Consider the following 56,065-nt stretch of genomic DNA (forward strand, 5'->3'; position numbering starts at 1 on the left):
TCCAATAAGCGCGCATTATGAAATAAGCAGGGCCATCCTTACAAAGTCTTTACTCGATTTTCTGCTGCGCGGGAAATATATCGCCCACTTTATGGGAGATTTTTGGCAGGCGTGTCGGAAAAGGCGTGCGGATGTAGGAGAACGCTGACGCTGGCAATGGCCAACGTCAGCGGCGGGGTGTTTTACTTCAACTTGGCGAAGGCGCGTTCGGCGGCGTCGAGGGTCAGTTTCAGCTCGGCTTCGCCATGGGCGATCGAGGTGAAACCGGCTTCGAAGGCGCTCGGTGCCAGGTACACGCCACCTTCCAGCATCAGATGGAAGAAGCGGCCAAACAGCGCTGCATCGCTGGCCATCACGTCTTCAAAAGTAACAATGTCGTCGGCACCGCTGAAGTACAGACCGAACATGCCGCCCGCCTGGGTGGTCACGAACGGAATGCCGGCGGCATCGGCGCGCTGTTGCAGGCCGTCAAGCAGACGGGTGGTGTAGTCGGTCAGCTCGGCGTGGAAACCCGGGCGGCTGATCAGGCGCAGGGTGGTCAGGCCGGCGGCCATCGCCAGCGGGTTACCCGACAAGGTGCCCGCCTGATAGACCGGGCCCAGCGGTGCGATGCGCTCCATGATCGAGCGCTTGCCGCCGAAGCAGCCGACCGGCATGCCGCCACCGATGATCTTGCCGAAGGTGGTCAGGTCCGGGGTTACGCCGTAGTAAGCCTGGGCGCCGCCGAGGGCGACGCGGAAACCGGTCATCACTTCGTCGAAAATCAGTACCACGCCGTGCTTGTCGCACAGGCTGCGCAGGCCTTCGAGGAAACCCGGCGCCGGCGGTACGCAGTTCATGTTGCCGGCCACGGGCTCGACGATGATGCAGGCGACGTCCTGGCCGACTTCGGCGAGCATTTTTTCAACGGCGTCGATGTCGTTGAACGGCAGGGTCAGGGTGTGTTTGGCGAACGCTGCCGGCACACCGGCCGAGCTTGGTACGCCTTGGGTCAGTGCGCCGGAACCGGCCTTGACCAGCAGGCTGTCGGAGTGACCGTGGTAGCAGCCTTCGAACTTGATGATGCTGTCACGGCCGGTGAAGCCACGGGCCAGACGGATCGCACTCATGGTCGCTTCGGTGCCGGAGCTGACCATGCGCACCATCTCCATCGATGGCACCAGCGAGCAGACCAGGTCGGCCATCTCGGTTTCCATCGCGGTCGGCGCGCCGTAGGACAGGCCGTGCTGCAACTGGTTGCGCACCGCGTCCAGCACGTCCGGGTGGCTGTGGCCGAGGATCATCGGGCCCCAGGAACCGACGTAATCCACATAACGCTTGTCGTCTTCGTCAGTGACGTAGGCGCCTTCGGCGTGCTTGAAGAACAGCGGCGTGCCGCCAACGCTCTTGAACGCGCGCACCGGCGAGTTCACGCCACCGGGAATGTGTTTCTGGGCGTTGGCAAACAGGGTTTCGGAACGAGACATGATCGGGCTCTCAGACTTTTAATAATTCATTGAAGGCGCGGGCGCGGCGGGTCACTTCGGCGGTGCTGTCGGCGCCGAACAGGCCATGGACCACGGCCAGCAGATCGACACCGTGGGCCACCAGCGGCGCGGCGTTGTCGAGGGTGATGCCGCCGATCGCGCAGATCGGCAGGTGCAGGGTGCGTTTGGCCTCGTCGAGCAGATCGAGGCTGCAACTCGGTGCACCAGGTTTGGTGTTTGAATTGAAGAAGCGACCGAAGGCGACGTAACTCGCGCCTTCTTTGGCGGCCTGTTCGGCCAGTTCAAGCTGCGCGTGGCAGGTCGAACCGATGATCGCCTTGGAGCCGAGCAGGGCGCGGGTCGGCGACAGCGGGCCGTCGGTCTGGCCCAGGTGCACGCCGACGTTCAGGCGTGCGGCCAGTTCGGCGTCATCGTTGATGATCAGTTGCGTCTTGTAGCGTTCGCACAGATCGCGCAGGGCTTCGGCCTCACGCAGGCGACGGGCTTCGTCGCTGCTCTTGTCGCGGTATTGCAGCAGGGTGACGCCGCCTTCCAGCGCCGCCTCCACGTAGGACAGAAACTTGCCGGCCAGCAACTGGCTGTCGGTGATGGCATACAGGCCACGTAGTTTCATCGCGCAGACCTCAGGCTCGGAACATCAGGAACAGAAATCCAGCGGCAGGCGACGCGGCACGAACTGGCCTTTGCCCAGCTGTTCGGCATCGCGCAGGGTGCGCCAGGTGTAATCCAGCGCAGTACGCACCGCGCTCGCGAGGTTTTCGCCCAGTGCCAGCCGACCGGCGAGGGTGCTGGCCAGGGTGCAGCCGGAACCGTGATAGCTGCCCGGCAGGCGCTGACACTTGAAGGTTTCGCGCAGGCCGTCGCGGCTGTACAGGCGGTTGTGGATTTCGGTTTCGTCGCCGTGACCGCCGGTGATCAGCAGGTTCTTGATGTACGGCAACAGTTTTTCAGCACACTCGTCCGCGGTGCCTTCTGGCAGTTCGGCGAGGATCCGGGCTTCGGGAAGGTTGGGGGTGGCGATGATCGACAGCGGCAGCAGGCGTTCGCGCATGGCGTAGCCGACTTCGTCCTTGCCCAGGCGTCCGCCGCCGCCGGCGCGCAGCACCGGGTCGCAGACCACTGGCAAGTGCGGGTGCGCCTGGAGCAGTTCGACGACGGTGTCGACCATTTCCAGGGAACCGAGCATGCCCAGTTTCACTGCCGCGACTTCGGAGTCGTTGAGCACGGCATTGGCCTGGGCCAGTACCCACTCACGGTCGAGGACGCGAAAGTCAGTGACGTTGACGGTGTCTTGCACGGTCAGGGCGGTGACGGCCGGAGCCGCATGGCAACCCTGAGCGAGCAGGGCTTCGATATCTGCCTGCAGGCCGGCGCCACCACTGGGGTCGTGGCCGGAGAGACAGAGGACAACGGGGCGTGAGCTGTAGATATTCATGGTGCGCGAGCTTACCACCAAACCTGTTTTTCGGGTGTTGTGGCGCAGCGTCCTGCCGATAACACGGGTAGCGGATCCGCAGCGCTTGTCACAATTTGACCGAGCAAACAGCTCTAGTCCGGCGTTCTGCTCTGGAACGCCCGTTCTAGAGCCTTCGTCTGAAAAATTTCCATGGTGCTCAATGGCCATCAACGGCTATGCTAGAGTGGATCCAAACCAATAACAGGTAATACCGGTTTTACGTCATCTCAAAGGGAATGGGGGGCTTCCTGACACAACCGGCCAAGCCACGCTGGGGCTTCAATGCGCTATTTGTTGATGTTGCTGTTCTGTTTGCCCCTCCTGGCAAGCGCCGTCGAGTTCGACGAGTTCACCCAGAGCCTCCCGCTGGGTCGATCCCTGCAAGTGTTCGAAGACCCGAGCGGTCAGGCGAGCATTGCCGACGTCCGCGCGCAAGCCGCCGCCGGAAACTTCAAAGCCCATGACAAAGCCACGCTCAATGCCGGTTATTCGCGCTCGGCGTTCTGGCTGAAGATCGACCTGCATTACCGCCCGACCAATCCGTCGGCGCAGCGCAGCTGGTTGCTGGAGCTGGCGTATCCGCCGCTCGATCATCTCGACCTGTATCTGCCCGATGCCGCCGGCGACTACCGTCTGGTGCGGCAGACCGGGGACGCCCTGCCGTTCGCCAGTCGCGAGATCCGCCAGAATAATTACCTGTTCGACCTGGCGTTCAAGCCGGATCAGCAGCGAACGGTTTATCTGCGGTTGTCCAGCGAAGGCTCGATCCAGGCGCCGGTGACGTTGTGGTCGAGCACCGCGTACCTCGAAGACCAGCCAGTTCGCCTGTACGTGCTGGGGATCATTTATGGCGTGCTGCTGGGGATGCTGGTCTACAACCTGTTCATCTACCTCAGCGTGCGCGACACCAGTTACCTCTATTACATCTTCTATATCGCTTCGTTCGGCCTTTATCAGCTGTCGGTCAATGGCGCGGCGGTCGAGTATTTCTGGCCGGACAACCCATGGTGGGCCAACGCCGCCACGCCGTTCTTCATCGGTTGTGCGGGGCTGTTCGGCAGCCAGTTTGCCCGCAGTTTCCTGCAGACGAAGAACCACAGCCGCTGGCTCGACCGCCTGCTGATCGTCCTGATCGCGTTCGGCGCCGTGGTGATCGGCCTGTCGTTGATGACTAGTTATGGCCTGGCCCTGCGTCTGGCAACGACCCTGGCCCTGACCTTTACCGTGGTGATTTTCGCCGCCGGGATCCTGGCCTGGTGGCGCGGCCTGCGGGTGGCGCGTTATTTCATCATTGCCTGGTCGGCGTTCCTGATCGGCGGCATCGTCAACACCATGATGGTGTTGGGTCTGCTGCCGAATGTGTTCCTGACCATGTACGCCAGCCAGATCGGTTCGGCCATTGAAGTGGCGCTGCTGTCGCTGGCCCTGGCCGACCGCATCAACGCGATGCGCGAACAGCAGGCGCAGACTCTGTTCGATGCCGGCCAGAAACTCGAAGTGCTGAACCAGCAACTGGCCCACAGCAACAAGCTCAAGGACGAATTCCTCGCGACCCTGACCCACGAACTGCGCACGCCGATGAACGGTGTGATCGGTTCGCTCGAGTTGATGCAGACCGTCGAACTCGATCCGGAACTGGAGCAATACCAGCAGACCGCCGCCGGTTCGGCCCGGGACATGATGCGCATGGTCAACGGCATCCTGACCCTGACCGAATTGCAGGCCGGCAAGCTCAAGGCCACGCCGGGCAGCTTCAGCCTGCGCGGGGTGGTCGAGGCGCTGCGGATGCAGTTCGATGGCAACGCTTCGAGCAAGTCGCTGGACTTCAAGGTCGACGTGCTGCCGACCCTGCCTGATCGCCTGCATGGCGACAGCGCCAAACTCGCGCAATGCCTGGAATGCCTGCTGGACAACGCGATCAAGTTCACCCGCGTCGGCGGTCTGGCCTTGCGGGTCACCGGCAAGCCATCGACGGACAATCGGCTGGCGCTGTCCTTTGCGGTGATCGATACCGGCATCGGTTTCACCGATCTGGGCGAGGCGACGATGTATCAGCGGTTCTTCCAGCTCGATGGTTCGATGACCCGCGAATATGGCGGGCTGGGTGTCGGTCTGGCGATCTGCCGTCAATTGGTGGAATTGCTCGGTGGCAAGCTCACGCACCGTTCCGAACCGGGGAGTGGCAGCCGCTTTCAACTGGATGTCGAGTTTGAGTTGCCGGAAGTGGAAGCCGTGCCCGCGTTCAGCCGTGACACCGTGCGCGTGCCGCAGGATTGCACCGTGCTGCTGGTGGACGACAACAGCGTCAATCAATTGGTGATGCGCGGCATGTTGCTCAAGCTCGGTTTCCGGGTGCGCACCGCCGACCACGGCGCGGCGGCGCTCGACTGTTTGCAGCGCGAGCGCTTCGATGCCGTGCTGATCGACTGCCAGCTGCCACCGCTCGACGGGGCATCGCTGTGTTGCCAGATTCGTGACCTGCCGGGATGCGCCCATTTGCCGGTGTTCATGATCGCGCTAGGGGCGGATCGCGAGCATTGCGCGTCGGGTGGCTCAATTGATTACCTGAGCAAACCGGTTAAATTCGAGGATCTGCAGGTTGCGATGCAGCGGCGGGTGTTGAGTTGCTGATAGGGTGAAAGCGCCGGCATTTAGGCCGATATGACACTTTGATCGGTTCGGGGGCGGTGCTTAACTGAAGCTCTGGCCGATCAAGGAGCCCCGTCATGAACCTGCATCAGTTCGCCGAAACCCACGAAGTCACCAACCAGCCACCGTCGCTCGACGGCACCAACCTGTACCGCATCGACCTGCCGTTGCAGGAGTGGTCGCGGCGGTTCGGTGCCGGCTGGGCCGAGTCGCGGATCGATGCCTACGGCGCGCTGGCCGGCGGGCCGCTGATGGAGGCCGGGTTCCTCGCCAACCAGAACAAACCGGTGTTTGCCAGCCATGACCGCTACGGTCATCGCATCGATCTGGTGGAGTTTCATCCGGCGTATCACGAGCTGATGCGCACCGCCATTGAACATGGCCTGACGTCGTTGCCCTGGGCTCATCCACAGGACGGCGCCCATGTTGCCCGCGCTTCCATGAGCTATCTGCACAGTCAGGCCGAGGCCGGCAGCGGTTGCCCGCTGACCATGACCTTCGCCAGTGTGCCGGCGATGCGTTTGCAGCCGAATCTGGCCGAGCAGTGGCTGCCGAAAATCCTCGCCACCGAATACGACCCGCGCAATGTCGGCATGGCCCACAAGGCCGGCGTGACCATCGGCATGGCGATGACCGAGAAACAGGGCGGCACCGACGTGCGGGCCAACACCACCAAGGCTTATCCGGTCGGCGCCAGCGGCCCGGGCCAGGCCTATGAACTGGTGGGCCACAAGTGGTTCTGCTCGGCGCCAATGTGCGATGCGTTCCTGACGCTGGCGCAGACCGACAAGGGTTTGAGCTGCTTCCTGCTGCCGCGCCATCGCCCGGACGACACGCGCAATCAGTTCTATATCCAGCGCCTGAAAAACAAGCTCGGCAACCAGTCCAACGCCTCCAGTGAAGTGGAATTCCGTGGCGCGCTGGCGTGGATGGTCGGCGAAGAAGGGCGCGGCGTGCCGACCATCATCGAGATGGTGGCCATGACCCGTTTCGATTGCATGGTCGGTTCCAGCTCGCTGATGCGTCAGGCGCTGACTCAGGCCAGCCACCACTGCGCCCATCGCAAGGTCGGCGGCAAACTGCTCAGCGAACAGCCACTGATGCAAAACGTGCTGGCCGATCTGGCGCTGGAAAGTGAAGCCGCGCTGGCGTTGAGCCTGCGTATGGGCAAGGCGCTGGATCATCTGGACGATCGCCATGAAGCGCAGTTCGCCCGACTGGTGACGGCGGTGGGTAAATACTGGATCTGCAAACGCGCGCCGGGGATGATCAACGAAGCCGCCGAATGCATGGGCGGTGCTGGCTATGTCGAGGAGAGCATCCTGCCGCGGCTGTACCGCGAAGCACCGGTGAACTCGACGTGGGAAGGCTCCGGCAACGTGCAATGCCTCGATGTGTTGCGCGCCTTGTCGAAAGAGCCGGGCGTGCTCGATGTGTTGTTCAGCGAGTTGGGCGACGGTCATGGCGACAAGCGACTGGCCGCGCACATTCAGCAGTTGCAGGCGCAGTTCAAGGACACCAGTGACATTCAATACCGCGCACGGCAATTGACCGAAGACATCGCTTTGGGACTGCAAGCGAAGCTGTTGCTGGAGGCCGGGAATTCGGCGGTCAGCGATGCGTTCATCGCCAGTCGTCTGAACGGAGGCGGGCGGGCCTACGGCGCGTTGCCGCGCGGGCTGGATGTCGAAGCCATCGTCGTCCGCTCTACGCCACAAGGTTTCTGAAGGGGGATCGCGACAAAGCCACAACGCCACTGTTTCCGTGACGCCACGATGCAGGCAAGATGAAGCTCTGCAAGTCAGAACACAGGAAGCTGATCGTGACCGAAGCGTTTATTGTCGTTCAAACCGCCGAACAGGCCGTGGATCGTCTCGCCGAGCTGCATGAGCGGGCCACCACGGCGCTGAACTCGGCGCTCAAGCGTTATCTCAAGGATCGCGTCGAACCCGACGCCGAGCAACGTGCCCTGTTCCGTTATCCCGAACTGCGTCTGACCTACCACTGCCAGGGCGAAGTCCCGCAGACCACCCGCGCTTACGCCAAGGTGCAGTTGCCGGGCACCTACAGCGTGACCGTCACCCACCCGGCGGCGTTTCGCAAATACCTGCTGGAGCAGCTCACGCCGCTGATGCACGACTTCACCGTGACCGTTGAAGTCGGCGTCAGCGAGCAAAACATTCCATACCCGTACGTGGTCGAGCAGGGTGATGAACTGGCGGGCTCTGGCGTCACTGCCGCCGTGCTGGCACGGGTGTTCCCGAGTACCGACCTGTCCGCCGCCACCGATGGCATCGCCGACGGTCTCTACGATTGGGAAAACACCGATCCGCTGCCGCTGGCGCTGTTTGACGCCGCGCGCGTCGACTTCTCGCTGCGCCGTCTGGTGCACTACACCGGCAGCGACTGGCGCCATGTGCAGCCGTGGATTCTGCTGACCAACTACCACCGTTATGTCGACCAGTTCATCGTCCATGGCCTGGAGCAACTGCGCCGCGACCCGCGTTTCGTACGCATGGTCTTGCCGGGCAACGTGATCATCGAAAAAGGCATGGATCACGGCGAAGCCTCGGCGATTGCGGCCGGTGTGGTCTGGCACCGCTACCAGATGCCGGCGTATCACCTGATCGCCAGCGATGGCCACGGCGTGACCCTGGTCAACATCGGTGTCGGTCCGTCCAACGCCAAGAACATCACCGACCACCTGGCCGTGCTGCGTCCGCATTGCTGGCTGATGATCGGTCACTGCGGCGGCCTGCGTCAGTCGCAGACCATCGGCGACTACGTGCTGGCTCACGCTTACATGCGTCGCGACGGAATTCTCGACCGCGTGGTGCCGCCGAACATTCCGATTCCGGCGCTGGCCGAAGTGCAACTGGCGTTGCAGCAAGCGGCGGCCAACATCACCGGCGAGAAGGGCGACGACCTGAAAAAACGCCTGCGCACCGGCACCGTGCTGACCTACGACGACCGTAACTGGGAATTGCGCTGGGCCCAGGAGCGACCGCTGATCAACCTGTCCCGCGCCGTGGCGGTGGACATGGAAAGCGGCACCATCGCCGCCCAGGGTTATCGCTTGCGGGTGCCGTACGGCACGTTGCTGTGTGTGTCGGACAAACCGCTGCACAGTGAAATCAAGCTGCCGGGTTCGGCCAACGCGTTCTACGAACGTGCGGTCAGCCAGCACTTGAAGATCGGCATCGAAGCGGTGGATCTGCTGCGCACCGAACTCAACTCGCTGCACTCGCGCAAACTGCGCAGCTTCGACGAGCCGCCGTTCCGCTAACGGTTTGTCGTGGTCATTTGGCGGTCGGGGCACTAGCATTGTCAGCCCTGATCGCTAAATGTCTGCTCTCTTATGTCCCGTCCCCAACGTCCACCTTCCCGCCGCCCCGGCGCGAAGCCAGCTTCTTCAGCCCCGCGCCGTGTCGCCAAGGCACCGCCGGCTGAGCCGAAGCTGATCCTGTTCAACAAACCGTTCGATGTGCTGACGCAATTCAGCGACGGCGAAGGGCGGGCGACGCTCAAGGATTACATCGACATTCCGGGCATCTACCCGGCCGGACGGCTGGATCGCGACAGCGAAGGTTTGCTGCTGCTGACCAATGACGGCCAGTTGCAGGCGCGGATCGCCGACCCCAAACACAAACTGGCGAAAACCTATTGGGTGCAGGTCGAAGGCGTGCCGACGGGTGAGCAGTTGCAGCGCCTGCGTGACGGCGTCGAACTGAATGACGGCATGACTTTGCCCGCCGAAGCGCGGCAACTGGATGAGCCGGAACTGTGGCCGCGCAACCCACCGGTGCGCTTTCGCGCAACGATTCCGACAACCTGGCTGGAACTGGTGATTCGCGAAGGGCGCAACCGTCAGGTGCGGCGGATGACGGCGGCGGTCGGGCTGCCGACGTTGCGGCTGGTGAGGGTCAGAATTGGTGACTGGACGATCGAAGGGCTCGATCAGGGCCAGTGGAAAGAAGTGCCGGCGCGCTTATAAGGCGCCGGATTCGATCAGGCCGATCACCACGCTTTTGATGATGAACGCGGCCACGCCCAGGCCCAGCACGAAGAACAGAATGAATGAGCCGAAGCGCCCGGCCTTGGACTTCTTCGCCAGATCCCAGACGATGAAACCCATGAAAATGATCAGGATGCTGACCAGACCGGTCATCATCCACTCTTCAAATACTGCTGGATCCATCGGGCATCTCCGGCGCTGCGCGGCTGAAAGGGCGGCCGGGAGTATACGCCAGCGGCGAACGACGCAGCATTGACCTGCGTCGGTGTGCCGCAGTCATTCGTCGATTTCAGCTGCGCAGATGGGTCAGCGGCAGTTCGGTGCTGTTGAGCACCTGATTCAACACAAAGCTCGAGCGCACGCTGGTCACCCCTTCAATCCGCGTCAGATGCCCCAGCAGCAGCTTCTGATAGTGATCCATGTCCGGCACCACCACTTTCAGCTGATAGTCGGCATCCACCCCGGTGACCAGACTGCATTCCAGTACCTGCGGCAAGGTACGAATCGCCGCTTCGAAGTTCTCGAAACGCTCCGGCGTGTGCCGGTCCATGCCGATCAGCACGTAGGCGGTCAGGCTCAGGCCGAGCATCTTGCGATCGAGCAGGGCGACCTGGCGGGAAATATAGCCGTCATCCTCCAGTTGCTTGACCCGGCGCGAGCACGGGGAGGGCGACAGACCGATGCGCTCGGCCAGTTCCTGGTTGGAGATGCGGGCGTCGCGCTGCAATTCCGCCAAAATGCTGAGGTCGTAACGGTCGAGTTTGCTCATCAAACGATCCTTTGTCTTAACTATTGCGGCGGATTATCTATCCAGGGTTAAAAATTGCGCAAGTGATGTTTATTTGAGCAATCTTCGCAATCATCTGTCGCAGCCTCCGGCCTATTCTTATCACCAGAATCACTGCTCGGTAACACAGTCCACGCGGCCCGCCCAATCCGGCCTGCCGCGGCCGCCACCCCCACCGGGGTTGTGCCGGCCCCCGAGCTGCACACTGTCCAGAAGACGGCGTGAGGTGAGCCGACGTCAAAAGCGTCGAGCCAGGACGAAGTTCTCTAGAAGGGAGGCCGACGGGTCTCCCTTTTTTCTTGCCCGCGATTTGGCCATCTCGCTCAATAAATAAATGACGTGACTGATAACCTGTAGCAGAACCCGGTGTGCCCATCCCCGGTCTTAGCTACACGCCCTCTTAATTTCAGGCTCTAGTCCGCAGTGAGGAATTTCATGAAGTCGCGCATCTGGCGTCTGGCCAGTGTTGGTTTGCTGTGTGTGAGTGTCGGTGCGCAAGCGCTGGCGGATGAGCCGCAGAATCGCGGCCCCGACGGCGGCGGACGCGGGCCGGAGCACCAGGGCAACAATCAGGGCCATGGCGGTGGCAATCAGCAGCGCGGCCAAAACAATCCGCAGCGGCAGAACAACGACATCATCCGTGGCGACAACAGCCGCCAGTTCGAGCACAACGGCCAGCAGAACCGCGGCCAGCAGAACAATGGCCAATGGCAGAACCAGAACCAGCCACGTCCGGCGTACAACCCCAACCCGGTACGCCAGCCGCCACCGCCGCCGCAACTGCCGGCTAACGATCTGCCGATCCAGCCGCGCCCCGACACCGTGCGCCAGACCCAGGAACCGCGTCAGGGTTACTACCGTGACGAGCGTCCGCAGAACGGCTATCACCAGAACTGGCAGACCGGCAACCGTCCCAACGACAACCGCTGGCCGGGGCGTCCGGACGGGCATGGCAACGGCTGGGGCCCTGGCCCGCAATACCGGCCGGGCCATGTGATCGACCGTTTCCCGGATCGTGATTACCGTGTGCCGTATCGCGGCCAGGACTATTTCTACTCCGGCGGCTACTGGTATCGCCCGCAAGGCCCGCGCTACATCGTGGTTCAGCCGCCGCGCGGGATTCGCATCCAGTACCTGCCGGATTACGCTCGGGAAGTGTGGATCGGCGGTTCGCTGCTGTTCCTCGCCGCCGGTTCGTACTACGCCTATCAGGAAGCGACGCAGGATTACGTGGTGGTCGAGCCGCCAGTGCAGCAGCCACCGCAGCCGACCGGCAATGGTTATGACGTGGAAGCGTATCCGGCCAACGGTCAGTCACCGGAGCAGGTTCAGCGCGACGGGTACGAGTGCTATCAGTACGCGGTGCAGCAGAGCGGCTTCAATCCGCGCACCGCGACCTACCAGCCGGCGCCTGAAGTGGTGCAGGCCTACCGCCAGGCTCAGGGCAATTGCCTGAGCAGTCGCGGTTATCAGGTCAACTACTGAGCCCGAGCGGCTTTGACCACTTCCTGCGGGTCGGCGTGCACCAGCACTTCGGCCCGTGGGTAGGCTTTGTGAATGGCATCTGCTGCCTGATCGCTGATGCCATGGGCGACTGACAGCGTCAGCTCCCCCGGCAACTCCAGGTGCAACTGCACGAACCAGTGATTGCCGGAAATCCGTGTGCGCAAATCATGCGCGCCCAACACGCCTGGCACGCCGCACGCCAGTTCGAGCATGTGCTGACTGACATCCGTTGGCAGCTCTTCATCCATCAGCACCGAAAAACTTTCCCGTGCGATCTGGATCGCGCTCCACAGAATGTACGCCGCGATCCCCAGGCCGAACCACGCGTCCAGTTGATCGAAGCCGAACCCGGCCAACACCAGCGCAATCAGAATGCTGCCGTTGAGCAACAGGTCCGAACGGTAATGCAGCGAATCCGCCCGCACCGCGTTGGAACCGGTCTGCTTGATCACCCGATGCTGCAGCATCAACAGCGCCGCCGTCAGCAACAGGGAAAACACGATCACCCCGATGCTCAGCCATGGCGCGCCGAGCGGCTCCGGATTGTTCAAACGCTCATAGGCCTGAAACGCGATCAGCACCGCACTGCCGCCAATGAACAGCGCCTGCGCCATACCCGCCAGGGATTCGGCCTTGCCATGGCCATAACGGTGATCGTCATCCGCCGGGCGCAGCGCGTAATGCACCGCCAGCAGATTGAGCAACGAAGTGACGCCATCGAGGGCCGAGTCGGTGAGGCCGGCGAGCATGCTCACCGAACCGCTCAGCCACCAGGCGATGGCTTTGGCGATGATCAGCGTACAGGCCACCGCCACCGAGGCGCGGGTCGCCAGCCGCAGCAGGCGGGCGTGGTCGGTGCTTGTGGTCATGGGTGCGTCAATTCCTTATGCGGCAGGTTGCAGGCCGAACATCGCCAGTTGCTGGGTGCTGCCCTTGTGCTGGATCAGGCGCGGGTCGTCCAGCGGCAGATTGCGGCCCAGCTCGGTTTCGAGAATAGCCTGCAACTTGAGATTATCGACCTGACCGTCCGGGCCGATGGCTTGCTTGAGCTTGGCCGGATCGACCTGCGCCGTGTGGCCCGGTTCGAAGTAGATCGCGCCGGTGGCGAAGTCCACAGCAAACGCGATCAGGCCGGGCACGATGTAGAACAGCAGGCCCACGGCATCGAGCACGGCAATCGCCGGGTCGATCTTGCCGTCGATCTGGCCGCGCCGGTCGGGATAGAAAATCGAACCGCACGCGGTGATCTGGGTGAGCAGGGTGGCAACCAGTACACCGCCGATCAGGCGAAAAGGTAAGCGCATGGGAATCTCCTGAGTCATCTGTTAACGAAGCGTCATCGTGTGAAGTTAAGACCCTGACGAACGCCTGGCAGTTCGCCGTTATACTCGCCGCTCTGTTTTGGAGCCAGTATGAATTCGTTGCCGATCGATGAAGTTTTACCTGCCCTGCGTGAAGCGTTGGCGACACGCCACGAAGCCGTGCTCGAAGCACCGCCCGGCGCCGGTAAAACCACCCGCGTACCCTTGGCCCTGCTCAATGAAGCGTGGCTGAACGGGCAGACCATTCTCATGCTCGAACCCCGTCGGCTGGCCGCGCGTGCAGCGGCGGAACGGCTGGCGAGCGAACTGGGCGAGAAGGTCGGTGAAACCGTCGGTTATCGCATTCGCCTCGACAGCAAGGTCGGCCCCAACACCCGCATCGAAGTGGTCACCGAAGGCATCCTCACCCGGCGTTTACAGGACGACCCGGCGCTGGAAGGCGTGGGTCTGCTGATCTTCGACGAATTCCATGAACGCAGTCTCGACGCCGATCTGGCGCTGGCGCTCAGTCTGAACGGTCGCGAGCTGTTTCGAACTGAACAACCGCTGAAGATTCTGCTGATGTCCGCCACTCTTGAAGGCGAGCGTCTGGCCGGGTTGCTCGACGACGCGCCGATCCTGCGCAGCGAAGGCCGGATGTTCCCGGTGACGATGCGCTGGGGCCGGCCGTTCCAGCCCGGCGAATACATCGATCAACGCGTCACGCAAACGGTGCTCGAAGCCCTGCACGATGAAACCGGCAGCCTGCTGGTGTTCCTGCCGGGGCAGGCGGAAATCCGGCGTGTCCATCAACAACTGGCGGACGCCATCGGTGAGCGCAGCGACGTGTTGCTCTGCCCGCTGCACGGCGAACTCGACCTGAATGCCCAGCGTGCCGCCATCGACCCGGCTCCGGCCGGCCAGCGCAAAGTGGTGCTGGCCACCAACATCGCCGAGACCAGCCTGACCATCAACGGCGTGCGCGTGGTGATTGACGCCGGACTGGCGCGAGTGCCGCGTTTCGACCCGGGCAGCGGCATGACTCGCCTCGACACTCAACGTATCTCCAAAGCCAGTGCCACCCAGCGTGCAGGCCGGGCAGGACGTCTGGAACCGGGCGTGTGTTATCGCCTGTGGTCGCAGGATCAGCACGAACAACTGGCGGCTTATGGCAGTGCAGAAATCCTCTCGGCGGATCTGGCTGGCCTGGCTTTGCAACTCGGTCGCTGGGGCGTGGCGCCGAGTGATCTGATCTGGCTGGACGTGCCGCCGGCCGCCGCTTATGCACAGGCTCAGGATCTGTTGCAGCGCCTCGGTGCGCTGGACGGTGAAACCCTCAATCGCCACGGTCAAGCCATGGCCGAATTGCCGGCGCACCCGCGGATCGCTCATTTGCTTTTGCGCGGTCAGGCACTGGGTCTGGCGAACATGGCGTGTGATGTCGCAGCGTTGCTCGGTGAGCGCGACATTTTGCGCGGCGCCGGGGCGGATCTGCACAGTCGTCTGGTGCTGCTGTCCGGCGAAGAACGCGCGGCGCGCGGTGCCCAGGGCGGGGTGCAGCGCGCCCGGCAACTGGCGCGGCAATATCGTGGTTACCTGCGCGGCAAGGCGAGCGAGCCGGTCAGCGATCCAGATCACCCGCGCTGGCTCGGCGCTCTGCTGGCGCTGGCCTACCCGGATCGCGTCGCCCAGCAGCGGCGTGCCGGTGGAGCCGAATATCGATTGGCCAACGGCCGTGCGGCGCTGTTCGCCGAAGCCGACAGCCTGATGAAGGAACCGTGGATCGTGATCGCCGACCTCGGCAGCCGCCAAGGTCAGCGCGAAGAGCGGATTTATCTGGCGGCGGATTTCGATCCGGCGCTGTTCGACTCAGTGCTGGCCGAACAGGTGCACAACGTCGATCAACTGGACTGGGACGAACGCGAAGGCGTGTTGCGCGCCGAGCGCCAACGCAAGGTCGGCGAACTGATCCTCAGCCGCGAACCACTGACCGGCCTCGACGAAAACGCTCGCAGCCAAGCGCTGGTCAATCTGGTGCGACGCAAAGGTCTGGAGCTGCTGCCGTGGACACCAGAGCTGCGCCAGTGGCAGGCGCGAGTCGCGTTATTGCGCCAGCTCGATCTGGACGCCAAGGGCGACAGCCAATGGCCGGATGTCAGCGACGCTACACTGCTGAAAACCCTCGAAGACTGGCTGATGCCTTATCTGAGCAAAGTTTCGCGCCTCAGCCATTTCGCCAACCTCGACCTGTCGAGCATCGTGCGCAATCTGCTGCCATGGCCACTGCCGCAACAGCTCGACGAACAGGCACCGCATCACCTGAGCGTGCCGTCAGGCTCGTCGATTCGCCTCGACTACAGCGAGCAACCACCGATTCTCGCCGTGCGTTTGCAGGAGTTGTTCGGCCTCGCCGACACACCGCGCATTGCCGGTGGCCGGCAAGTGGTCAAACTGCACCTGCTGTCGCCTGCGCGGCGCCCGGTGCAGGTCACGCAGGATCTGGCCAACTTTTGGCGCAGCACTTATGCGGAAGTGAAGAAGGATCTGAAGGGGCGCTATCCGAAGCATTATTGGCCGGATGATCCGCTGGTGGCTGAAGCCACCGCTCGGGCAAAACCGCGGGGTACGTGACAGAAAGCATTCAGGCAAGGCTTCCATCTTTCTCGATTATGCGTAATTATTTTGATATTCATAAATTATGTATTTTGACATAAAGGCTCATAATGACTCCGGAAACCAAGGACTCGCTGCTCTTCCCTCGCACCCATCTGGCTGAGGGAATCCTGGTCACTTTCGAGTCACGTCTGCAAAACGCCGCGACGATATTCGCGCCTCGGCGCAAGGGAAAAACCACCTTTCTGATCAACGACCTGATACCGATTGCCAAGGAACACGGCTTTATTGTTGCAACAGCAGACCTGTGGTTTGACAAGGCGCATCCCGAGCGGGTGATCGCGGGTGCGTTGTATGAGGCCATCCACGGTGCAGGTTTTTTGCGACGCAACTGGCTGAAGCTCATGCGACCGGGTTCTCTGGTCCAGTCGGTGGAGGCCGGTGCCAGTACCGACGGCGTAACAGTGAAGGCCGAGCTGGCGAGGGAGGGCGGACTGAACCTGATCGAGCTCTTCGAGCGTTTCCGGATACTCGGTAACGGCAAGGCGCTGCTGATCATCGATGAGGTCCAGCATCTGGCGAGCCGCAAGGAGTTCGAAGACTTGACTGCTACGCTCCGTTCGCTACTGCAGCACGCGCACGGTGAAGTCTTTGCAGTGTTTACAGGGTCCTCCCAGGATGGCCTGCATCGAATGTTTCGTCGTACCAAAGCACCGTTCTATCAGTTCAGCCACGAGATCCAGTTTCCTAATCTTGGCCTGGAATTTGTCCAGCATCTGGGTCAGCGCTTCCAGGAAATCACCGGCAGGGAGTGGGAGGTAAACGCCGCTTTCGAGCGTTTTGCTGCTCGGGGATACATGCCCAAGTACATTCGCGACGTATTCCTGCTGTGTCTCACTGAGGGACTCAGCGTGCGAGACGCAGACCATCGAGCCTGGAGCACCATGACGGACGAAGGCAATTTCGAGAACCTGATCCTGGAGATGGCACCTCTGGATTTCACCGTACTTATCGGTCTGGTGAGGGGGCTTCCCATTTTTTCTACCGAAGGACGCGAGTGGATTGGCAGCGAGATGCCCGGTGGCCACGTGCCCAGCGCGGCGACGGTTCAGACTGCCTTGAAGCGCCTGCAACGCCGCGACCTGGTCGGCAACCTTGGGCATGGTGAGTGGGCGATTGAAGACATAGCCATGGAAGGTTACTTGCGTCGGAATTTCGTTGAAATAGATCCTCAGCTCGGCACGGAAAACGATCAATAGGTTTTTTGGGGATTGGCTTCGGCTTTCCGGCGAAAGCCTGAGATTTATAAATCTGGGCATCAAAAGATCGCAGCCTGCGATCTTTTGATTTTCAGCGGCTGGCCTTGGCGGTCAGCTGCTCCCGGCAATAATCGGCAAACAACTGCGCCGGTTTGGTCAGTTGCCCGCGTTTAAGCCACGCGGCCACCAGGCCTGAGCCGGTGACGTCTTCGACGATGTCCACGCACACGACTTTCTTGCCGTCATAGGTGCATTCCGAGTGCGGGCGGGTGACCAGGATAGAGAAGCCGAAACCCTGGCCGACCATGCCGCGCACCATCTCGATCGACGGCGAGCTGAACTCGATGCGTGGCGACAGGCCGAGTTCTTCGAACAGGCTGACGAAGTAGGTGCGGCTCGGTTGTACGTCGAGCAGGATCATCGGTTCCAGGCACAAGTCCCGCAGCGAAACCTGCTTGAGCTGGGCGAAGCGGTGATCTGCCGGCAGCAGGGCGTAAGGTCGTTGGGCTGGCATCAGCGGTTCGGTTTCGATGGTGGCGTCGAGGTCGTGCTTGTACAGGATTGCCAGATCGAACGTGCCCGAGGTCAGGCCTTGTACCAGTTCCTGTTGTTCGCCGTCGCGGATGCGGATCTTCACTCCCGGATACAGCGCCGAGAAGCCGGCAATCAGTTGCGGCAGGTACAGCGGAGCGACCGTTTCAAAACAGCCGATATCGATCTGCCCGGCCACCACGTCGTTGTCGGCGAGGGCGTTCTGTTCGAACTCCTTGGCCATGCGCAGCAGTTCCTGAGCCTTGCGGAAGAACCGCGCGCCGCTCGGTGTCAGGGACACGCCCTGAGCGTGATGGCGGATCAGCAGTTGCACGCCGAAGCTGTCTTCCAGCCCCTTGATTGCCGTGGAAATCGCCGGTTGCGCGATGTACAGCTTGCGCGACGCTTCGGCGACGCTGCCGCATTCGACGGTGGTGATGAAGTATTTCAACTGACGCAGATTGTAAGCGGCCACGGTGAACCTCAAAGCGAACGGATTCCACATCCAAGCAATTTGTAAGCCGCCGGCCTCCGTTCTGTCGGCGGTTTTTTTGTCCCTGAACAATAGCCCCATACGCGCGCGAAGGGGCCATCGGCTGGTTACCTTTTTTATTGTCTGCGAAGACATTTTTACTGGTTTTAGCCCGCACGGGCCTGAGCGACTATCACTGCGCACTGTTCTCAAAAGAATAAAAGTCCAAGGAGCAACCACCGTGTTCGAGCTTGCAGACTGGCAGCGCAAGGCCGCTGAATTGAGCTATCCGTATCAGGCCGTGATCGACGGCAAACTGCGTGCGGCGCAGTCGGGGCAGACCTTTGCCGCGATCAACCCGGCCACCGGCCAGTTGCTGGCAAACGTTGCCGCGTGCGGTGAAGAAGACGTCGATGCGGCGGTGAAAAATGCGCGGCAGGTGTTCGAGGCCGGCACCTGGGCCGGGCGTTCACCGACCGAGCGCAAGCAAGTGCTGCTGCGGCTGGCGGATCTGATTCTGGCCAATCGCGAAGAGCTGGCACTGCTCGATTCGCTGAACATGGGCAAACCGGTGATGGACGCTTACAACGTCGACGTACCGGGCGCCGCCGGGGTGTTTCGCTGGTACGCCGAAAGCCTCGACAAACTCTACGATCAGATCGCACCAAGCGCATCGAACGTACTGGCGACCATCACCCGCGAAGCGCTGGGCGTGGTCGCCGCCGTGGTGCCTTGGAACTTCCCGCTAGACATGGCCGCGTGGAAACTCGCCCCGGCGCTGGCGGCGGGCAACTCGGTGATCCTCAAACCCGCCGAGCAATCACCATTCTCCGCATTGCGTCTGGCCGAGCTGGCGCTGGAAGCCGGGCTGCCGGCTGGCGTGCTTAACGTGTTGCCGGGGCTTGGCGAACAGGCCGGCAAAGCCCTGGGCCTGCACCCGGATGTCGATTGTCTGGTGTTCACCGGCTCGACCCAGGTCGGCAAATATTTCATGCAGTACTCCGCGCAGTCGAACCTCAAGCAGGTGTGGCTGGAGTGCGGCGGCAAGAGCGCCAACCTGGTGTTCGCCGACTGCAAGGATCTGGATCTGGCGGCGCAGAAAGCCGCGTTCGGGATCTTCTTCAATCAGGGCGAAGTCTGCTCGGCCAACTCGCGGTTGCTGGTGGAACGCTCGATTCATGACGAGTTCGTCGAGCGGCTGAAGGCTCAGGCCGAGTGCTGGCAGCCGGGCGATCCGCTGGACCCGGCGAGTGCGGCGGGGGCGATTGTCGACACCCGTCAGACCGAAAGCATTCTGCGCTTCATCCACCAGGCCGAACGCGAAGGCGCGACCCGCGTCTGCGGCGGGCGACAGCTGAGTTTCAACGGCTCGGACAACTTCATTCAGCCAACGATTTTCACCGACGTGCAGCCGCACATGACCCTGTTTCGCGAAGAAGTGTTCGGTCCGGTGCTGGCGGTGATTCCGTTCGATGACGAGGCCCACGCCTTGCAACTGGCCAACGACAGCGTCTACGGTCTGGCGGCGTCGCTGTGGACCGACGATCTGCACCGCGCGCACCGGGTGGCGCGGCAATTGCGAGCCGGTACGGTGTCGGTCAACAGCGTCGATGCGCTGGACGTGACCGTGCCGTTCGGTGGTGGCAAGCAATCCGGTTTCGGCCGCGATCTGTCGCTGCACTCGTTCGACAAATACACCCAGTTGAAAACCACCTGGTTTCAACTGCGCTCATGACAGCCGCTCACAACAAGAAAGGAGATCCGGCGATGACCACCTCACGTGAAACCCGCGACTACCAGGCCGCCGATGCAGCGCACCACATTCATGCGTTCGTCGACCAGAAGGCCCTCAACGACGAAGGCCCACGGGTGATGGTGCGCGGTGACCGCCTGCATCTATGGGACAACGACGGTCGGCGTTACCTCGATGGCATGTCCGGGCTGTGGTGCACCAACCTCGGTTACGGGCGCAAGGACCTGAACGCCGCGGCGAGCCGGCAACTGGAGCAGCTGCCGTACTACAACATGTTTTTCCACACCACCCACCCGCAGGTGATCGAGCTCTCCGAGCTGCTGTTCAGCCTGCTGCCGGGGCACTACAGCCACGCGATCTACACCAACTCCGGCTCCGAGGCCAACGAGGTGCTGATCCGTACCGTGCGCCGTTACTGGCAGGTGCTGGGCAAGCCCGAGAAGAAAATCATGATCGGCCGCTGGAACGGTTACCACGGTTCGACTCTCGCCGCGACGGCCCTCGGCGGCATGAAGTTCATGCACGAAATGGGCGGGATGATTCCCGACATCGCGCACATCGACGAGCCGTACTTCTTCGCCCACGAAGGCAACCTGACCCCGGCAGAATTCGGCCTGCGTGCGGCGCAGCAACTGGAAGCGAAGATCCTCGAACTGGGCGCCGACAAGGTCGCAGGTTTCATCGCCGAGCCGTTCCAGGGTGCGGGCGGGATGATCTTCCCGCCGGAAAGCTACTGGCTGGAAATCCAGCGCATCTGCCGTAAGTACGACGTGCTGTTGTGCGCTGATGAAGTGATTGGCGGCTTTGGTCGCACCGGCGAATGGTTCGCTCACGAATACTTCGGTTTCGAGCCGGACACCCTGTCCATCGCCAAGGGCCTGACCTCCGGATATATCCCGATGGGTGGCCTGATCCTGTCGAAGAACATGGCCGATGTGCTGGTGGAGCAGGGCGGTGTGTTCGCTCACGGCCTGACCTATTCCGGGCACCCGGTGGCGGCAGCGGTGGCGATTGCCAACCTCAAGGCCTTGCGCGATGAAGGCGTGGTGACGCGGGTCAAGGATGACATCGGCCCGTACCTGCAACAGTGCCTGCGCGAGGTGTTCGGTAATCACCCGTTGGTGGGCGATATTCAGGGCACGGGCATGGTCGCGGCGTTGCAACTGGCCGAAGACAAGGCCACGCGCAAGCGCTTCGCCAATGAAAACGACATCGCCTGGCGCTGCCGCACGATCGGTTTTGAAGAGGGGGTGATCATTCGCTCGACACTGGGGCGGATGATCATGGCGCCGGCGTTGATTGCCAGCCGTGAGGAAATTGACGAGTTGGTGGGCAAGACCCTGAAAGCGCTGGATCGTACGGCGCAGGAATACGGCCGGCTCTGATCTGAAACCTGTGTGAACCGCTAACAATCGCAGCCTTCGGCTGCGATTTTTTTTGGCTTTGCACCCACCTCGGGCACCCCCGCCCGACGCGCCCTTTCGCGGTGCGCACTACCCAGTTTTTTCATCGTTCGCGTCTAACTATTTCCTCGTTTTCCTGACGCCGAGCCTGGGTCAACATCGATTTCGCCAGCCAAGGCATTGCCCCGCCAGAGTCCAGCAGAGACCGCAGCGTGCAATCGCGACACCACGGCTGGCCGTACTGCCCATGACAACTAAATCAACAGCGTTGGGAGTGCTCCATGAACAAGTCCTTGTTTACCCGTCTTGCATGTCCTCTGGCGATTTCCGCCCTTTCAGTCACCGCCGCTCAGGCCGGCACCTTGTCGATCGGCCATACCACGTGGGTCGGTTACGGCACCCTCTATCTGGCTCAGGATCTGGGCTACTTCAAGGAAAACGGCTTGACCGTCGAATTGCCGGTGGTCGAAGAGGCGTCGATGTACATGGCCGCCCAGGCGTCGGGGCAATTGTCCGGCTCGGCCTCGACCATCGACGAAGTGCTCAAGTACCGCCCGCAGTTCTGCTTCAAGGCGGTGGCCGCGCTGGATGACAGCCATGGCGGCGACGGTGTGCTGGTCGGCAAAAACGTGAAGAGCCTGCAAGAACTCAAGGGCCAGGCCGTGGCCGTCAACGAAGGGTCGACCTCGCAGTTCTGGCTGTCGTACCTGCTGAAAAAGAACGGCATGAGCATGAGCGACATCACCGTGCAGAACATGACCGCCGACGATGCCGCCACCGCGTTCATCGCCGGTCGTGTGCCGGCCGCCGTGACCTGGGAGCCGCATCTGTCGATGGTGCGCGACAAGCAGCAGGGCAAGGTGCTGATCGACAGCAGCAGTACGCCGGGGGTGATCGTCGATGTGGTGGCGCTTAATTGCTCGGTGATCGAGAAGCAGCCGGAAGACGTCAAGGCGTTGGTCGCCGGCCTCTACAAAGCCGTGCAGTTCACCAAGGACCATCCACAGAAAGCCTACGAAATCATGGCCAAGGGCGTCGGCGGTTACCTGTCCGATCCGAAGGAACTGGCCGCCGCCGCGCAAGGCGTGCGCTTCTACGATCAGGCCATGAGCGAAAAACTCCTCGGCTCGCCGGGCAAGCCAGGTGACAGCGCACCGCTGATCAAACTGGCCAACGAAACCGCCAGCGAATTGCAGGGCAAGCCCTACAACGTCAGCAATGACGATCTGGTGGATAACCGTTTCGTCAGCCCGCTCTAGGAGACTGGTCATGTTCAAGCGCAATTCATGGCTGAGCCGCTGCATCACGCCGAAGACCGGGTTGCCGGTGCCGGTGGTGTGGAGCGCCAGCGGTCTGGCCTGGGTGTTGCTGGTCGGCCTGTGGGCCGGGTTGTCCTACGGCGGCATCGTGCCGGGGATGTTCCTGCCCACGCCCGGCGCGGTGGTCGAAGCCGCCGTGCGCCTGAGCCGCGACGGCACCCTCGGTCAGCATGTCTGGGCGAGTGTCGAAGTGGTGATGGTGGGTTTCATTGTGTCGTCGCTGGTGGCGGTGCCGCTGGGCTTGCTGATGGGCAGCTTTCGCATCGTTCAGGCGTTCCTCGAACCGCTGGTCAACTTCATCCGCTACCTGCCGGTGACCTCGTTCGTGCCGCTGTTCATCCTGTGGATCGGTATCGGTCTGGAGCAGCGGGTGTCGGTGATCATTTTCGGTGTGTTCTTCCAGCAACTGGTGATGATCGCCGACGTGTCCAAAGGCATCTCCAAGGATCTGATAAACGCCTCTTACACCCTCGGCTCCAACCGGCGTGACGCGGTGCTGCATGTGATCGCCCCGGCGTCGTTGCCCGGCGTGCTCGACACCTTGCGGGTGACCATGGGCTGGGCCTGGACCTATCTGGTGGTCGCCGAACTGGTCGCCGCGTCCAGTGGCCTCGGTTACTTGAGCCTCAAGGCCATGCGCGGCTTTCAGGTCGACGTGATTTTTCTCGCCATCGCGATCATCGGCCTGCTCGGCCTGGTCACCGATCAACTGTTCCGCTTCTTGCGTTTGAGGATTGCCGCATGGGCTCAGTAACCGCTGCCAACCGTCGTTTCATCGAGCCGGTCGCCGCACCGGCACAAGCTGCGCCAAGGTTGCAGGTGGACAAGGTCAGCCTGCGTTACACCAAGCCCGGCGGCGGAACCTTCACCGCGCTGGAAGAGGTGTCGTTCGAAGTGCCGGATCAGCAGTTCGCGGTGCTGGTCGGGCCGTCGGGCTGCGGCAAGTCGAGCCTGCTGTACCTCACCGCCGGCCTGGCCGAGCCGACCTCCGGCGAGATCTACGTCGGCGGTCAGCAGGTGCAAGGCCCCGGCGCGGATCGTGGAATGGTGTTCCAGAGCTACACGCTGTTCCCGTGGCTGACCGTGCGGCAGAACGTTGAATTCGGCCTCAAGCGCCGGGGTATGCCGGCGGCGCGGCGCAAGGAAATCGTCGATCACTATGTCCACGAAGTCGGCTTGTCAGGATTTGCCGACAACTACGCCAAGCAGCTGTCCGGCGGCATGATGCAGCGGGTGGCGATTGCCCGAGCCCTGGCCAACGATCCACAGATCCTGCTGATGGACGAACCCTTCGGCGCCCTCGACAGCCAGACCCGCCTGCAAATGCAGCAGCTGTTGCTGCGGGTGTGGGGCAACAGCAAGAAAACCGTGCTGTTCGTCACCCACGATATCGACGAAGCGATCCTGCTCGGCGACCGGGTGTACGTGATGGGCGCCAGGCCCGGGCGGATCAAGCAGATTCTGGATGTGCCGATCGAGCGCCCACGCACGCTGGACATGGTGATGGAGCGCTCGTTCATCGACATGAAGCGGCAGATCTTCGGGCTGTTGCACGATGATCTCGAAGAGGCTCACTGAGATCAGTTGGGTGGCAGGAGGAACTTCGCAATCACCGGCAAATGATCGGAAATGCGCAACGTATCGTCCTGGCGCACCGTGGCTTCGACCCGTTTGATCTTCGGGCTGTAGAACAGGTAATCGACCGTGCGGTCCGGGCCGTTGAGGCCGGGGTCGTTGGGGTAATGGGTCAGCCACCTGGCGCGGTCGATGCCGCTGGCTTCGTTGTTGGTCGGGATCATCGGGTATTTGTCCCACAGCACATGCAGCGCACTGTCGGCGGAGTACGGCGTGCGCTGCTCGGTGGGCAGGCGCCGGTACTGGCCGAGCGGCAACAGGTTGAAGTCGCCGCCGATCAGCCACGGCGTGCCGTGGCTTTCGTGTTTGTCGAGGACCTTGGCCACTGCCGAAACTTGCGCCTGCAAGGTTTCGTCCGGCTGCATGGCGCGATCCAGATGGGTGTTGAGCACCACCAGTTGCCCGCCATCGCTGAGCGGCAGGGTGGTAGCGAGCAGGGCGTTTTTCGGCTGGAACTGACGGCTGATGATGTTCGACGGCTGCACCGGCAATTGCAGGCGCTCCGCGTGTTCGATGCGGTAGCGGCTGAGGGTCGCGAGTTGCCGGCCGACGCTGCCGAAGATGTGCGGATCCGGGACGAAATCGGCCTTCCAGTCGAAGGCGTGGGCGCTGCACGGGTAGAGGTCGGTCAGGCGTTCCTGCAACAGTTTGAGCTGGTTCTGATAGTCGCTGGCCTTGGCGCCGTCATCCAGTTCCTGCAACAGCACCACGTCGGGCTGTTCGTCGCGGATCACCCGCGCCACTTCATCGAGGCTGAACGCCATGTCTTCCGGGGTCGGGGCCTCGTCGTCGCCTTGCGCCAGGTCATTCCAGAACACGTAGCGCTTGCCGGCCAGGTATTGCACGTTCCAGGTCATGACTTTCAGGGCCTGGCCGGGGACCAGCGTCGGCGGTTGCCCGGTGCAACTGACCGGCAGGGTTTCCCGGGCGTCGGGGCGCCAGGTCAGGCTGTAGACCAGCGTGCCGATCAGGGCGAGGGCGAGCAGTACGGGCAACAGGATGTAGCGCAGTAGACGGGTCATGGCTCGGCTTATAGCGATACGGAAGTGGTCCCGAGCATACCCGAGACCCATCCATCAGCCCAAGCTCGGTGCAGTCAGACTATTCCGTCACGTTTGTCGGGCAATTCGCTGATCAGCATGAACAGGCGGAACAGCACCACGCTGGTGAACAGTTGCAGGAAGCTGTGGCCACTGTCGATCAACACAGCGATCAGAGGATTTTGCGGATCGGGATAGACCTGCAGGGTCAGGCCCTTGAGCAGCCACAACGGCCCCATCACACACAGGATGCACACCAGAATCCGCAAAAAATGCCCACGGCTCAGACGCAGGCTTTCCTTCATCGCCTGCAACGGGCCGTAACCGCGCAGCACCAGCAGATACTCACCGAAGGCCAGAGTGACCATCAGCCACAGTCCTGGCAGGAAATACAGCGACAGACCGAGCAGGATCAACAGCGTGTTCAGCGCAGTCAGCAGGGCAAAGCGCGGCCACAGACGAGCGGCCATCGCCAGCAGATCACGGGTTTGCGGGGATTCGCCGCGGGTGCGGGCATCGAGAAACAAAATCAGCGCGGCGGTGTACAGCGGATAGACCAGCAAACCGACGATCACGCTGATGGCCGAGTAACCGTCCGGGTCGCTGGCATGGTCGACCACCTGTTGCAGCACGGCTTCGACAATCACCAGCGGCAGGCACAACTGGACGATCCGGCCCAGATTGCGTTTGAAGAAATACAGGGAGTCGCGCAGCACATCGAAGGCATTCATCAGTCGGTATCGCAGGTCAAAAACAGTGGCCCACTTTAACCGATGATCCGTTTCGCTGCGCAAACGTAAACGTTCGGTAAAGGTCATTGAAACATTCTGTTGCTGCCTCCATTACAGAGGTGCGCCTCCTCCGACGTGGAGGAGGGCAACGTTATCCCCGGCAATCTACGAGGTCGCCATGAACAGCGAAGAACAAACCCTGATCGATGGACTGTTTTCCCGGCTGCAACAGGCCGAAACGGAGGCAGCCCCGCGCGACGCACTGGCTGAAGCGCGGATCAAGGAACACCTGACGCGCCAGCCGGCCGCAGGTTATTTCATGACCCAGGCGATTCTGGTGCAGGAGGCTGCCCTCAAGAGCCTCGACGAACAGAACAGACAACTGACTCAACAGGTCAAGCAATTGCAGGCCGAACTGCAATCGGCCAAGGCGCAGAGCGCGCCGCCGGCCTCCAGCGGTGGTGGCTTCCTGTCGAGCATCTTCGGTGGCAGCAGCCCGCGCCCGGCGCCGACCCAGAGCGCCCCGACCTCCACTGGCGGTTGGCGTGAACCTGCTCCGCAGCAGAACTTTGGTGCACCCGCGCCGCAACAGAACTTTGGCGCGCCACCACCGGGTTATGGCCAGCAGCAAGCGGCCCCAGCGGCGGGCAGCAGCTTCCTCGGCGGTGCGTTGAAAACAGCGGCCGGTGTGGCGGGTGGCGTGATGCTGGCACAAGGCATCAGCAGCCTGTTCCATCACAATCAGCAGCCGGAAGAAATCGTCGAAGTCATCAAGGAAGAGCCAGCCCAGGTCAACGACCAGAGCAACAACGGCTGGGGCGATGACCAGCGTATGGCCAACAACGATTCCTACGGTAATGATCAGGGCGGCTTCACCGACACTGACTACAGCGATGACAACTCATCGTTCTTCGATGATGACGATTCGTTCGTCTGACTCACCATTCGTCCGGGGCGCCTGATCGCCCCGGGCCGATTATTCGCGGAACCTTCCTTCGGGCTGGCATACTGAGCGCCTTTTTCGGGCCTGGTGCCTGATCCGGCTCATGCGCGTCAGCGCTCACAGGAACTCCGGTGAAAAAAATCGCAGTGTTCGCCGATGTGCAGAACCTCTACTACACCGTGCGTCAGGCCTATGGTTGCCACTTCAACTACGCGGCGCTGTGGGCGGATGTCAGCCAGCACGGGCAGATCGTCGAGGCTTACGCCTATGCGATCGACCGGGGCGACAGCAAACAGCAGCAGTTCCAGCAGATCCTGCGCAACCTCGGTTTCACCGTGAAACTCAAACCCTACATCCAGCGCAGCGACGGCTCGGCCAAGGGCGACTGGGACGTGGGCATCACCCTCGACATCATGGACGCCGCCGACCACGTCGACGAAATCGTCCTGGCCTCAGGTGATGGCGATTTCGACATGCTGCTCGAACGCATCATCAACAAACACGGCGTGCAAGCGGTGGCCTACGGCGTTCCCGGCCTGACCGCCAACTCGCTGATCCGCGCCGCCAGCCGTTACGTGCCGATCGAAGGCGCGCTGCTGTTGAAAAATTGAGCCCTGCTCAAGAATTGATTTAAACGGAGTACCACCCGGTTTGGAACGCATTGCAGTCATCGACTTTGAAACCACCGGCATCTCGCCGAGCAGCAGCTGCCGGGCCACGGAAATCGCCGTGGTCATGCTGGAAAACGGCCGCATCGTCGAGCGTTACCAGAGCCTGATGAACGCCGGCGTCCGCGTCCCGGCCTTCATCGAACAACTCACCGGCATCAGCAACGCCATGCTGCGCACCGCGCCGTCGGCCGAACAGGTGATGAACGAAGTCAACGAATTCGTCGGCTGCACGCCGCTGCTGGCACACAACGCAGCCTTCGACCAGAAGTTCTGGGACTTCGAACTGGGCCGGATCAAGCGTACCCGTTTGCAGAACTTCGCCTGCTCGCTGTTGCTGGCCCGCCGTTTGATGCCGGCGGCACCGAACCACAAGCTCGGTACGCTCACCACGTTTGCCCAATTGCCGCATACCGGCCAGGCGCACAGGGCGATGGCGGATGCGGAGATGGCGGCGAATTTGCTGGCGCATCTGGCGGATGAGTTGCGGCGCAAGCATGGGGTGCGGGAGCTATCGCATGACTTGCTGTGCAAATTGCAGAAAGTCCCGGCCGCCAAGGTCGGCGAGCACCTTCAGCGCTATCGCTGACTTCAGGTTTCAGGGACCGCAGCCTGAGACAGCTCCTGCTTTGACGACTATCAAGTAAGAGCTGTCGAAAGGCTGCGAATTTTCTGCGTCAGGCCAGACTGGCAAAATGTTGACTGTCGACTTTGCTCACCGGCATGAACCCCGTTGTTTTCTTGAAGTTCATGGTGTGTACAAAGTTCTTCATCGAGTCTGAAGGGTCGATGCTTTGCATGTTGAGTTTGAACAGCGTGTCTCGAGAAATAGCGACACTGAGGATAGGTTGATCCTCCAGATGGCCAGTTGCGGAGTTAAGAAGTGAGTCAACGGCAGTCACGATGACCATGCGCTCTGGAAGGATACTGAGCAACTCCTGGCCTACTCGTAGAACGCAGCTACACACATAGTCCTGAAGCAGTTCGTTGAACTTGCTGATCGGCATCTTTTTAACGGAGAGTTTCCCACTCTGCAGCAATGACTTGATCTCTTGGGGAATCACTTTCTCACCGTGAACCGAAAGCGTGCATTCAAAGATGCCGGTTTCTCCAACCGAGAAAGTGATGGAGGTGCCGAGGTGTGAGATATCCGTGAAAGGGTTCACTTGCATGACGGCATCAATCTTGGATTGGCCGTTACCGGCGAGCACTCCCGTCGCAAGATCGTAGTCTTCCTGCCATTCGCGATGCTGCGCTTCCCACTCTTTCAATTCTTCAGCCAGTATCTGCCTGTCTTTGGCCACTGCTGCGGGAATGGCTTCCTCAAGCTTTCTGCGCTTGCTGGCTTCCAGTTTCAAAGTGCGAGCAATGAAGCCCGGTTTGTAGCTGGAGTGTTTCTCTCTGGCATGGATTTCATGCGTATTGAGTTCTACGGGTTTGGTCGGCGCCGGTTGGTTTACGAACTCATTCCAGTTGATATCTTCGCCGCAGTCTTTGTGCACTGAAAGCAACAGTTCAATGTGGTTTTCGTAGACTTCAACTTCATGCGCAGCCTGCTCGCGAGCCTCCATTTTCGCGAACTCTTTCTGTCGTACTTCCAGTTCACGTTGGCGTCGTTTCGAATTTCGTTCGGCTCTTCGCGCTGACGCTTGCATCGAGCGTAGGGTTCCCTTCCAAGTCATCGCTGAGTTCCTCTCTTTCTTATTGAATTCTTGTTTTTGCGAGCGCCAAAGATCGACCTTTTGCAGGACATTATCGGTCGCATCTGGCGGTGTCCATAGGCCACAGAAATCTCGTGTAAATAGGCTGTTTAGCCGTGTGTAGCGTTTGTCGAAGTGTCCTACCGAATGTTAGGGATAATCTGTCTTGAGCTCCAACAAGCCCACCGATAACCTCTGTTCGTCGCTGCCAATTCAGCGACCGGGACTGCAAGCCCGCCGATAGTTTGTTAGGAGACCACTGGCAAACCTATAATCGCGTCGCTTCAATTAGCGACCACGATTAATGGTAGCTGTGTGCGGGAGACCTTCGGGTCTGCCGAGGTCTCCTACTCGGTCTTGCAGACCCGTGCACAGCTGCCACCCATCATCTGCAAGTGATGCTGGCAGCTCCGATATTCAAAAGGAGATTTGTCATGGTCAAGGTTGTCCCCGCGCACGCTGAAGGTTTCGGTTCAGCAATCACCCGTGAAACGCCAATTCACCCCCAGTCGTTCATTCGCCATCACATTCAATTGAGGGCCACTCTGCAGCATGCGGAAGCCTGGTTCTGCGCCCGAGACGTTGGTCGTCTCATGGGGATGGAAATCAACGCGCGACAAGTGCTCAAGCTGGATGAGGATCAGCGGCAGATGATGTATCTGTCCGGAAATGATGGTGCTCAAGAGACGTTGATGCTGAGCGAGTCCGGGGTTTACGCAATGCTGGTCTATCACTATTGCCCGGAAAACCGTCACCTGCGCCGTTGGCTGACGCATCAGGTAGTGCCAATGCTTCATCAGGAATCGAAGTCAGTTTCTGGCCCTCATGTACGTTTGATGAGTTTTGCGGGCGAAACGATGAAGTTCCTGCACTGGCGAAACGAGCCGTGGGTGCGCATGCGAGATATGCCGTATCTAGTGACACAGGAAGGGCGCGGCTACTGTTGAGGGCTTTCCACTGATTCAGCGATCAGAGATTGATTGCTGATCTGGTCAGTTGTCTGCGGGAGCGAGCCGACTCGCTCCCTCAGCAGATTCGGGCACACCTGTATTTACTTGCCGTTCCCTTCGATGTGGCCGAGCGGCACCCGCTTCTCTATCGCACTGGACAACACGATCGACGTCTTGCTGAACCCGAATTTCGCCACCCGGTTGATCAAATCCTCCAGCTCCGGCATCGAGCCCACCGCAGCCTTCATGATCACGCACGGATCGCCCGTCACTCGAAAGCACTCGGTCAGTTGCGGAATTTTCACCAGTTCGTCGTAGACCTTTTGACTGCCGTTCTGGTGGAGGCGCAATTCGATCACGCACTGGATCGGCAAGCCGATTTTCGACAGGTCGATGTTCGCCTGATACCCGGTGATGACTCCGGCCGCCTCGAGTTTGGCCACACGCTCGGCGACGGCGGGGGCGGAGAGGTTCACTTTGCGGGCGAGGTCGGCGTAGGACGCGCGACCGTTTTCGAGCAGGGCGCTGAGCAGCATGCGGTCGTATTTGTCCAAGGTCGGACTCCTGAAAATGCCAGACTTTCGAAATCGCGGTTCAGGCCGTCGATCTCCGTGTTTTCGAAAGTGTACCGGCGCTATAAACAGGTTTTGTAACTTATTTTTAGCGGTTGGCCTTTCTAGAATAACCCATCCCCTGAGTCTGACTTTCGAGCTGCCCATGTCTGCCTTGCGCCGTTTTTCCTTGCCTTTGATCGCTGCATTTTTTGCGCTGTACGTGATTTGGGGATCGACTTATCTGGTGATCCGCATCGGCGTCGAATACTGGCCGCCGTTGATGCTCGGCGGCGTGCGCTTCGTGATTGCCGGCACTCTGATGTACGCCTTCCTCCGCTGGCGCGGCGCACCGGCGCCGACCTGGGCGCAGTGGAAAGCGGCGGGGATCATCGGAATTCTGTTGCTCAGTTTCGGCAACGGCGCGGTGACGTTGGCCGAGCACAGTGGCGTGGCGTCGGGTGTTGCCGCGCTGGCGGTGGCGACGGTGCCGCTGTTCACTTTGCTCTGCGGCTATTTCTGGGGCGCCCGCAACACCCGTCTGGAATGGGCCGGGGTGGCGATGGGGATTATCGGCATCGCGATGCTCAACATGGGCTCCAACCTGCAATCGAGCCCGCTGGGCGCGGCGTTGCTGATTTTCGCGGCGGCGAGCTGGGCGTTCGGTTCGGTGTGGAGCAAACACCTGCCGCTGCCTCAAGGCGCAATGGCCAGTGCCGTGGAAATGCTGGTGGGCGGCGTGGTGCTGCTGATCGGCAGCGCGGCGAGCGGTGAACACCTGCAGGCCATGCCGCCGCTGGAAGGCTGGCTGGCGCTGGCGTACCTGATCTTCTTTGGCTCGATCATCGCCTTCAACGCTTACATGTACCTGTTGAAAAACGTTCGTCCGGCGGCGGCCACCAGTTATGCCTATGTGAACCCGGCGGTGGCGGTGTTGCTGGGGATCGTGTTTGTCGGCGAGACCATCGGGATCGAAGAGGCGCTGGCGATGCTGGTGATCATCGGCGCGGTGGTGCTGATCGGTCTGCCGCAGTGGCGCCGCCCGGCGCAGCCACCAGTGGTCAGCGAGCCGGCTGCCATAGCGACGGAGCAGCGTGCGAATTAGGGTAAACTGCGCGCCATCGCACACGTGCACTGATTTTTTCCTACGGTACTCCCATGACTTTCGCCACCCTTGGCCTGATCGAACCCTTGCTGCGCTCCCTCGAGAAGCTCGGCTACCAGACCCCGACGCCGGTGCAGGCGCAAGCCATTCCGGCCGTGCTGGCCGGTCGTGACCTGATGGCCGCGGCTCAGACCGGCACCGGCAAGACCGCCGGTTTTGCCTTGCCGCTGCTACAACTGCTGGCGATGGAAGGGCCGAAAGTTACCGCCAACTCGGTGCGTGCGCTGATTCTGGTGCCGACCCGCGAGCTGGCCGAACAAGTCCACGAAGCCGTGCGCCAGTACGCCGAAAACCTGCCATTGCGCACTTACGCGGTGTACGGCGGCGTCAGCATCAACCCGCAGATGATGAAGCTGCGCGGCGGCGTCGATCTGCTGGTCGCGACCCCGGGCCGTCTGCTCGACCTGTTCCGTCAGAACGCGCTGAAGTTCAATCAGCTGCAAACCCTGGTGCTGGACGAAGCCGACCGCATGCTCGACCTGGGCTTTTCCGAAGAGCTGGCGAACATTTACCGCGCGCTGCCGAAGAAACGTCAGACGCTGCTGTTCTCCGCGACCTTCTCCGATGACATCCGCCTGCTGGCCGGGCAGATGCTCAACGATCCGCAGAGCATCGAAGTCAGCCCGCGCAACGTGGCCGCCAACACCGTCAAGCAATGGGTGGTGACGGTGGACAAGAAGCGCAAGCCGGAACTGTTCGTGCACCTGATGCGCAAGAACAAGTGGAAGCAGGTGCTGGTATTCGCCAAGACCCGTAATGGTGTGGACGCGCTGGTCGAGAAACTTCAGGGCCTGGGCGTGAACGCCGACGGCATCCACGGCGACAAGCCGCAAGCGACCCGGCAGCGGGCGCTGGACCGTTTCAAACTGAGCGAAGTGCAGATTCTGGTGGCCACCGATGTGGCGGCCCGTGGTCTGGATATCGAAGACCTGCCATTGGTGGTCAACTTTGATCTGCCGATCGTGGCCGAGGATTACATTCACCGTATCGGCCGGACTGGCCGCGCGGGTTCGACCGGTGAGGCGATCTCGCTGGTGTGCGCTGATGAAGTGAACATGTTGTCGGCGATTGAAATGCTGACCCGCAGCACGTTGAAGCGTGAGGTTGAGCCGGACTTCGTGCCCGAGCACCGCGTGCCGGACACCGATGCCAGTGGCCAGGTGATCAAGAAGCCGAAGAAACCGAAGAAGCCGAAAGCTTCCGGTGGTGGCGGTGGCAAGCGCAATCTGGGCAAGTGGGTGGACAGCGGCGAGACTCAGGCGCCGGAGCCTTCGATCAAGCCTGTGCGCAAGGTGCCGGTGTTCAATACCGGGCCGCGCAAGCGTAAGCCTTAAACGTCAGACAGGGTCGTTCCCGCGCAATGCGGGAACGATCAGTTACGCTGTTTCAACCAGTCCAGCATTCCAGCTCCGGCCGCCCGGCCACTGGCAAAACACGCCGTCAGCAAATAACCCCCAGTCGGCGCTTCCCAATCCAGCATCTCCCCCGCACAAAACACCCCCGGCAACGCCTTGAGCATCAAGCGCTCATCCATCGCCTCGAATGTCACACCACCGGCACTGCTGATCGCTTCATCCAAAGGACGAGTTTTCACCAAGGTCAGCGGCAAGGCCTTGATTGCCCGGGCCAACAACGCCGGATCGGCAAACGTCGCAGCATCAGTGAGTTCACGCAGCAACGCCGCTTTCACCCCATCAATCCCGACCTGACTGTGCAGATGCTTGGCCATCGAGCGCGAACCCCGTGGTTTGCTCAACGCCGCCTGCAATTTATCCACAAGCCGGCCGGGCAGCAGGTCGACGTGAATGGTCGCGGCACCGTGCACATTGATCGCCTCACGAATCGGCGCTGACAGCGCATAAATCAGACTGCCCTCGATGCCGGTCGCGGTAATCACGCATTCACCCAGACGCGGAACATCGTCGTTCAAACCGATGGCGATATTTTTCAGCGGCGCGCCGGCGAATTTGCTGACCATCACTTCACTCCAGGCCTGCACCTCGAAGCCGCAATTGCTCGGCTGCAACGGCGCCAATCCTACGCCGCGTTGCTCCAGCGGCAGCATCCACGCGCCGTCGGAACCCAGCCGCGACCAGCTGCCGCCGCCGAGGGCGAGCAGGGTGGCGTCGGGGTTGAGGGTTTTCTCGCCTTCCGGGCTAACGATGCGCAGCGCGCCGTTTTCGTCCCAGCCGAGCCAGTGGTGGCGGGTGTGGATAACCACGCCGCTGTCGCGCAGGCGCTTGAGCCAGGCGCGCAGCAGCGGCGCGGCTTTCATGTCGGTGGGGAACACCCGGCCGGAGCTGCCGATGAAGGTTTCGATGCCCAGCTCGTGAATCCAGCGGCACAGTGCATCAGCGTCGAATGCGCGCAGCAGCGGGGCGATGTTCGGGGCGCGTTCGGCATAGCGCGACAGGAAGGCCGGGTAGGCTTCGGAATGGGTGATGTTCATGCCGCCGACCCCGGCCAGCAGGAACTTGCGGCCCACCGAGGGCATGCCGTCGTACAGATCGACGCGGACTCCGGCCTGGCTCAGCACTTCGGCGGCCATCAGGCCGGCGGGGCCACCGCCGATGATGGCGACGTGAGCGGGAAGGGCGGCGGAAGTCTGGGTCATGGCAGCGGCAATAGCATGGCGGAATAAGCCGCGCATTCTAGCAGCAGCGACCATTGTCAGGCCTGATCAAAAAACAACCAGCGCGCTGCAAGCCATGTTCAGCGTGGGCTGTAGTCCCTTTCGCTCAGGTTATCCACAGGCCGTTCCACAGCCATTGTGGGTAACGCAGCACAACTCAATGACAACCCGATGACTGCCAGACGCGCTGCGCACTGTGATGCAGGATGCCGTGGCGGCGGGCGAGGGCGTGGCGATCCTTGCTGTAACCGCCGCCGATTACGCCGACCACCGGGATGTCACGGCCCAGGCAGTGGCGCATCACGCTTTCATCGCGGGCGGCAACGCCTTCGTCGGTCAGTTGCAGATAACCGAGGGCGTCGTCCTTGTGCACGTCGACGCCGGCGTCGTACAGCACCAGATCCGGCTGATACAGCGGCAGCAGATAGTTGAGCGCGTCGTCGACGACTTTCAGGTAATCGGCGTCGCCCATGCCGTTGGGCAGCGGAATGTCCCAGTCGCTTTCGGCCTTGCGTGCAGGAAAATTCTTTTCGCAGTGCAGGGAAACGGTGATCGCTTCCGGGGTGTTGTGCAGAATCCGCGCAGTGCCGTCGCCCTGATGCACGTCGCAATCGAAGATCAGCACCCGATTCACCCGGCCGCTTTGCAGCAGATATTGGCTGATGATCGCCAGGTCGTTGAAGATGCAGAACCCGGCGGGGTAGTCGTAGTGGGCGTGATGAGTACCGCCGGCGAGGTGACAGGCCAGGCCATGTTCCAGGGCTTTTTCCGCCGCCAGAATCGAGCCGCCGACCGCCCGCACCGTGCGTCGGGCCAGCGCTTCATTCCACGGCAGACCGAGGCGCCGCTGGTCTTCGCGGGACAACTCGCCGCTCATGTAGCGTTCGATATAACCGCGGTCATGGGCCAGGGCGAGAATGTCGGCAGGGCACAGTTCAGGGCGCAGCAGGTCTTCGTCGCGGGTCAGGCCGCTGTCCACCAGGTGATCGCGCAGCAGGCGGAACTTGTCCATGGGGAAGCGGTGATCCGCCGGGAATTCCGGGCTGTAGTCTTCGTGGTAGATCAGCGGCAACGGCATGGTGGACTATTCATAAAGGCTGCAGGAAAGAGTGCAAAGCCTAACAGCGATGTAGACTGACGGCATCAAGCGGAGGGGCGGGATGGAACCGATACTGGAGCTGGAAAGCGCAAGGCTGCTGATGCGCCAATGGCAGGACGAGGATTTGCCGGCGTTCGCGGCAATGTGCGCTGACCCGCAAGTGATGCGCTACTTCCCCGCGCCCTTGAGCCGGCTGGAAAGCGCCGCGCTGATCGGCCGGGTGCGCGGGCATTTTGCCGAACACGGTTACGGTCTGTGGGCGCTGGAGCGCAAGGACAGCGGCGAGTTCATCGGTTTTACCGGGCTCGGCGTGGTCGGCTTCGATGCGCCGTTCACCCCGGCGGTGGAAATCGGCTGGCGGCTGGCCAAGGAACACTGGGGCCTCGGTTATGCCAGCGAAGCGGCCTGGACCGCGTTGCGTTGCGGTTTTGACCGGGTGGCGCTGAATGAAGTGGTGTCATTCACCAGCGAGACCAATCTGCCGTCGCAGAAAGTCATGCAGGCGATCGGCATGCACCACGCCCCGCAGGATGATTTCGACCACCCGCGTCTCGCGGACGGTCACCCGTTACAGCGACATGTGTTGTACCGCATCACGAGGGAGCAGTGGCTGGAAACCTTGCATGGATAAGCAGGCGCGGACGTTTACAATGGCCGGCACCCTGGGGGCGCCGGCCAGAACCTGAATCCCCCGCCGCAGCCAAGACTGCGCGGCATTGCTTTGTGTGAGGAGAGTCTGAATGAGCCAAGTGTTGGAAGATCTGGTGGATCTGCTGACCCTCGAACCGATCGAGGAAAACCTGTTCCGTGGTCGCAGCCAGGATCTGGGCTTTCGCCAGTTGTTCGGCGGCCAGGTGCTCGGCCAGTCGCTGTCGGCGGCCAGTCAGACCGTTGAAGAAGCGCGCCATGTGCATTCGATGCACGGTTATTTCCTGCGTCCAGGCGATGCCAAGTTGCCGGTGGTCTACTCGGTGGACCGTGTGCGGGACGGTGGCAGTTTCAGCACCCGCCGCGTGACCGCGATCCAGAAGGGCCACCCGATTTTCACTTGCAGCGCTTCGTTCCAGTACGACGAGGAAGGCTTCGAACACCAGAGCCAGATGCCGCAAGTGGTCGGCCCGGAAAACCTGCCGTCGGAGCTGGAACTGACCCAGCAACGCGCGCACCTGATCCCGGAACACATGCGCGAAAAGCTGCTGTGCCCGAAGCCGATCGAAGTGCGCCCGGTCACTGAAAAAGACCCGTACAACCCGCAACCGGCGGATCCGGTCAAGTACGTGTGGTTTCGTGCCGACGGCGCGTTGGCCGACATCCCGGCGCTGCACAAATACCTGTTGGCCTACGCCTCGGACTTCGGTCTGCTGACCACCTCGATGCTGCCGCACGGCAAATCGGTCTGGCAGAAAGACATGCAGGTCGCCAGCCTCGACCACGCGTTGTGGTTCCACAATGATCTGCGCGCCGATGACTGGTTGCTCTACGCCATGGACAGCCCGTGGGCCGGCAATTCCCGCGGTTTCTCCCGGGGCAGCGTGTTCAACCGCGCCGGGCAACTGGTGGCGTCGGTGACCCAGGAAGGCCTGATCCGTCATCGCAAGGACTGGGCATGAGTCTGGCGGACGTGCGGCACTGGGTGTTCGACATGGACGGCACCCTGACCGTCGCCGTGCATGACTTCGCGGCGATCCGCGTGGCGCTGGCGATCCCGCCGGAGGACGACATCCTCACCCACCTCGCGGCATTGCCCGCCGAGGAAGCGGCGGCGAAACATGCGTGGCTGCTGGAACATGAGCGCGATCTGGCGCTCGGCTCGACCCCGGCGGTTGGCGCGGTGCAGCTGGTGCGCGAACTGCACGCCCGGGGTTATCGCTTGGGCATCCTGACCCGCAATGCGCGGGAACTGGCCCATGTGACGCTGGAGGCCATCGGCCTTGCTGACTGTTTCGCGGTGGAGGATGTGCTGGGCCGCGATGAAGCACAGCCAAAACCGCATCCCGGTGGTCTGCTGAAACTGGCCGAGGCCTGGCAAGTGCCGGCGAGCGAGATGGTGATGGTCGGTGATTACCGGTTTGATCTAGATTGCGGCCGGGCGGCGGGCACCCACACGGTGCTGGTGAACCTGCCGGATAATCCGTGGCCGGAGTTGACCGATTGGCATGCGAAGGATTGTGTGGAACTGCGGCGGATGTTGTTCGCTTGAAAAAAAACGGGGGCTTCGGCCCCCGTTTTTTATTGCTCGAACAGTGCTTTCTGGCCTTCCGGCGAGGTCAGCATGCCGTCGCCGTTATGCCCGACGCCGGGCACTTCGATCAGGCGCTGATTGACCCCTTCAGGGTGACGACGCAGCAAGTACCCGAAAAACAGCTTCCCGCGCTCCAGTCGATAAGCCCCCTGGGCTTTGGCGGCGCAGCTCTTGTCCAGCGCCGGATGTTGCGGGTCAGTGTCCTGCTGGCCCAGCAGATAAATCACCTCGCGTTTGACGTAACGGCCTTCAAGCTGCGCGGGCGTTTGCCCACCCGAGTAGATCGGCGGATCCACCAGGCCGTACTTCCAGCGGTTGAAACCGGGGCATTTGGCATGATCGAAGGCCACCGGGCGTTGTTCATTGAAGTAGGCGTACGACGACGGGTTGGCCACCACGTAACGCAAGCGAATGCCTTCGGTCTTGAGCGCCGGTTGTTCCTGGGCCAGCAGCGCATAACGCTGTACCACCTGAGCGCCGCCGGAGTGACCGAAGATCACGATCTGCTTCACGTCCGGAAACTGCTTGCGATCGCTCAGCCGCCCGACGATTTCGTCCAGTGCGGCGTAGGAACTCAGCGGGTTCGGCCCTGTGGATAACCCGCCGCCCATCCAGTCGTTGCCTTGCCAGCGCAGAACGGTGGCGGGTAACGAGTAGAGCGACACGTCGCTTTCGTTGAGAAACTGCGGGGCGATCACCAGGGTGTTGGCGGTTTGCCCGGCCAGTTCCGCCGCGACTTCGCCGCTTTTGCGATAGGTCTCGGCGTTGCGCAGGCGGCCATGAATGACGATCAGCACGCGCTCGATTTTCGCCGGCGCCGGGCCGATGCCCACCGCCATTTCGCCGGCCTGCAATTGCAGGCGCCCGGGACTGATTGCGTCGACGCCGGTCGCTTGGGCGGTGCCGGCGATGAACAGTAAAGCCAACAGCCATTTATGCATTTACAGGTTTTTCGCCGCAAAGGTATCGCACTGGCCGACCTGGCCCTGGGCGAATCCGGTTTTGAACCAGCGCACCCTTTGCGCCGACGTACCGTGGGTAAACGAGTCCGGCACCACACGGCCCTGACCCTGTTGTTGCAGGCGATCATCACCGATGGCGTTCGCCGCGTTCAAGGCTTCTTCGATGTCGCCCGGTTCCAGCCAGTTCAGACGCTTCTGCGCGTTGTAGGCCCAGACCCCGGCCAGACAATCGGCTTGCAGTTCCTGACGCACCAGCAGACCGCCGTCACCTTCCAACTGCCGGCCTTGCTGACGGGCTGCCTGAATTTTCGCCGAGACGCCGAGAAGCGTCTGCACATGGTGTCCGACTTCGTGAGCGATCACGTAGGCCTGAGCAAAGTCGCCGGCAGCCTTGAAGCGCTGGGACATTTCCTGGAAGAACGCCATGTCGAGATAGACCTTCTGGTCAGCCGGGCAATAGAACGGGCCGGTGGCCGAGGTCGCCAGACCGCAGGCGGAATTGACCCGGTTGCTGAACAGCACCAGGGTCGGATCCTTATATTGCCGGCCGGCCTGCTGGAAGATCGCGCCCCAGGTGTCTTCGGTGTCGCCGAGGATCGAGCGCACGAATTCGGCCTGTTCATCGTTGGCCGGCGGTGCCTGACGGGTTTGCGAAGTCGGTGCGACTTGCTGTGTGCCTTGGCCGGTGAGTTGGCCGAGGATCTGCAGCGGGTCCTGGCCGGTGATCCAGCCGATGCCGACGATCAGCAGGATCGCCCCGAGGCTCAGGCCCTTGCCGCCGCCGAAGCGCATACCGCCACCACCGCCCATGTCATCGCCACGGGCATCGACGACGTTGTCACTGCGTCGGCCTTTTTTCCATAGCATGTGGGAATCCTCGTCTGTGCAGGTGGAGAGTGTGTGTGGTGATGAGTGTTGCTGGTGTGTGAGTGTGGCGCCAGTCCGGTCGTCCGTCTATTCGCACACACGCACAAAGGCCCGGCCTCGGGGTGACGAGGTCGGGCCTGTTATTGACGAGCGCGAGCGCCGGGAATTCAATCCGCCGGCGGATTTCTTTCGCCGGGTCCGGTGTCAGCGGTCGAAGGCATCCCATACCGGCGCGAAGTCCGGGCTCACCTGACGTTCGCGCTTGGACAACGCGGCGATCAACGCCCGGTCGTCATCGTCCAGTTGAACATTCAGCGAGGCCAGGTTGGCCAGTTGATTGGTCTTGCTGCTGGCCTTGGGAATCGCCGCGACGTTGTCCTGATCCAGCAGCCACTTCAGCGCGACTTGAGTCGGCAGCACGCCGTGTTTTTCGGCGATCTGCTGAATCTGTGGAATCTCCGAGACCTTGTTACGCGCCAGCGGCGTGTAGGCCGTCAGCGCCAGATCGTGTTGACGGGCGTAGTCGAGCAGGGCGTTTTGTCCGAGCAGGACGTGGTATTCGACCTGGATCGCTGACAGAGGAATGCCGTATTCCTCGACGACTTTGCGCAGCAGCGGCAGCGGAAAATTCGCTACACCGATGTTGCGAGCCAGCCCCTGTTCCTTGAACGACGCGAGGGTTTCGAGGGTGCGCGGCAGATTCCAGTCGGTGGTCGGCCAATGGATCATGAACAGGTCGACGTACTCGCTGCGCAACGCCTTGAGGCTGCGATCCAGCGAATGACGCATGGCATCCGGTTGCAACTGGTCCCACCAGACCTTGGTGGTGACGTGGATCTGCTCGCGGGGTGTCGGCGTATTCGCCAGGGCCTGTCCGACTGCGTCTTCGTTGTTGTAGGCCGCCGCCGTGTCGATGTGGCGGTAACCCAATTCCAGCGCTTGCTCCACGGCGCGGGTGCATTCGTCGCCGAGCATCGGCCAGGTGCCGAGGCCGAGTTTTGGCAGGTTCAGTCCTTGTCTGTTAACGATGTGCTGCATGGTCGATCTCCTGTTCGAAAGCCGTGACGCCCGCCATGTGCCGGGCTGCGATGTAACCGAAAGTCAGCGCCGGGCCGAGGTTGATCCCGCCCGCCGGATAATGCCCGCCCATGATGCTGGCCATGTCGCCACCGGCGGCGTAGAGCCCGGCGATGGGCCGGTCTGCGGCGTCGAGCACTTGCGCGTGCGTATTGACCTTGAGCCCGGCGAAGGTGCCGAAGCAGCCCGGCTGCACCTTCACCGCGTAGAACGGGCCTTGTTCGATAGGCGCCACGCACAGATTGGGCTGTTGCGCGGGATCGCCCTGTTTGCGGTTGTACGGCGTCGAGCCGCGACCGAACAGCGGGTCTTCGCCGTGCAGGGCATGGTGGTTGTAGTCATGGAGAGTGGCGCGTAAACCGTTCGGATCGATGCCGCATGCGGTGGCCAATTCCTCAAGGGTATTACCGGTTTTCAGATAGCCGCTGCGGATAAAACCTGACACCGGCACCGGAAACGGCCGAGACATGCCGAGCCCGTAACGACGCTGGAACGCACGGGTGCAGATCAGCCAGGACGCGACTTCTTCGCCTTCGGGGGCGGCGGCGACCATGGCGCTGACGTAGTCGTAATAGCCGTTGGCTTCGTTGACGAAGCGCTGGCCGTTGCGCAGTACGCCGATGATCCCCGGTTTGCCGCGTTCGATGATGTGTGGGAAATGGCCGATGCTGCCGTCGGAATGTGGCACTTGCGAGACCGGTGCCCAGGCGACTGGCGAAGCCACATCGGTGTTGACCCGGCCCCCGACGGTTTCACCCAGTCGCAGGCCATCGCCATTGATTGCCGGCGGAGGCAGCGCCCAATGCTCATGACCGGTGGGCGTGCGAGGGAACAACGCTTTGCGCCGCTCGATGTCATTGGCAAAACCGCCGGCTGCGAGCACCACGGCTTTGCGGGCATGGACAGTGACCGGGCCTTTTGCGGTATTCACGCGAGCGCCGGTGATGCGTGAATCGTCGCGCAGCAGTTCCGTCACTGGCGCCGACTCCCACAGCAGTACGCCGAGGTCTTCGGCGGACTTCGCCAGCCGCGCCACCAGCGCCACGCCGTTGACCAGTTGCATCGCCCGGCCGTGCAGCGCCAGGTCCAGCAGATGGCGAGTGAAACGCCGGGTCACGTGCCAGGCCGCCGACAACGAGCGGGTCAGATTGAGAAACGCCGACAGGTCCGCACCGGCCATGATCGGCATGCCCATGAACGATGTTTCGCGCATCGTTGTACGAAGGCGCTTGAGCAGGCGCCCGACCTTTCGTCCGTCGTAGGGCGCGGCAATTACCGAGCGTCCGCCGGTGCCGGCGCCCGGTGTTTCACCGTGGATGTCGGCGATGGCGTTGCCGTCGGCGAATTGCAGGGCGGTGTGCTGCTCGAAGAACGCCACCATGCGCGGGCCGGCTTCAAGGAAGGCGTCGATCATGGCCGGGTCGTAATGCTCGCCGAGTTCGTGGCGCAGATAGGTGCGCGGCAGTTCCACGTCTTCCACGATCCCGGCGCGCCGGGCCAGCGGATTGCACGGCACCCACGCCCAGCCGCCGGACCACGCGGTGGCGCCGCCGAACACCGGATCTTTTTCCACCACGATGACCTTCAAGCCATGCCAGGCGGCGGTGACGGCGGCCGACAAACCGGCGGCGCCGGAGCCGACCACCAGAACGTCGCAGTCGATATCGGGAAGGGCAGACATCAGCAAGGGCTCCAGCAATCAATTTTTTTTAGAATCATGTTCCAGAAAATAACCAGTGCGGGCGAAACAGATCAACCGACTGACGCGCAAAGTGGGCGGTTATCGGACGCCGGGTTCCAGATTTCGCATTCCTCGGGATGTCTTCTAGAATCGGCGAAATTTCACCGAGAGCGCACCATGGCCGGCAGTCAAATCGAACGGGTTTTCAGCGTGCTGGAAAGCCTTACCAGTGATCCGCGCGGGCTGCCGATGCAGACCCTGGCCGAGCAACTGGATATTCCGAAGAGCGCGACGCACCGCCTGCTCGCCGAACTGATCCGCCTGGGTTACGTGCGGCAAAACCCGGAGACGTTGCGCTATCACCTGTCGACCAAACTGGTTGCGATGGGCTTTCAGTACCTGTCGAGCAGCGGTGCCGACATCGTGCAGCCAGTGCTCGATCGGCTGGCCCAGGAAACCGGTGAGCTGGTGCGTCTGGGGGTGATCGACGGCGAGCGCCAGACCTGGATCGCCAAGGCCCAGGGCGCCCGCACCGGCCTGCGTTACGACCCGGACATGGGCCGCGATGCGCCACTGTTCTACACCGCGTCGGGGCATGCGTGGCTGGCGTGCATGAGCGACGCCGAGGCGTTGTCGCTGGTCGAGCGCCAGGGCGCGGAGGTGCCGGCGGACATCGGGCCCAACGCGCCGCGTTCCAATATTGAACTGCTCGAACGCCTGCGCGTGGCCCGCGAACAGGGCTATGCCTGTGTGGAAGAAAGCTCGGCGGTCGGCACTTCGGCGATTGCTGCCGTGGTGAAACATCCTGCCGATGGCCGGGTGATTGGCGTGCTCAGTATTGCGGGACCGAGTGCACGGATGCCGGGGGCGCGATTGCATGAACTGGCGCCGTTGCTGCTGACGTTTACCGAGGAATTGTCGGCAGCCAGCCTGGCCTCGGAGTTGTTCGTTTAAGCAAAGCTGTGCGCTGTTCGCCCACTTTTCAGTCGAGCGGGTGTGAGAATCTGGAACCGGGTTCTAAATTGTTGGTGGAGTGAGTTTTCCCACAACAATCACAAGAGGATCGCACCTTGAACCCGCCCCTTCGAATCGCCTTGATCGGCGCCGGTAACATGGGCCAGCAACATTACCGGCACCTGAAAAATCTCACTGAGGCCACGTTATGCGCCGTGGCTGATCCCGGCCCTCAGGCACCGGCCCTGGCGGCGGAGTGGGGTGTGGCGCATTTTGCCGATCACCGTCAGATGCTGGAGCAGAACCGGCCAGACGCAGTGATCGTCGCCAATCCGAATAATCAGCACGTCAGCACTGCGCTGGATTGCCTCGCCGCTGGTGTTCCGGTGTTGCTGGAAAAACCGGTGGGCGTAAACCTGGATGAGGCGCGGGAACTGGTGGCGGCGGTGAAGCGCAGCGGCGTGCCGGTGCTGGTCGGTCATCATCGGCGGCACAATCCGTTGATCGTGCGGGCCCATGAACTGGTCAAGGGCGGAGCATTGGGGCGGCTGACGCTGGTGACTGCGTTGTTCCAGTTGCGCAAACCCGACCACTATTTTGAAACCGCGTGGCGGCGCGAAGAGGGCGCGGGCATGCTGCTGACCAATCTGATCCACGACCTCGATCTGCTGCGTCATCTGTGCGGCGAAGTACGTTCGGTGCAGGCGATCACCGACCGTTCGGTGCGCGGTTTCGCCAATGAAGACAGCGCGGCGATTCTGCTGCAATTCGATGGCGGAGCGCTGGGCAGCCTGACCGGATCCGATGCGGTGGCGGCGCCGTGGAGCTGGGAGTTGAACTCCGGGGAGAACCCGGCCTATCCGCGTCAGGCCGATCAGCCTTGTTACTTGCTGGCGGGAACGGCCGGTGCCTTGAGCATTCCGCAACTCAAGCGCTGGCAATACAGCGCTGATCAGGTGGACGCCGGGTGGCATGAACCGATGCTGTCGGTCGACGAACCGTTCACCCCTGACGAAGCGCTGCGGTTGCAGTTGCAGCATTTCGTCCGCGTCGCACGACGGGAGGTTGAACCGCTGGTGAGTGCCGCCGACGCTGCCCGCACCCTGGCGCTGGTCGAGGCCATCCGTGAAGCAGCGGCGAGCGGTCGCGCCACCGAACCAGCGCAGATCGAGGCCTGAACATGAGCGAACGAATTCTGTCCCTGGCCAGCCTGACCGTGCTGGAGCTGTCGCCACCCGACATGGTCGAGGTCGCGGCCCGTGCCGGTTACAGCCATGTCGGCCTGCGGCTTGAACCGGCGACACCCGAGGAATATCACTTCCCGTTGGTAGCCGATGGCGGTTTGCGGCGTCAGACCCTGGCGCGTTTGCGTGACACCGGGATCGGCGTGCTGGACGTGGAAATCCTGCGTTTGAAACCGCAGACAGTGGTTGCGGATTTCGAGCAGCTGCTCAGCGTCGGCGCGGAGTTCGGTGCCAGTGAGTTGCTGGTCGCCGGTAACGATCCCGACGAACAGCGGCTCACCGATAATTTTGCGACGCTCTGCGATCTGGCGGCGCCCTACGGTTTGCATCCGCATCTGGAGTTCATGCCGTGGACCGATGCGCGCAATCTCGAGCAGGCGTTGCGCATCGTCGACAACGCCAGGCGCGAAAACGGAGCGGTGCTGGTCGATGCGTTTCACTTCGACCGTTCCGGATCGCGGCTGAAAGATCTGGCCGGTGTGCCAGCCTCGCGGCTGCGCTATGCACAGTTGTGCGATGTTGCCGGGCCGAGGCCGACGGACATGGCCGAGATCTTGCGTCAGGCCCGCAATGAACGACGGTTTCCCGGCGAGGGCGATTGTGACTTGAGCGGCTTGTTGCGCAGTCTTCCGGCTAACCTTCCCCTGAGTCTGGAAATTCCCACGGTCAAATTGCTGGAGCAGGGCGTGAGTGGTTTGCAGCGGGCGCAAATGGCGATCGACCGGACACGGGAATTGTTGGCCCGGCTTTAAGTTTGCTTCAAGGGGCGAGGGCGCACGCGTCCTCGTCACCGTTTATTTTTCATTCAGAGAGAGCCAATGACCGTCAGCACTCCGCTTTCCGGCGTCAACCAACCCTTCAAGGGGATCTTGCTGATTGTCGTGGCAACCTTCCTGTTCTCCAGCCACGACGCGCTGTCGAAATACCTTTCGGGTTTTTATCCGATCGTCATGGTGGTGTGGGCGCGGTATCTGGTGCACACGCTGCTGATGGCGGGGATTTTCCTGCCGCAGTCCGGGCTGCGGGTGCTGCGCACCAAACGCCCGTTGTGGCAGTTGGCGCGGGCGTTGTGCCTGTTGGGCACCAGCCTGTTTTTCACCACGGCGTTGCTGTACATCCCGCTGGCCGAGGCCACGGCGGTCAACTTTCTTGCGCCGGTGCTGGTGACGGCGCTGTCGGTGCCGCTGCTCAAGGAGCGGGTGACGCGCGGTCAGTGGATCGCGGTGGTGTGCGGGTTCATCGGTGTGCTGATCATCGTCCATCCGGGCGGTGACTTGTTTACTCCGGCAATTCTGTTGCCATTCTGCTCGGCGCTGTTTTTCTGCTTCTATCAGTTGCTCACCCGCAAGCTCGCGGAAATCGACAGCCCGACTACCAGCAACTTTTTCGCCGGGTTGTGCAACACGCTGGCGATGAGTGCGCTGGTGCCGTTCTTCTGGCAGGTGCCGAGTCTGGGGCATGCGCTGTTGATGCTGGCGCTGGGCAGTTGCGGAATGACCGCGCACCTGTTTTTGACCCAGGCATTCCGCCATGCCGCACCGGCGTTGCTGGCGCCGTTCGGTTATTGCCAGATCGTGTTTGCGGGGCTGTTGGGTTGGTTGCTGTTTGCTCACACGCCGACCCTGATGACGGTGATCGGGATCGCGGTGATCTGTTGCAGCGGGCTGGCGGCAGCGTGGCAGCAGAGCCGGCGCTGAAAACGTGACCGGCCTGAAATCAGGCCGGTCGGTGCAGGAAGGCTTCTCAGTATTGAAGGGCTACTCGGTGACGGTAGGAATCTTGCGCGGTGCCATGAAGTACATCCAGGTCAGGGCAATGAAGTACATGGCTGGAATCAGGGTGAACAGCACGGTGTAGTTGTTATTGGTGACGGTCAGGATGTGGCCGACGATCTGGGTCATGAACATCCCGCCGATCGCCGCGCACATGCCGCCGAAACCGAACACCGTGCTCATCATGTGCTTGGGCGTGTAGTCCATCACCAGGCTCCAGATGTTCGCCGTCCAGGCTTGATGCGCGCCGATGGCCAGGGAGATGGCGGCGACTGCAACCCACAGGTTGGCGGAGCCGGCGGCCATCACCACGCCGATGATGCAGCAGGCGAACAGGAACATCGACAGCAGCCGCGCCTTGATCGAGTTCATGCCGCGACCGATCAGGAACGAAGACAGAATCCCGCCGCCCACGCTGCCGAAGTCGGCGGTGACGTAGATGATGATCAGCGGAATGCCCATCTGGGTGACGTTGATGCCCAGGTTGTATTGCTGATTGAGAAACGGCGGCAGCCAGTACAGGTAGAACCAGAACACCGGAGCGGTCAGCGAGTAGGCGAGGGCGAAGGCCCAGGTGCCGCGCATCCGCAGGATTTTCGAGAACGGCACGCGGGCCTGTTCCGGTTCGACTTCTTTCTGGATGTATTCCAGCTCCGACTGTTTAACGCTCGGGTGATCTTCCGGGTTGAAATACTTCAGGCCCCAGAACAGCAGCCAGATCCCGCCCAGTGCCGACATGCACAGGAACGCGGCCTGCCAGCCCCACACGTGAAGGATCAGCGGCAGCAGCATCGGGGTGAACATCGCGCCGACGTTGGTGCCGGCGTTGAAGATGCCGGTGGCCACTGCACGTTCGCCAGCCGGGAACCACAGGCGCGTGGTCTTCACGCAGGCCGGGTAGTTCGCCGCTTCGGTCAGGCCGAGGATGAACCGGCAGACCATGAAGCCCACTGCCGAGGTCGCCAGGCCGTGGGCGCCGGTGGCCAGGCTCCAGAGCAGCACCGCGCAGAAGAACACGCGCTTGACGCCGACCCGGTCGATCAGCCGTCCTTGCAGCACGAAGCCGATCGCGTAGCCGACCTGAAACCAGAAGTTGATGTTGGCGTAGTCCATCGCCGTCCAGCTCATTTCCTTGGCGAGGATCGGCTGCATGACGCCGAGGGCGGCGCGGTCGATGTAGTTCAGGGTGGTGGCGAAAAACACCAGCGCCAGCATGCCCCAACGGGTCTTGCCGACAGCCATGGCGCCGCGGATCTTGTCGCCGATGCCACCCGTGGCAGTGCTCATGGCCGGAGCCATGCGGGAAGTCTGTGAAGGAATCATGTGTTCCACCCGTTTTTGGATTTGTTATTTGGTGTGCTTTTTTTGTGCACGCTGCGACCGGTGGTTCAGTTCCGGACTCAAGGTGAGATGGATGTTGGGCAGTGGACGAAAAATCGTCAATTCGCCAAACCGGCATTGTGTTCGATAATCGCACGCAAAACTAACCGGGTAGTACACTTTAAATTGCTCAATGATAAACCGGGACCAATAATTCGCTCACCCTATAAAAGCGGCGCAATTTTCGTAGCCGACGTCTCCACCGGGAGTTGAAACATGCAGCGATCCATTGCCACCGTCTCCTTGAGCGGAACCCTGCCGGAAAAACTCGAAGCCATTGCCGCCGCCGGGTTCGACGGGGTGGAGATTTTCGAGAACGATCTTCTGTATTACGACGGCAGCCCCCGGGAAATCCGGCAGATGTGCGCCGACCTCGGAATCGCCATCACGCTGTTTCAGCCGTTCCGCGATTTCGAAGGCTGCCGCCGCGATCGCCTGGAGCGCAATCTGGAGCGGGCCGAGCGCAAGTTCGACCTGATGCAGGAACTGGGCACCGACCTGGTGCTGGTCTGCAGCAACGCCTCCCCCGACAGTATCGGCGAGCAACAGATCCTCATCGACGACCTGCGCCTTTTGGCTGAACACGCCGGCGCCCGTGGCCTGCGCATCGGTTATGAAGCGCTGGCCTGGGGCCGTCACGTCAATACTTATCAACAGGTCTGGGACATCGTGCGCCAGGCCGATCACCCGGCCCTCGGCGTGTTGCTCGACAGCTTTCACACCTTGTCGCTCAAGGGCGATCCACGGGCGATTGCCGAAATTCCCGGCGACAAGATTTTCTTCGTGCAGATGGCCGACGCGCCGATCCTGGCGATGGACGTGCTGGAGTGGAGCCGGCATTTCCGCTGCTTCCCGGGGCAGGGCGAATTCGATCTGCCGGGCTTCCTCGCACCGATCATTCAGAGTGGTTACACCGGGCCGTTGTCGCTGGAAATCTTCAACGACGGCTTCCGCGCCGCGCCGCCTCGGGCCAATGCGGCCGATGGTCTGCGTTCGCTGCTGTACCTGGAGGAGAAAACCCGTCAGCGTCTTGAGCAGGACATCCGTCCTGTGGATAACCGCGAAATCCTCTTCGAAACGCCGAAGGCCAGCGAATACAACGGCATCGAGTTTCTTGAATTCGCCGTGGATGAAAGCCTCGGCGCCAAGCTGTCGAACTGGCTGGAACGGCTGGGGTTCGTCAAGGCCGGCCAGCATCGTTCCAAGAGCGTCAGCCTGCTGCGTCAGGGCGATATCAACCTGATCCTCAACTCTGAACCCTATTCGTTCGGCCACAGCTTTTTCGAGGCCCACGGCCCGTCGCTCTGCGCCACCGCCGTGCGGGTCAAGGACAGCGCCAGCGCGCTGGCCCGGGCCGTTGCTTATAAAGGTCAGCCGTATCGCGGACTGGTCGGCCCCAACGAGCTGGAGCTGGCGGCGGTGCGTGCGCCGGACGGCAGCCTGATTTATCTGGTGGATCAGGAGGCGGATGTCTACGGCACCGACTTCAATCTGCTGCCGGATGCGGTAGCGCGCGGCGGCCTCAAGCGAATCGACCACATGGCCATGGCGCTGCCGGCAGACAGCCTCGACAGCTGGGTGCTGTTCTACAAGAGCCTGCTGGATTTCGAGGCCGATGACGAAGTGGTGCTGCCGGATCCTTACGGGCTGGTGAAGAGTCGCGCGCTGCGTAGCCGCGACAGTTCGATCCGTCTGCCGCTGAACATTTCCGAGAACCGCAACACCGCAATCTCACACGCGCTGTCGAGTTATCGCGGTTCCGGGGTGCATCACATCGCCTTCGATTGCGACGACATCTTCGCCGAAGTCAGCCGGGCGAAAGAGGCGGGCGTGCCGCTGCTGGACATCCCGCTGAACTATTACGACGACCTGGCGGCGCGCTTCGATTTCGATGACGAGTTTCTCAGCGAGCTGGCGTATTACAACGTGCTGTACGACCGCGACGCGCAGGGCGGCGAGTTGTTCCACGTTTACACCGAGCCGTTCGAGGGGCGCTTCTTCTTCGAGATCATCCAGCGCAAGAACGGTTACGCCGGTTATGGCGCGGCCAACGTCGCGGTGCGGCTGGCGGCAATGGCCAAATCACGCAGTGGCGCGGTTCGCCAGGCGAAGTTGTAGGAAATTCGTAAACGCGGGATTAAACACGGGTCGCGCGGCTTCCTTCACTGGGGCGCGCGGCCCATAATCGCCAGCCTGTGCAGTGATGGCCGTGAGCCCGCAATGACGATGACTTCAGAACTTTCCGCAGCCCCCGTTCTACCCGCGGTAGAGCCGCGCAAAAGTCGCAAGAACAACCCGGAAAAGACCCGCGAGAATATCCTGCAGGAGGCGATCGTCGAGTTCGTCCAGCAGGGGCTGTCCGGTGCTCGCGTCGACGCGATCGCCGAGCGCATCCACACCTCCAAGCGCATGATCTATTACTACTTCGGCAGCAAGGAGCAGTTGTACGTCGAGGTGCTGGAGAAGCTCTACGGTGATATCCGCAGCACCGAGAATCGTCTGCACCTGGCCGAATTGCCGCCGGTGGAAGCGATCCGGCGTCTGGTGGAATTCACCTTCGATCACCACGATCGCAACGTTGATTTCGTGCGGATCGTCAGCATCGAAAACATCCACAACGCCGAGTACGTGAAGCGTTCCGACGCGATCAAGGCGATGAACAACACCATCCTTGATTCACTGGGCGAGATTCTGCGTCGTGGTGCTGAAGAAGGGGTGTTCCGCGCCGGGCTCGACGCGCTGGACGTGCATCTGCTGATCAGTTCGTTCTGCTTCTATCGCGTGTCGAACCGCCACACGTTCGGTGAGATCTTTCAGATCGACCTGCCGGACGAAAGCATCAAGCAGCGTCATCGCGAGATGATTTGCGAGTCGGTGCTGCGCTACCTGCAGGCGTGATCGAAGTCGAGGGGGCGTCGCCCCCTCACGGTTTTATCCATTCATGCTTTGAAAATGCGCGAGCATCCGCTGCGCATCCGGCACCTTGCCGCTGAACAGCTCAAACGCCTTCACTGCCTGAAACACTGCCATGTTCCCGCCATCCAGGGTTCGGCAACCCAAGGCGCGGGCGTTGCGCAGCAGTTCGGTTTCCAGCGGGAAATATACGATCTCCGCCACCCACAACTCGGGTCGCAGCAATTCCGTCGGCACGGGCATGCCCGGCAGTTTGGCCATGCCCATCGGCGTGGTGTTTACCAGGCCATTCGCCTGACTCAGTGTGCTCGCCAGATCATGCCCGGCAACCGCGCGGCCAGCGCCGAAATGCTGGTTGAGGTTGTTGGCCAGACTTTCGGCGCGTTCGACGTCCACATCAAAAATGCTCAGTTGCTGTACGCCTTCGCTCAACAAGGCGTGGGCCACTGCCGCGCCTGCGCCACCGGCGCCCATCTGGACTACACGTTCGCGTGCGACGTCTGGCAGGCCGCGACGAAAACCTTCGGCGAAACCCAGGCAATCTGTGTTGTGGCCGACGCGTTTGCCGTCCTTCAGCACCACCGTGTTCACGGCGCCGATGCCTCGGGCTTCGGGAGACAGCTCATCGAGCAGCGGAATGATTGCCTGCTTGCACGGGAAAGTGATGTTCAGCCCGGTGTAGTTCATGCGTTCGGCGGCCAGCAGCAGGTCGGGCAGGGCGTTGCTGTCCAGTTGCAGTTGATCGAGATCGATCAGCCGGTACAGGTAACGCAGACCCTGTTCGTCGCCTTCGTGTTCATGCAGCGCCGGGGTGCGGGAGGCCTGGATGCCGGCGCCGATCAGCCCGGCGAGTATCACGTTGTTGCGGTTCATGCGGATCACCCCTTCAGCCGCTGGCTGAAATGTTCCAGAGCCAGGCGATAACCGTGGCTGCCGAAGCCGCACATCACCGCCGTGGCGATGGCCGAGACGAACGAGTGATGACGGAACGGCTCGCGGGCGTGGACGTTGGACAGGTGCACTTCGATCACCGGCAATTCGCTGGCAACCAGGGCATCGCGAATCGCTACCGAGGTGTGAGTCCAGGCGGCCGGATTGATGACGATGCCGGCGCAGCGCTGGCGGGCGCCGTGAATCCAGTCGAGCAGTTCGCCTTCGTGGTTGGTCTGGCGAAACTCCACGGCCAGGCCGAACTCTTCGGCGGCGCGCCCGCACAGGGCAGAGATGTCGGCCAGGGTTTCGTGACCGTAGGTCGCCGGTTCACGGGTGCCGAGCAGGTTCAGATTCGGGCCGTTGAGCACCAGAACGATAGGGGGCATGGGGGCAAACTCCACTTATTGTTTTTGGCTTGGGCCGAGGGTTTCGACCTGTGGAGTTAAATTGTACTAGATGGTTACTTTAATCAATTGCTCAGCATCGACTGCCCTGTTTTGTGTGCGGTGATCGCACACAGGCGTTAATCAGTGCGGCAACTGCTCGACCAGAAAATCGATGAAAGCCCTGACGCGCAGCGGCATGTGGCGATTCTGCGGGTACAACAAGGTGAACGGTCGCGAGCGTCCGCTGTAGGGTTTGAGCACTTCTATCAGCGAGCCGTCGGCCAGTTCTTTTTCGACGATGAAGCGATAGGTCTGGAACAACCCGGCACCGTGCCTGGCCAGGGTCACGCCACCGAGCACATCGTCCGAGCAGCAGAAATTGCCCTCGGCGAGGATTTCCCGTGGCGCGTCTTCGTCGTAAAACAGCCAGGTGATCCGCCGCCCACTGCTGGGCAACTCGTACTGGATGCACTCGTGCTGTTCGAGATCTTCCAGGGTCTGCGGCGTGCCGGCACGCTTGAGGTAATCGGGGCTGGCGACCATCACCAGCGCCGCATCCTCCAGATGGCGGGCGATCAGGCCGGAATCGGGAATCGCCCGCACGCGGATCGCCATGTCGTAGCCCTCGCCGACGAAGTCGATGTTGCGGTTGCTGATGTGCATGTCGACCTTCACCTGCGGGAAGCGCGCGCGAAAGGCCGGCAGCAGCGGCAGGATCCGATGATGGGCGTAAGTCGTAGGAATACTGATACGCAGGGTGCCGGACGGTTCCTGCTGCTGGCCCATGACTTCCCGTTGCGCCTCGACCAGTTGCGCCAGCGCCTGGCTGCATTCTTCGTAGTAGCGACGGCCGCTGTCGGTCAGTTTCACGCTGCGGGTGGTGCGTGCAAACAGCCGCACGCCCAGGCGTTCCTCCATGCGTGATACCGAGCGGCTCACCGCTGCCGGCGTCACCGAAGCCGCCTGCGCCGCGCCGGTGAAACTGCCGCACTCGGCGGCCAGGCAAAACAACTCGATGCTGCCCAGCTGAAGATCGTCGAAGTGTCGCTGCATGATTGATTACACCGGGGAGTGAGTCTTCGTATGTAGCAAATGCGCGGCCGCTGCGAAAGAACTGCTTACCATTTTGCGCGCGGCTTTCCTGAATCCCGCACTAGGCTCGAAAACGTAATGACCATTGAAGGCAGCGAGCCGATGGTCGGAATTGTCAGGGAATGGCAGTTTTCGAAACTCTTTAACCTAACGGATGGGTTAGCATGAAAGTGTGCAGTTACAAGGGATTGTCGGTAGTGATCATGCTGCGAGACGAACATTGCCCTCCCCATGCGCATGTCGATTCAGGTGCATGGAGTGCCCGCTTCAAATTCAGCTTCTGGCACAACGGCGTGGAGTTATGGGATGTGGTGCCGCTGTCGCGTCGGCCACCGATTGCAGTGCTTGAAGGGCTACGGCAGTCGCTCCGTGAAACCGTTCATCTGCGGCGGGCTCGCCGGATCTGGTGGACTCGTTTGCAGACGGCGTGTCTCGATAATCAATGGTGGGACGGGGACTCGAACGAAGTGGCTGTCATGCGCGAAGTCACCGGAGCAACCTTCAGAATCGGATCGGCGTATTACGAACCAGAAGAAAACAAAACCCTGCTGGCCCTGGTTGGTGCTCAGGAAGGTGTGGAGATCGAACTATGAAAACAGTAAAAGCCGGTTTGCATGCGGATCGACCGGTAACGGAAAAGCGCCTCGATGAAGCTGTTGAGCGGGGAGGGCTGCGCCGACGCAGCAGCCTGCAAGCCGTGTCGGTGGCCTATCAGAAACCGTGCCTGGTGATTCACTTCGAGGACGACAGTGGCGTGCTGCTTCCAGTGAATCTCTACCGCGAATTCGATGATTTCGAACCGGAAGACTTCAGCGGATTGAACGTCGGCTTTGCCGGCACCGCGCTGTGCCACGACGGCAAGGATCTGCAGGTTTCCATCGCCGGCATGATCTCCGCCAGCCAGCCGTTGATGGCCATGGCCGCCTCGGTGATCGCTTCGCGCAATGGCCGTCAGAGCAGCACCGCGAAAGCCGAAGCTGCACGGGCCAATGGCAGGAAGGGCGGGCGCCCGCGCAAGATCGATCCCGTGCCATGAACAGGCACAAAAAAGCCGTCGCTCAGGACGGCTTTCTTGTATCTGGAGCCTGCGATCAACGCCGGGTCAGCAGCACGCCGGATTCCATGTGGTGGGTCCACGGGAACTGGTCGAACAGCGCACAGCGGGTGATGCGGTGCGTGTCGTGCAGTTGGGCGATGTTGGCCGCCAGCGTCTCCGGGTTGCAGGAGATGTACAGGATGTTGTCGAAGCGACGGGTCAGTTCGCAGGTGTCCGGGTCCATGCCGGCCCGTGGCGGGTCGACGAACACGCTGCCGAACTCGTAGCTTTTCAGGTCGATGCCGTGCAGGCGACGGAACGGGCGAACTTCGTTCAGGGCTTCGGTCAGCTCTTCGGCGGACAGGCGCACCAGAGTGACGTTATCCACAGCGTTTTCGGCGAGGTTGCTCAACGCGGCGTTGACCGAGGTCTTGCTGATTTCGGTGGCCAGCACTTTGCGCACGCGGGTTGCCAGCGGCAGGGTGAAGTTGCCGTTGCCGCAGTACAGCTCCAGCAGATCGTCGCTGCGATCGCCCAGTGCTTCGTATGCCCAGTTGAGCATCTTCTGGTTCACGGTGCCGTTCGGTTGGGTGAACGCGCCTTCCGGCTGGCGATAGCTGAACGTGCGACCGCCAACGTCGAGCTTCTCGACCACGTAATCGAGGCCGAGCACTTCGCGCTTGCCCTTGGAACGGCCAATGATGCTGACGCCCAGGTCCGCCGCCAGTTTGGTGGCCGCCGCATGCCAGTGCTCGTCCAGCGGACGGTGATAGCACAGGGTGATCATCGCGTCGCCGGCCAGGGTGGTCAGAAACTCCACCTGAAACAGCTTGTGGCTCAGCGCCGCGCTGGCCTGCCAGGCCGCTTTCAATTGCGGCATCAACTGGTTGATGCGCAGGCTGGCGATCGGGAATTCCTCGATCAGGATCGGCGTGCGCTTGTCGTCCTGGGAAAACATCGCGTAGTGCCGCTCACCGCCCTCGCGCCACAGGCGGAATTCGGCGCGCAGGCGGAAGTTCTGCAACGGCGAATCGAACACCGTTGGCTCCGGTGCATCGAACGGGGCCAGCAGGTCACGCAAGCGCGTGACCTTGTCTTCGAGTTGTGCGGCGTAGGCCTGGGAATCAAAAGTCATGCGTTGAACCAACCCAGCTTGATCACGAACAGAATCGACAGGATCACCAGCGCCGGGTTCAGCTCACGGGCGCGGCCGGACAGCAGTTTGATCGCAGTCCAGGCGATGAAGCCGAAGGCGATGCCGTTGGCGATGGAATAGGTGAAAGGCATCGCCAGGGCGGTGACCACGACCGGCGCGGCGACGGTGATGTCTTCCCAGTCTATTTCCGCCAGGCCGGAAGTCATCAGCACGGCGACGAACAGCAGCGCTGGAGCGGTAGCGAAGGCCGGCACGCTGGCGGCCAGTGGCGAGAAGAACAGCGCCAGCAGGAACAGGATCGCGACGACGATGGCGGTCAGGCCGGTGCGGCCGCCGGCACTCACGCCCGCAGCGGATTCGATGTAGCTGGTGGTGGTCGAGGTGCCCAGCAGCGAGCCGGCCATTGCGGCGGTGCTGTCGGCGATCAGCGCACGGCCCATCTTCGGCATGTGGCCGTCCTTGCCCATCAGGCCGGCGCGCTTGGCGACGCCGATCAGGGTGCCGGAGTTGTCGAACAGGTCAACGAACAGGAAGGCGAAGATCACGCTGACCAGACCGATATCCAGTGCGCCCTTGATGTCCAGTTGCAGGAAGGTCGGGGCCAGCGAAGGTGGCATCGAAGTCACGCCGCCGAACGGGGTGAAGCCCATCACGATCGAGACGATGGTCACCGCGAGAATGCCGATCAGCACCGCGCCGCGCACT

Annotated in this window: 53 protein-coding genes (1 of these 53 only partly in view); 29 read left to right on the plus strand and 24 right to left on the minus strand. The window is 61.8% G+C overall.

The genetic code is table 11. The features are described from left to right. Positions 1-182: 182 nt before the first annotated feature. The 3 genes from hemL to AC1RT4_RS26355 are packed head-to-tail and all read right to left on the minus strand — an operon-like array spanning position 183 to position 2,922. Positions 183-1,466 carry a glutamate-1-semialdehyde 2,1-aminomutase gene (gene hemL / locus AC1RT4_RS26345; RefSeq protein ID WP_064599654.1) on the minus strand — a complete coding sequence of 428 codons (1,284 nt, stop codon included), beginning with the start codon at positions 1,464-1,466 and terminating at the stop codon, positions 183-185. A gap of 10 nt (positions 1,467-1,476) precedes the next feature. Next, positions 1,477-2,100 carry a thiamine phosphate synthase gene (gene thiE, locus AC1RT4_RS26350; RefSeq protein ID WP_085608753.1) on the minus strand — a complete coding sequence of 208 codons (624 nt, stop codon included), beginning with the start codon at positions 2,098-2,100 and terminating at the stop codon, positions 1,477-1,479. Positions 2,101-2,124: 24 nt separating this feature from the next. After that, positions 2,125-2,922: a hydroxymethylpyrimidine/phosphomethylpyrimidine kinase gene (locus tag AC1RT4_RS26355; RefSeq protein WP_007958699.1), complete on the minus strand. Its 798-nt coding sequence runs from the start codon at positions 2,920-2,922 to the stop codon at positions 2,125-2,127. 303 nt (positions 2,923-3,225) lie between these two features. Between AC1RT4_RS26355 and AC1RT4_RS26360 the strand changes: the two genes are divergently transcribed. The 4 genes from AC1RT4_RS26360 to AC1RT4_RS26375 all read left to right on the plus strand — a co-directional run bounded on the left by AC1RT4_RS26360 (position 3,226) and on the right by AC1RT4_RS26375 (position 9,586). Next, positions 3,226-5,574 (plus strand): 7TM diverse intracellular signaling domain-containing protein, encoded by a 2,349-nt coding sequence (locus tag AC1RT4_RS26360; protein WP_493088958.1) that lies wholly within the window; start codon positions 3,226-3,228, stop codon positions 5,572-5,574. Between the two features lie 95 nt (positions 5,575-5,669). After that, the gene (locus AC1RT4_RS26365; protein WP_493088960.1) at positions 5,670-7,319 is read left to right on the plus strand and encodes an acyl-CoA dehydrogenase family protein; all 1,650 of its coding nucleotides are present in this window, start codon (positions 5,670-5,672) and stop codon (positions 7,317-7,319) included. A 59-nt stretch (positions 7,320-7,378) separates the two neighbouring features. Continuing rightward, a complete protein-coding gene (gene amn, locus AC1RT4_RS26370) occupies positions 7,379-8,878 on the plus strand; it encodes an AMP nucleosidase (RefSeq protein ID WP_493088962.1) in 1,500 nt (499 codons plus the stop codon). A 72-nt stretch (positions 8,879-8,950) separates the two neighbouring features. Further along, complete coding sequence (locus AC1RT4_RS26375) at positions 8,951-9,586, plus strand: pseudouridine synthase (RefSeq protein ID WP_493088964.1); 636 nt, start codon at positions 8,951-8,953, stop codon at positions 9,584-9,586. On the opposite strand, the gene AC1RT4_RS26380 is transcribed toward AC1RT4_RS26375, so the two are convergent. Both AC1RT4_RS26380 and AC1RT4_RS26385 read right to left on the minus strand, forming a co-directional pair. Then, positions 9,581-9,790, minus strand: coding sequence for a DUF2788 domain-containing protein (locus tag AC1RT4_RS26380; protein WP_003228500.1), 210 nt, complete (start codon positions 9,788-9,790; stop codon positions 9,581-9,583). The two genes, AC1RT4_RS26375 and AC1RT4_RS26380, sit on opposite strands and share 6 nt — an antisense overlap. Positions 9,791-9,896: 106 nt before the next feature. Continuing rightward, a complete protein-coding gene (locus tag AC1RT4_RS26385; RefSeq protein ID WP_007909658.1) occupies positions 9,897-10,376 on the minus strand; it encodes an Lrp/AsnC family transcriptional regulator in 480 nt (159 codons plus the stop codon). A 453-nt stretch (positions 10,377-10,829) separates the two neighbouring features. On the opposite strand from AC1RT4_RS26385, the gene AC1RT4_RS26390 reads away from it, so the two are divergent. After that, positions 10,830-11,879 (plus strand): DUF6515 family protein, encoded by a 1,050-nt coding sequence (locus tag AC1RT4_RS26390; protein ID WP_493088966.1) that lies wholly within the window; start codon positions 10,830-10,832, stop codon positions 11,877-11,879. Here AC1RT4_RS26390 and AC1RT4_RS26395 read toward each other — a convergent pair. Both AC1RT4_RS26395 and AC1RT4_RS26400 read right to left on the minus strand, forming a co-directional pair. Then, positions 11,873-12,769: a cation diffusion facilitator family transporter gene (locus AC1RT4_RS26395; RefSeq protein ID WP_493088968.1), complete on the minus strand. Its 897-nt coding sequence runs from the start codon at positions 12,767-12,769 to the stop codon at positions 11,873-11,875. The two genes, AC1RT4_RS26390 and AC1RT4_RS26395, sit on opposite strands and share 7 nt — an antisense overlap. 15 nt (positions 12,770-12,784) lie before the next feature. After that, entirely contained in the window at positions 12,785-13,204 is a 420-nt protein-coding gene (locus AC1RT4_RS26400) for a hypothetical protein (RefSeq protein ID WP_007958714.1), read from the minus strand. 108 nt (positions 13,205-13,312) lie between these two features. Here AC1RT4_RS26400 and hrpB point away from each other — a divergent pair, with 108 nt between their 5' ends. Together hrpB and AC1RT4_RS26410 are read left to right on the plus strand one after the other, a co-directional pair. Next, positions 13,313-15,832 carry an ATP-dependent helicase HrpB gene (hrpB, locus tag AC1RT4_RS26405; protein WP_493088971.1) on the plus strand — a complete coding sequence of 840 codons (2,520 nt, stop codon included), beginning with the start codon at positions 13,313-13,315 and terminating at the stop codon, positions 15,830-15,832. Positions 15,833-15,924: 92 nt separating this feature from the next. Beyond that, entirely contained in the window at positions 15,925-17,073 is a 1,149-nt protein-coding gene (locus AC1RT4_RS26410; RefSeq protein ID WP_493088973.1) for an ATP-binding protein, read from the plus strand. Positions 17,074-17,164: 91 nt separating this feature from the next. Here AC1RT4_RS26410 and AC1RT4_RS26415 read toward each other — a convergent pair whose 3' ends face one another. Beyond that, positions 17,165-18,079, minus strand: a complete 915-nt coding sequence (locus AC1RT4_RS26415; protein WP_007958716.1) for a LysR family transcriptional regulator — start codon at positions 18,077-18,079, stop codon at positions 17,165-17,167. Between the two features lie 238 nt (positions 18,080-18,317). Between AC1RT4_RS26415 and AC1RT4_RS26420 the strand changes: the two genes are divergently transcribed. From AC1RT4_RS26420 to AC1RT4_RS26440, 5 genes are all read left to right on the plus strand, one after another. Further along, positions 18,318-19,811, plus strand: coding sequence for an aldehyde dehydrogenase (locus AC1RT4_RS26420; protein WP_493088975.1), 1,494 nt, complete (start codon positions 18,318-18,320; stop codon positions 19,809-19,811). Positions 19,812-19,843: 32 nt separating this feature from the next. Further along, positions 19,844-21,214, plus strand: a complete 1,371-nt coding sequence (locus tag AC1RT4_RS26425) for an aspartate aminotransferase family protein (RefSeq protein ID WP_493088977.1) — start codon at positions 19,844-19,846, stop codon at positions 21,212-21,214. Positions 21,215-21,513: 299 nt separating this feature from the next. Then, positions 21,514-22,491, plus strand: coding sequence for an ABC transporter substrate-binding protein (locus AC1RT4_RS26430; RefSeq protein WP_493088979.1), 978 nt, complete (start codon positions 21,514-21,516; stop codon positions 22,489-22,491). 10 nt (positions 22,492-22,501) lie between these two features. Next, positions 22,502-23,305, plus strand: coding sequence for an ABC transporter permease (locus AC1RT4_RS26435; protein WP_007958721.1), 804 nt, complete (start codon positions 22,502-22,504; stop codon positions 23,303-23,305). Further along, positions 23,293-24,129, plus strand: coding sequence for an ABC transporter ATP-binding protein (locus AC1RT4_RS26440; RefSeq protein ID WP_493088981.1), 837 nt, complete (start codon positions 23,293-23,295; stop codon positions 24,127-24,129). The genes AC1RT4_RS26435 and AC1RT4_RS26440 overlap by 13 nt, the downstream gene beginning before the upstream one ends. A 2-nt stretch (positions 24,130-24,131) precedes the next feature. Here the strand turns inward: AC1RT4_RS26440 and AC1RT4_RS26445 are convergent, their stop codons facing one another. Continuing rightward, positions 24,132-25,208, minus strand: a complete 1,077-nt coding sequence (locus AC1RT4_RS26445) for an endonuclease/exonuclease/phosphatase family protein (protein WP_493088983.1) — start codon at positions 25,206-25,208, stop codon at positions 24,132-24,134. 74 nt (positions 25,209-25,282) lie between these two features. Then, complete coding sequence (locus AC1RT4_RS26450; protein ID WP_218189661.1) at positions 25,283-25,957, minus strand: YciC family protein; 675 nt, start codon at positions 25,955-25,957, stop codon at positions 25,283-25,285. 178 nt (positions 25,958-26,135) lie between these two features. Here AC1RT4_RS26450 and AC1RT4_RS26455 point away from each other — a divergent pair, with 178 nt between their 5' ends. From AC1RT4_RS26455 to AC1RT4_RS26465, 3 genes are all read left to right on the plus strand, one after another. Further along, positions 26,136-26,894: a DUF2076 domain-containing protein gene (locus AC1RT4_RS26455; protein ID WP_493088985.1), complete on the plus strand. Its 759-nt coding sequence runs from the start codon at positions 26,136-26,138 to the stop codon at positions 26,892-26,894. A 137-nt stretch (positions 26,895-27,031) separates the two neighbouring features. Then, positions 27,032-27,511, plus strand: coding sequence for an NYN domain-containing protein (locus AC1RT4_RS26460; RefSeq protein WP_007958730.1), 480 nt, complete (start codon positions 27,032-27,034; stop codon positions 27,509-27,511). Between the two features lie 40 nt (positions 27,512-27,551). Continuing rightward, positions 27,552-28,157: a 3'-5' exonuclease gene (locus AC1RT4_RS26465; RefSeq protein ID WP_039771802.1), complete on the plus strand. Its 606-nt coding sequence runs from the start codon at positions 27,552-27,554 to the stop codon at positions 28,155-28,157. Between the two features lie 88 nt (positions 28,158-28,245). On the opposite strand, the gene AC1RT4_RS26470 is transcribed toward AC1RT4_RS26465, so the two are convergent. Further along, positions 28,246-29,250, minus strand: a complete 1,005-nt coding sequence (locus AC1RT4_RS26470; protein ID WP_493088988.1) for a hypothetical protein — start codon at positions 29,248-29,250, stop codon at positions 28,246-28,248. Positions 29,251-29,702: 452 nt separating this feature from the next. Between AC1RT4_RS26470 and AC1RT4_RS26475 the strand changes: the two genes are divergently transcribed. Next, positions 29,703-30,215 carry a BRO-N domain-containing protein gene (locus AC1RT4_RS26475; protein ID WP_493088990.1) on the plus strand — a complete coding sequence of 171 codons (513 nt, stop codon included), beginning with the start codon at positions 29,703-29,705 and terminating at the stop codon, positions 30,213-30,215. Positions 30,216-30,319: 104 nt separating this feature from the next. On the opposite strand, the gene AC1RT4_RS26480 is transcribed toward AC1RT4_RS26475, so the two are convergent. Further along, on the minus strand, positions 30,320-30,772 hold the full coding sequence (locus tag AC1RT4_RS26480; protein ID WP_179693647.1) for an Lrp/AsnC family transcriptional regulator: 453 nt from the start codon (positions 30,770-30,772) through the stop codon (positions 30,320-30,322). 163 nt (positions 30,773-30,935) lie between these two features. On the opposite strand from AC1RT4_RS26480, the gene yedA reads away from it, so the two are divergent. Together yedA and rhlE1 are read left to right on the plus strand one after the other, a co-directional pair. Then, positions 30,936-31,874 (plus strand): drug/metabolite exporter YedA, encoded by a 939-nt coding sequence (gene yedA / locus AC1RT4_RS26485; RefSeq protein ID WP_493088992.1) that lies wholly within the window; start codon positions 30,936-30,938, stop codon positions 31,872-31,874. A gap of 53 nt (positions 31,875-31,927) precedes the next feature. Further along, positions 31,928-33,268: an RNA helicase RhlE1 gene (rhlE1, locus tag AC1RT4_RS26490; protein WP_007958742.1), complete on the plus strand. Its 1,341-nt coding sequence runs from the start codon at positions 31,928-31,930 to the stop codon at positions 33,266-33,268. A gap of 38 nt (positions 33,269-33,306) precedes the next feature. On the opposite strand, the gene AC1RT4_RS26495 is transcribed toward rhlE1, so the two are convergent. After that, complete coding sequence (locus tag AC1RT4_RS26495) at positions 33,307-34,548, minus strand: TIGR03862 family flavoprotein (protein ID WP_493088994.1); 1,242 nt, start codon at positions 34,546-34,548, stop codon at positions 33,307-33,309. A 175-nt stretch (positions 34,549-34,723) separates the two neighbouring features. Beyond that, a complete protein-coding gene (locus AC1RT4_RS26500; RefSeq protein ID WP_493088996.1) occupies positions 34,724-35,644 on the minus strand; it encodes a histone deacetylase family protein in 921 nt (306 codons plus the stop codon). A gap of 82 nt (positions 35,645-35,726) precedes the next feature. Here AC1RT4_RS26500 and AC1RT4_RS26505 point away from each other — a divergent pair, with 82 nt between their 5' ends. The 3 genes from AC1RT4_RS26505 (at position 35,727) to AC1RT4_RS26515 (ending at position 37,865) form a co-directional block, all read left to right on the plus strand. Further along, positions 35,727-36,296, plus strand: a complete 570-nt coding sequence (locus tag AC1RT4_RS26505) for a GNAT family N-acetyltransferase (RefSeq protein WP_179693652.1) — start codon at positions 35,727-35,729, stop codon at positions 36,294-36,296. A gap of 109 nt (positions 36,297-36,405) precedes the next feature. After that, positions 36,406-37,275 (plus strand): acyl-CoA thioesterase II, encoded by an 870-nt coding sequence (gene tesB, locus AC1RT4_RS26510; protein WP_007958750.1) that lies wholly within the window; start codon positions 36,406-36,408, stop codon positions 37,273-37,275. After that, positions 37,272-37,865, plus strand: a complete 594-nt coding sequence (locus AC1RT4_RS26515; protein WP_493088999.1) for an HAD family hydrolase — start codon at positions 37,272-37,274, stop codon at positions 37,863-37,865. The genes tesB and AC1RT4_RS26515 overlap by 4 nt, the downstream gene beginning before the upstream one ends. A gap of 29 nt (positions 37,866-37,894) precedes the next feature. Here the strand turns inward: AC1RT4_RS26515 and AC1RT4_RS26520 are convergent, their stop codons facing one another. The 4 genes from AC1RT4_RS26520 to AC1RT4_RS26535 form a co-directional block, all read right to left on the minus strand. Beyond that, positions 37,895-38,848, minus strand: a complete 954-nt coding sequence (locus AC1RT4_RS26520) for an alpha/beta fold hydrolase (protein ID WP_493089001.1) — start codon at positions 38,846-38,848, stop codon at positions 37,895-37,897. Continuing rightward, positions 38,849-39,736: a KPN_02809 family neutral zinc metallopeptidase gene (ypfJ, locus tag AC1RT4_RS26525; protein WP_493089003.1), complete on the minus strand. Its 888-nt coding sequence runs from the start codon at positions 39,734-39,736 to the stop codon at positions 38,849-38,851. A gap of 204 nt (positions 39,737-39,940) precedes the next feature. Further along, positions 39,941-40,774: an aldo/keto reductase gene (locus AC1RT4_RS26530; protein WP_493089005.1), complete on the minus strand. Its 834-nt coding sequence runs from the start codon at positions 40,772-40,774 to the stop codon at positions 39,941-39,943. Further along, positions 40,758-42,494, minus strand: coding sequence for an FAD-dependent oxidoreductase (locus tag AC1RT4_RS26535; protein ID WP_493089007.1), 1,737 nt, complete (start codon positions 42,492-42,494; stop codon positions 40,758-40,760). Before AC1RT4_RS26535 ends, AC1RT4_RS26530 begins: the two co-directional genes overlap by 17 nt. Before the next feature lie 177 nt (positions 42,495-42,671). On the opposite strand from AC1RT4_RS26535, the gene AC1RT4_RS26540 reads away from it, so the two are divergent. From AC1RT4_RS26540 to AC1RT4_RS26555, 4 genes are all read left to right on the plus strand, one after another. After that, positions 42,672-43,448, plus strand: coding sequence for an IclR family transcriptional regulator (locus AC1RT4_RS26540; RefSeq protein WP_011336050.1), 777 nt, complete (start codon positions 42,672-42,674; stop codon positions 43,446-43,448). Between the two features lie 116 nt (positions 43,449-43,564). Then, entirely contained in the window at positions 43,565-44,626 is a 1,062-nt protein-coding gene (locus AC1RT4_RS26545; RefSeq protein ID WP_493089009.1) for a Gfo/Idh/MocA family protein, read from the plus strand. A gap of 2 nt (positions 44,627-44,628) precedes the next feature. After that, a complete protein-coding gene (locus AC1RT4_RS26550) occupies positions 44,629-45,444 on the plus strand; it encodes a sugar phosphate isomerase/epimerase family protein (protein WP_493089011.1) in 816 nt (271 codons plus the stop codon). Positions 45,445-45,510: 66 nt separating this feature from the next. Then, the gene (locus tag AC1RT4_RS26555) at positions 45,511-46,389 is read left to right on the plus strand and encodes a DMT family transporter (protein ID WP_493089014.1); all 879 of its coding nucleotides are present in this window, start codon (positions 45,511-45,513) and stop codon (positions 46,387-46,389) included. Between the two features lie 60 nt (positions 46,390-46,449). Here AC1RT4_RS26555 and AC1RT4_RS26560 read toward each other — a convergent pair whose 3' ends face one another. After that, on the minus strand, positions 46,450-47,787 hold the full coding sequence (locus tag AC1RT4_RS26560; RefSeq protein WP_273897747.1) for an MFS transporter: 1,338 nt from the start codon (positions 47,785-47,787) through the stop codon (positions 46,450-46,452). 273 nt (positions 47,788-48,060) lie between these two features. Here AC1RT4_RS26560 and quiC point away from each other — a divergent pair, with 273 nt between their 5' ends. Both quiC and AC1RT4_RS26570 read left to right on the plus strand, forming a co-directional pair. Continuing rightward, on the plus strand, positions 48,061-49,962 hold the full coding sequence (quiC, locus tag AC1RT4_RS26565; RefSeq protein WP_493089017.1) for a 3-dehydroshikimate dehydratase QuiC: 1,902 nt from the start codon (positions 48,061-48,063) through the stop codon (positions 49,960-49,962). Between the two features lie 102 nt (positions 49,963-50,064). Further along, positions 50,065-50,742, plus strand: coding sequence for a TetR/AcrR family transcriptional regulator (locus AC1RT4_RS26570; RefSeq protein ID WP_007958797.1), 678 nt, complete (start codon positions 50,065-50,067; stop codon positions 50,740-50,742). A 33-nt stretch (positions 50,743-50,775) separates the two neighbouring features. Here the strand turns inward: AC1RT4_RS26570 and AC1RT4_RS26575 are convergent, their stop codons facing one another. The 3 genes from AC1RT4_RS26575 to AC1RT4_RS26585 form a co-directional block, all read right to left on the minus strand. Next, the gene (locus tag AC1RT4_RS26575) at positions 50,776-51,630 is read right to left on the minus strand and encodes a shikimate dehydrogenase (protein ID WP_262193918.1); all 855 of its coding nucleotides are present in this window, start codon (positions 51,628-51,630) and stop codon (positions 50,776-50,778) included. 5 nt (positions 51,631-51,635) lie between these two features. Further along, positions 51,636-52,076 (minus strand): type II 3-dehydroquinate dehydratase, encoded by a 441-nt coding sequence (aroQ, locus tag AC1RT4_RS26580; RefSeq protein WP_011336043.1) that lies wholly within the window; start codon positions 52,074-52,076, stop codon positions 51,636-51,638. A gap of 141 nt (positions 52,077-52,217) precedes the next feature. Next, positions 52,218-53,129, minus strand: a complete 912-nt coding sequence (locus tag AC1RT4_RS26585) for a LysR family transcriptional regulator (protein WP_085608722.1) — start codon at positions 53,127-53,129, stop codon at positions 52,218-52,220. Positions 53,130-53,332: 203 nt separating this feature from the next. On the opposite strand from AC1RT4_RS26585, the gene AC1RT4_RS26590 reads away from it, so the two are divergent. Next, positions 53,333-53,761: a hypothetical protein gene (locus AC1RT4_RS26590; protein ID WP_039771768.1), complete on the plus strand. Its 429-nt coding sequence runs from the start codon at positions 53,333-53,335 to the stop codon at positions 53,759-53,761. Further along, complete coding sequence (locus AC1RT4_RS26595) at positions 53,758-54,204, plus strand: hypothetical protein (protein WP_493089021.1); 447 nt, start codon at positions 53,758-53,760, stop codon at positions 54,202-54,204. The genes AC1RT4_RS26590 and AC1RT4_RS26595 overlap by 4 nt, the downstream gene beginning before the upstream one ends. 55 nt (positions 54,205-54,259) lie before the next feature. On the opposite strand, the gene trmA is transcribed toward AC1RT4_RS26595, so the two are convergent. Together trmA and AC1RT4_RS26605 are read right to left on the minus strand one after the other, a co-directional pair. Beyond that, complete coding sequence (gene trmA / locus AC1RT4_RS26600) at positions 54,260-55,339, minus strand: tRNA (uridine(54)-C5)-methyltransferase TrmA (RefSeq protein ID WP_085747690.1); 1,080 nt, start codon at positions 55,337-55,339, stop codon at positions 54,260-54,262. After that, positions 55,336-56,065, minus strand: the 3' portion of a protein-coding gene (locus tag AC1RT4_RS26605; RefSeq protein ID WP_064599583.1) for an NCS2 family permease. It continues 566 nt past the right edge of the window; the window shows 730 of its 1,296 coding nt (coding positions 567-1,296); its start codon lies off the right edge, out of view — the gene reads right to left on this strand; the stop codon is at positions 55,336-55,338. Before AC1RT4_RS26605 ends, trmA begins: the two co-directional genes overlap by 4 nt.

Source organism: Pseudomonas sp. GW821-FHT11D10 (assembly GCF_058808435.1).

Coding starts and splice junctions, on each gene's coding strand:
- hemL (WP_064599654.1), bottom strand. CDS start 1,466: ATGTCTCGTTCCGAAACCCTGTTTGCCAACGCCCAGAAACACATTCCC.
- thiE (WP_085608753.1), bottom strand. CDS start 2,100: ATGAAACTACGTGGCCTGTATGCCATCACCGACAGCCAGTTGCTGGCC.
- AC1RT4_RS26355 (WP_007958699.1), bottom strand. CDS start 2,922: ATGAATATCTACAGCTCACGCCCCGTTGTCCTCTGTCTCTCCGGCCAC.
- AC1RT4_RS26360 (WP_493088958.1), top strand. CDS start 3,226: ATGCGCTATTTGTTGATGTTGCTGTTCTGTTTGCCCCTCCTGGCAAGC.
- AC1RT4_RS26365 (WP_493088960.1), top strand. CDS start 5,670: ATGAACCTGCATCAGTTCGCCGAAACCCACGAAGTCACCAACCAGCCA.
- amn (WP_493088962.1), top strand. CDS start 7,379: ATGAAGCTCTGCAAGTCAGAACACAGGAAGCTGATCGTGACCGAAGCG.
- AC1RT4_RS26375 (WP_493088964.1), top strand. CDS start 8,951: ATGTCCCGTCCCCAACGTCCACCTTCCCGCCGCCCCGGCGCGAAGCCA.
- AC1RT4_RS26380 (WP_003228500.1), bottom strand. CDS start 9,790: ATGGATCCAGCAGTATTTGAAGAGTGGATGATGACCGGTCTGGTCAGC.
- AC1RT4_RS26385 (WP_007909658.1), bottom strand. CDS start 10,376: ATGAGCAAACTCGACCGTTACGACCTCAGCATTTTGGCGGAATTGCAG.
- AC1RT4_RS26390 (WP_493088966.1), top strand. CDS start 10,830: ATGAAGTCGCGCATCTGGCGTCTGGCCAGTGTTGGTTTGCTGTGTGTG.
- AC1RT4_RS26395 (WP_493088968.1), bottom strand. CDS start 12,769: ATGACCACAAGCACCGACCACGCCCGCCTGCTGCGGCTGGCGACCCGC.
- AC1RT4_RS26400 (WP_007958714.1), bottom strand. CDS start 13,204: ATGCGCTTACCTTTTCGCCTGATCGGCGGTGTACTGGTTGCCACCCTG.
- hrpB (WP_493088971.1), top strand. CDS start 13,313: ATGAATTCGTTGCCGATCGATGAAGTTTTACCTGCCCTGCGTGAAGCG.
- AC1RT4_RS26410 (WP_493088973.1), top strand. CDS start 15,925: ATGACTCCGGAAACCAAGGACTCGCTGCTCTTCCCTCGCACCCATCTG.
- AC1RT4_RS26425 (WP_493088977.1), top strand. CDS start 19,844: ATGACCACCTCACGTGAAACCCGCGACTACCAGGCCGCCGATGCAGCG.
- AC1RT4_RS26430 (WP_493088979.1), top strand. CDS start 21,514: ATGAACAAGTCCTTGTTTACCCGTCTTGCATGTCCTCTGGCGATTTCC.
- AC1RT4_RS26435 (WP_007958721.1), top strand. CDS start 22,502: ATGTTCAAGCGCAATTCATGGCTGAGCCGCTGCATCACGCCGAAGACC.
- AC1RT4_RS26440 (WP_493088981.1), top strand. CDS start 23,293: ATGGGCTCAGTAACCGCTGCCAACCGTCGTTTCATCGAGCCGGTCGCC.
- AC1RT4_RS26445 (WP_493088983.1), bottom strand. CDS start 25,208: ATGACCCGTCTACTGCGCTACATCCTGTTGCCCGTACTGCTCGCCCTC.
- AC1RT4_RS26450 (WP_218189661.1), bottom strand. CDS start 25,957: ATGAATGCCTTCGATGTGCTGCGCGACTCCCTGTATTTCTTCAAACGC.
- AC1RT4_RS26455 (WP_493088985.1), top strand. CDS start 26,136: ATGAACAGCGAAGAACAAACCCTGATCGATGGACTGTTTTCCCGGCTG.
- AC1RT4_RS26470 (WP_493088988.1), bottom strand. CDS start 29,250: ATGACTTGGAAGGGAACCCTACGCTCGATGCAAGCGTCAGCGCGAAGA.
- AC1RT4_RS26475 (WP_493088990.1), top strand. CDS start 29,703: ATGGTCAAGGTTGTCCCCGCGCACGCTGAAGGTTTCGGTTCAGCAATC.
- yedA (WP_493088992.1), top strand. CDS start 30,936: ATGTCTGCCTTGCGCCGTTTTTCCTTGCCTTTGATCGCTGCATTTTTT.
- rhlE1 (WP_007958742.1), top strand. CDS start 31,928: ATGACTTTCGCCACCCTTGGCCTGATCGAACCCTTGCTGCGCTCCCTC.
- AC1RT4_RS26495 (WP_493088994.1), bottom strand. CDS start 34,548: ATGACCCAGACTTCCGCCGCCCTTCCCGCTCACGTCGCCATCATCGGC.
- AC1RT4_RS26500 (WP_493088996.1), bottom strand. CDS start 35,644: ATGCCGTTGCCGCTGATCTACCACGAAGACTACAGCCCGGAATTCCCG.
- AC1RT4_RS26505 (WP_179693652.1), top strand. CDS start 35,727: ATGGAACCGATACTGGAGCTGGAAAGCGCAAGGCTGCTGATGCGCCAA.
- tesB (WP_007958750.1), top strand. CDS start 36,406: ATGAGCCAAGTGTTGGAAGATCTGGTGGATCTGCTGACCCTCGAACCG.
- AC1RT4_RS26515 (WP_493088999.1), top strand. CDS start 37,272: ATGAGTCTGGCGGACGTGCGGCACTGGGTGTTCGACATGGACGGCACC.
- AC1RT4_RS26520 (WP_493089001.1), bottom strand. CDS start 38,848: ATGCATAAATGGCTGTTGGCTTTACTGTTCATCGCCGGCACCGCCCAA.
- ypfJ (WP_493089003.1), bottom strand. CDS start 39,736: ATGCTATGGAAAAAAGGCCGACGCAGTGACAACGTCGTCGATGCCCGT.
- AC1RT4_RS26530 (WP_493089005.1), bottom strand. CDS start 40,774: ATGCAGCACATCGTTAACAGACAAGGACTGAACCTGCCAAAACTCGGC.
- AC1RT4_RS26535 (WP_493089007.1), bottom strand. CDS start 42,494: ATGTCTGCCCTTCCCGATATCGACTGCGACGTTCTGGTGGTCGGCTCC.
- AC1RT4_RS26540 (WP_011336050.1), top strand. CDS start 42,672: ATGGCCGGCAGTCAAATCGAACGGGTTTTCAGCGTGCTGGAAAGCCTT.
- AC1RT4_RS26550 (WP_493089011.1), top strand. CDS start 44,629: ATGAGCGAACGAATTCTGTCCCTGGCCAGCCTGACCGTGCTGGAGCTG.
- AC1RT4_RS26555 (WP_493089014.1), top strand. CDS start 45,511: ATGACCGTCAGCACTCCGCTTTCCGGCGTCAACCAACCCTTCAAGGGG.
- AC1RT4_RS26560 (WP_273897747.1), bottom strand. CDS start 47,787: ATGATTCCTTCACAGACTTCCCGCATGGCTCCGGCCATGAGCACTGCC.
- quiC (WP_493089017.1), top strand. CDS start 48,061: ATGCAGCGATCCATTGCCACCGTCTCCTTGAGCGGAACCCTGCCGGAA.
- AC1RT4_RS26570 (WP_007958797.1), top strand. CDS start 50,065: ATGACGATGACTTCAGAACTTTCCGCAGCCCCCGTTCTACCCGCGGTA.
- AC1RT4_RS26575 (WP_262193918.1), bottom strand. CDS start 51,630: ATGAACCGCAACAACGTGATACTCGCCGGGCTGATCGGCGCCGGCATC.
- aroQ (WP_011336043.1), bottom strand. CDS start 52,076: ATGCCCCCTATCGTTCTGGTGCTCAACGGCCCGAATCTGAACCTGCTC.
- AC1RT4_RS26585 (WP_085608722.1), bottom strand. CDS start 53,129: ATGCAGCGACACTTCGACGATCTTCAGCTGGGCAGCATCGAGTTGTTT.
- AC1RT4_RS26590 (WP_039771768.1), top strand. CDS start 53,333: ATGAAAGTGTGCAGTTACAAGGGATTGTCGGTAGTGATCATGCTGCGA.
- AC1RT4_RS26595 (WP_493089021.1), top strand. CDS start 53,758: ATGAAAACAGTAAAAGCCGGTTTGCATGCGGATCGACCGGTAACGGAA.
- trmA (WP_085747690.1), bottom strand. CDS start 55,339: ATGACTTTTGATTCCCAGGCCTACGCCGCACAACTCGAAGACAAGGTC.